46 protein-coding genes (2 of these 46 only partly in view) are annotated in these 57,671 nt (G+C 37.7%); 22 read left to right on the forward strand and 24 right to left on the reverse strand.

What is annotated here, in order from left to right:
- From BUB91_RS01065 to BUB91_RS01080, 4 genes are all read right to left on the reverse strand, one after another.
- Positions 1-1,853 carry the 5' portion of a PD-(D/E)XK nuclease family protein gene (locus BUB91_RS01065; RefSeq protein WP_073095922.1) on the reverse strand. The gene continues 847 nt to the left of window position 1, outside the view, so 1,853 of the gene's 2,700 nt are visible here — the first part of the coding sequence; the start codon lies at positions 1,851-1,853; the stop codon falls past the left edge of the window.
- Between the two features lie 79 nt (positions 1,854-1,932).
- Positions 1,933-3,318 (reverse strand): OmpA family protein, encoded by a 1,386-nt coding sequence (locus BUB91_RS01070; RefSeq protein WP_073096379.1) that lies wholly within the window; start codon positions 3,316-3,318, stop codon positions 1,933-1,935.
- A 148-nt stretch (positions 3,319-3,466) separates the two neighbouring features.
- Entirely contained in the window at positions 3,467-4,840 is a 1,374-nt protein-coding gene (locus BUB91_RS01075; RefSeq protein ID WP_073096381.1) for an OmpA family protein, read from the reverse strand.
- A 251-nt stretch (positions 4,841-5,091) separates the two neighbouring features.
- Positions 5,092-8,235 carry a UvrD-helicase domain-containing protein gene (locus BUB91_RS01080; protein ID WP_073095923.1) on the reverse strand — a complete coding sequence of 1,048 codons (3,144 nt, stop codon included), beginning with the start codon at positions 8,233-8,235 and terminating at the stop codon, positions 5,092-5,094.
- A 209-nt stretch (positions 8,236-8,444) separates the two neighbouring features.
- On the opposite strand from BUB91_RS01080, the gene BUB91_RS01085 reads away from it, so the two are divergent.
- Complete coding sequence (locus BUB91_RS01085) at positions 8,445-9,053, forward strand: superoxide dismutase (protein WP_073095924.1); 609 nt, start codon at positions 8,445-8,447, stop codon at positions 9,051-9,053.
- Between the two features lie 804 nt (positions 9,054-9,857).
- On the opposite strand, the gene BUB91_RS01090 is transcribed toward BUB91_RS01085, so the two are convergent.
- From BUB91_RS01090 to purN, 4 genes are all read right to left on the reverse strand, one after another.
- On the reverse strand, positions 9,858-11,756 hold the full coding sequence (locus BUB91_RS01090) for an amidophosphoribosyltransferase (RefSeq protein WP_073095925.1): 1,899 nt from the start codon (positions 11,754-11,756) through the stop codon (positions 9,858-9,860).
- Between the two features lie 53 nt (positions 11,757-11,809).
- Positions 11,810-12,733, reverse strand: coding sequence for a PfkB family carbohydrate kinase (locus BUB91_RS01095; protein WP_073095926.1), 924 nt, complete (start codon positions 12,731-12,733; stop codon positions 11,810-11,812).
- A 170-nt stretch (positions 12,734-12,903) separates the two neighbouring features.
- Positions 12,904-13,539, reverse strand: coding sequence for a ribonuclease H1 domain-containing protein (locus BUB91_RS01100; protein WP_073095927.1), 636 nt, complete (start codon positions 13,537-13,539; stop codon positions 12,904-12,906).
- A 47-nt stretch (positions 13,540-13,586) separates the two neighbouring features.
- Entirely contained in the window at positions 13,587-14,156 is a 570-nt protein-coding gene (gene purN / locus BUB91_RS01105; RefSeq protein ID WP_073095928.1) for a phosphoribosylglycinamide formyltransferase, read from the reverse strand.
- A 177-nt stretch (positions 14,157-14,333) separates the two neighbouring features.
- On the opposite strand from purN, the gene BUB91_RS01110 reads away from it, so the two are divergent.
- From BUB91_RS01110 to pyk, 5 genes are all read left to right on the forward strand, one after another.
- Positions 14,334-14,567 (forward strand): acyl carrier protein, encoded by a 234-nt coding sequence (locus tag BUB91_RS01110; protein WP_009778413.1) that lies wholly within the window; start codon positions 14,334-14,336, stop codon positions 14,565-14,567.
- Between the two features lie 19 nt (positions 14,568-14,586).
- Positions 14,587-15,840 carry a beta-ketoacyl-ACP synthase II gene (gene fabF / locus BUB91_RS01115; protein ID WP_073095929.1) on the forward strand — a complete coding sequence of 418 codons (1,254 nt, stop codon included), beginning with the start codon at positions 14,587-14,589 and terminating at the stop codon, positions 15,838-15,840.
- Between the two features lie 6 nt (positions 15,841-15,846).
- A complete protein-coding gene (rnc, locus tag BUB91_RS01120) occupies positions 15,847-16,593 on the forward strand; it encodes a ribonuclease III (RefSeq protein WP_073095930.1) in 747 nt (248 codons plus the stop codon).
- Positions 16,594-16,687: 94 nt separating this feature from the next.
- Positions 16,688-17,176 (forward strand): IPExxxVDY family protein, encoded by a 489-nt coding sequence (locus tag BUB91_RS01125; RefSeq protein ID WP_073095931.1) that lies wholly within the window; start codon positions 16,688-16,690, stop codon positions 17,174-17,176.
- Positions 17,176-18,612, forward strand: coding sequence for a pyruvate kinase (gene pyk / locus BUB91_RS01130; RefSeq protein ID WP_073095932.1), 1,437 nt, complete (start codon positions 17,176-17,178; stop codon positions 18,610-18,612). Before BUB91_RS01125 ends, pyk begins: the two co-directional genes overlap by 1 nt.
- A 61-nt stretch (positions 18,613-18,673) precedes the next feature.
- Here pyk and dinB read toward each other — a convergent pair whose 3' ends face one another.
- The gene (gene dinB, locus BUB91_RS01135; protein ID WP_073095933.1) at positions 18,674-19,777 is read right to left on the reverse strand and encodes a DNA polymerase IV; all 1,104 of its coding nucleotides are present in this window, start codon (positions 19,775-19,777) and stop codon (positions 18,674-18,676) included.
- 135 nt (positions 19,778-19,912) lie between these two features.
- Here dinB and BUB91_RS01140 point away from each other — a divergent pair, with 135 nt between their 5' ends.
- Genes BUB91_RS01140 through BUB91_RS01150 form a run of 3 tightly spaced genes read left to right on the forward strand, consistent with a single transcriptional unit; the run spans position 19,913 to position 21,535 of the window.
- Positions 19,913-20,578: an NAD(P)H-binding protein gene (locus BUB91_RS01140; RefSeq protein ID WP_073096383.1), complete on the forward strand. Its 666-nt coding sequence runs from the start codon at positions 19,913-19,915 to the stop codon at positions 20,576-20,578.
- Positions 20,571-21,047 carry a CYTH domain-containing protein gene (locus BUB91_RS01145; RefSeq protein ID WP_073095935.1) on the forward strand — a complete coding sequence of 159 codons (477 nt, stop codon included), beginning with the start codon at positions 20,571-20,573 and terminating at the stop codon, positions 21,045-21,047. The genes BUB91_RS01140 and BUB91_RS01145 overlap by 8 nt, the downstream gene beginning before the upstream one ends.
- The gene (locus tag BUB91_RS01150) at positions 21,032-21,535 is read left to right on the forward strand and encodes a YciI family protein (protein ID WP_073095937.1); all 504 of its coding nucleotides are present in this window, start codon (positions 21,032-21,034) and stop codon (positions 21,533-21,535) included. Before BUB91_RS01145 ends, BUB91_RS01150 begins: the two co-directional genes overlap by 16 nt.
- Positions 21,536-21,611: 76 nt before the next feature.
- On the opposite strand, the gene BUB91_RS01155 is transcribed toward BUB91_RS01150, so the two are convergent.
- The 6 genes from BUB91_RS01155 to BUB91_RS01180 form a co-directional block, all read right to left on the reverse strand.
- The gene (locus BUB91_RS01155) at positions 21,612-23,012 is read right to left on the reverse strand and encodes an efflux transporter outer membrane subunit (RefSeq protein WP_073095939.1); all 1,401 of its coding nucleotides are present in this window, start codon (positions 23,010-23,012) and stop codon (positions 21,612-21,614) included.
- Position 23,013: 1 nt separating this feature from the next.
- The gene (locus tag BUB91_RS01160) at positions 23,014-26,148 is read right to left on the reverse strand and encodes an efflux RND transporter permease subunit (protein ID WP_073095944.1); all 3,135 of its coding nucleotides are present in this window, start codon (positions 26,146-26,148) and stop codon (positions 23,014-23,016) included.
- A gap of 18 nt (positions 26,149-26,166) precedes the next feature.
- Entirely contained in the window at positions 26,167-27,261 is a 1,095-nt protein-coding gene (locus BUB91_RS01165; RefSeq protein WP_254796098.1) for an efflux RND transporter periplasmic adaptor subunit, read from the reverse strand.
- A 49-nt stretch (positions 27,262-27,310) separates the two neighbouring features.
- Positions 27,311-27,817 (reverse strand): GbsR/MarR family transcriptional regulator, encoded by a 507-nt coding sequence (locus BUB91_RS01170; RefSeq protein WP_073095945.1) that lies wholly within the window; start codon positions 27,815-27,817, stop codon positions 27,311-27,313.
- A gap of 129 nt (positions 27,818-27,946) precedes the next feature.
- Positions 27,947-30,313, reverse strand: coding sequence for a penicillin-binding protein 1C (pbpC, locus tag BUB91_RS01175; protein WP_241652548.1), 2,367 nt, complete (start codon positions 30,311-30,313; stop codon positions 27,947-27,949).
- A 98-nt stretch (positions 30,314-30,411) separates the two neighbouring features.
- Positions 30,412-35,988: an alpha-2-macroglobulin family protein gene (locus BUB91_RS01180; RefSeq protein ID WP_073095946.1), complete on the reverse strand. Its 5,577-nt coding sequence runs from the start codon at positions 35,986-35,988 to the stop codon at positions 30,412-30,414.
- Positions 35,989-36,534: 546 nt separating this feature from the next.
- Between BUB91_RS01180 and BUB91_RS01185 the strand changes: the two genes are divergently transcribed.
- Entirely contained in the window at positions 36,535-37,032 is a 498-nt protein-coding gene (locus BUB91_RS01185; RefSeq protein ID WP_073095947.1) for a CAP domain-containing protein, read from the forward strand.
- 269 nt (positions 37,033-37,301) lie between these two features.
- Here BUB91_RS01185 and BUB91_RS01190 read toward each other — a convergent pair whose 3' ends face one another.
- A complete protein-coding gene (locus tag BUB91_RS01190; RefSeq protein WP_073095955.1) occupies positions 37,302-37,619 on the reverse strand; it encodes an antibiotic biosynthesis monooxygenase family protein in 318 nt (105 codons plus the stop codon).
- 6 nt (positions 37,620-37,625) lie between these two features.
- Positions 37,626-38,687, reverse strand: coding sequence for an isoaspartyl peptidase/L-asparaginase family protein (locus BUB91_RS01195; RefSeq protein WP_073095958.1), 1,062 nt, complete (start codon positions 38,685-38,687; stop codon positions 37,626-37,628).
- Positions 38,688-38,827: 140 nt separating this feature from the next.
- Between BUB91_RS01195 and BUB91_RS01200 the strand changes: the two genes are divergently transcribed.
- Together BUB91_RS01200 and amaB are read left to right on the forward strand one after the other, a co-directional pair.
- Entirely contained in the window at positions 38,828-39,361 is a 534-nt protein-coding gene (locus BUB91_RS01200; RefSeq protein WP_073095960.1) for a 3-hydroxyanthranilate 3,4-dioxygenase, read from the forward strand.
- Between the two features lie 141 nt (positions 39,362-39,502).
- Entirely contained in the window at positions 39,503-41,056 is a 1,554-nt protein-coding gene (gene amaB, locus BUB91_RS01205; protein ID WP_073095970.1) for an L-piperidine-6-carboxylate dehydrogenase, read from the forward strand.
- Between the two features lie 53 nt (positions 41,057-41,109).
- On the opposite strand, the gene BUB91_RS01210 is transcribed toward amaB, so the two are convergent.
- The 7 genes from BUB91_RS01210 to BUB91_RS01240 form a co-directional block, all read right to left on the reverse strand.
- The gene (locus BUB91_RS01210) at positions 41,110-42,201 is read right to left on the reverse strand and encodes a TFIIB-type zinc ribbon-containing protein (RefSeq protein WP_073095972.1); all 1,092 of its coding nucleotides are present in this window, start codon (positions 42,199-42,201) and stop codon (positions 41,110-41,112) included.
- Between the two features lie 18 nt (positions 42,202-42,219).
- Positions 42,220-43,341, reverse strand: coding sequence for an SPFH domain-containing protein (locus tag BUB91_RS01215; RefSeq protein WP_073095973.1), 1,122 nt, complete (start codon positions 43,339-43,341; stop codon positions 42,220-42,222).
- Positions 43,342-43,378: 37 nt separating this feature from the next.
- The gene (locus BUB91_RS01220; RefSeq protein ID WP_073095974.1) at positions 43,379-43,813 is read right to left on the reverse strand and encodes a DUF2059 domain-containing protein; all 435 of its coding nucleotides are present in this window, start codon (positions 43,811-43,813) and stop codon (positions 43,379-43,381) included.
- 60 nt (positions 43,814-43,873) lie between these two features.
- Complete coding sequence (locus tag BUB91_RS01225; RefSeq protein ID WP_073095975.1) at positions 43,874-44,602, reverse strand: metallophosphoesterase; 729 nt, start codon at positions 44,600-44,602, stop codon at positions 43,874-43,876.
- Positions 44,599-45,738 (reverse strand): ATP-binding protein, encoded by a 1,140-nt coding sequence (locus BUB91_RS01230; RefSeq protein WP_073095976.1) that lies wholly within the window; start codon positions 45,736-45,738, stop codon positions 44,599-44,601. Before BUB91_RS01230 ends, BUB91_RS01225 begins: the two co-directional genes overlap by 4 nt.
- 68 nt (positions 45,739-45,806) lie before the next feature.
- A complete protein-coding gene (locus BUB91_RS01235; protein WP_073095977.1) occupies positions 45,807-46,199 on the reverse strand; it encodes a four helix bundle protein in 393 nt (130 codons plus the stop codon).
- Positions 46,200-46,248: 49 nt separating this feature from the next.
- Positions 46,249-47,004 (reverse strand): SDR family NAD(P)-dependent oxidoreductase, encoded by a 756-nt coding sequence (locus BUB91_RS01240; RefSeq protein WP_073095978.1) that lies wholly within the window; start codon positions 47,002-47,004, stop codon positions 46,249-46,251.
- A gap of 152 nt (positions 47,005-47,156) precedes the next feature.
- Between BUB91_RS01240 and BUB91_RS01245 the strand changes: the two genes are divergently transcribed.
- The 10 genes from BUB91_RS01245 to BUB91_RS01290 form a co-directional block, all read left to right on the forward strand.
- Entirely contained in the window at positions 47,157-47,984 is an 828-nt protein-coding gene (locus tag BUB91_RS01245; RefSeq protein ID WP_073095980.1) for a DUF4382 domain-containing protein, read from the forward strand.
- A 211-nt stretch (positions 47,985-48,195) separates the two neighbouring features.
- Positions 48,196-49,200, forward strand: coding sequence for an AAA family ATPase (locus tag BUB91_RS01250; RefSeq protein ID WP_073095984.1), 1,005 nt, complete (start codon positions 48,196-48,198; stop codon positions 49,198-49,200).
- A gap of 83 nt (positions 49,201-49,283) precedes the next feature.
- Positions 49,284-50,150: a DUF58 domain-containing protein gene (locus BUB91_RS01255; RefSeq protein ID WP_073095987.1), complete on the forward strand. Its 867-nt coding sequence runs from the start codon at positions 49,284-49,286 to the stop codon at positions 50,148-50,150.
- 7 nt (positions 50,151-50,157) lie between these two features.
- On the forward strand, positions 50,158-51,843 hold the full coding sequence (locus BUB91_RS01260) for a cytochrome c-type biogenesis protein (protein ID WP_073095990.1): 1,686 nt from the start codon (positions 50,158-50,160) through the stop codon (positions 51,841-51,843).
- A complete protein-coding gene (locus BUB91_RS01265) occupies positions 51,833-52,837 on the forward strand; it encodes a vWA domain-containing protein (protein ID WP_073095992.1) in 1,005 nt (334 codons plus the stop codon). The genes BUB91_RS01260 and BUB91_RS01265 overlap by 11 nt, the downstream gene beginning before the upstream one ends.
- A 31-nt stretch (positions 52,838-52,868) precedes the next feature.
- A complete protein-coding gene (locus BUB91_RS01270; RefSeq protein ID WP_073095994.1) occupies positions 52,869-53,918 on the forward strand; it encodes a vWA domain-containing protein in 1,050 nt (349 codons plus the stop codon).
- Positions 53,919-53,929: 11 nt separating this feature from the next.
- Entirely contained in the window at positions 53,930-54,793 is an 864-nt protein-coding gene (locus BUB91_RS01275) for a tetratricopeptide repeat protein (protein ID WP_073095996.1), read from the forward strand.
- Positions 54,794-54,824: 31 nt separating this feature from the next.
- On the forward strand, positions 54,825-56,570 hold the full coding sequence (locus BUB91_RS01280; protein WP_073096389.1) for a BatD family protein: 1,746 nt from the start codon (positions 54,825-54,827) through the stop codon (positions 56,568-56,570).
- Positions 56,567-57,349, forward strand: coding sequence for an SH3 domain-containing protein (locus tag BUB91_RS01285; RefSeq protein ID WP_073095998.1), 783 nt, complete (start codon positions 56,567-56,569; stop codon positions 57,347-57,349). Before BUB91_RS01280 ends, BUB91_RS01285 begins: the two co-directional genes overlap by 4 nt.
- Positions 57,350-57,485: 136 nt before the next feature.
- Positions 57,486-57,671: the 5' portion of a hypothetical protein gene (locus tag BUB91_RS01290; RefSeq protein ID WP_128759273.1), read on the forward strand. The gene runs 42 nt beyond the window's last position; the window shows 186 of its 228 coding nt (coding positions 1-186); the start codon lies at positions 57,486-57,488; the stop codon falls past the right edge of the window.

The following is a 57,671-nucleotide window of genomic DNA, read 5'->3' on the forward strand; positions in this document are numbered from 1 at the left end:
TCTTTAATCGTTTGAGGCTCAAGACTAACAGATGCCGAAGCACTTTGCTCTACGTATTTGTAATTTGCCTCAGGATCTGTTGCCAGCTGTAATAAGAACCTGCTTTTCTCACCACTATTTAAACCACCGGCCTCATTATTGTAGATGAGGTTTATATGTTCTGCGCGCTGTAAAAGTCTAAAAAAGTGATAAGCGTAAATAGCATCTTTTTCGCGATAGGTGGGAAGTTTATATTCAATTTTTAAATCAAAAGGAATAAAGCTATTTTGACTTTTTCCTGACGGAAATGTGCCCTCATTTAATGACGTGATAATGATGTTTTTAAAATCAAGAACTCGAGATTCTAAAACACCCATAATTTGAAGTCCCTGATAAGGATCTCCTCTAAAATCTAAAGTCTCCTGACTCAATAAATCTTTATAGAACTGTTTAAGGGTTTTAATGTTGTTGAGATATGGGTAAGAGTCGTTTAAGTTTTTTAAGCGTGTAAACAACTCTAAAAATGCGTGAAGAAATTCAAGCTGAAGCCAATTTTGCTGGGGTAACAAAACCTCTTTTAATTGCTGAATACTATTTAAAATCTGTTCTAAAGCTATTGAGCTTTTATCATTCCAGAAATCAAAAAGCAGTTTATAGTTTTTTGAAGCATTTTCAGTAAGATGATCCGGTTTTACAAATACCAGATTTTTGTGTGTGATTTCTTTTTTAAGATCTTTTCGTTCATCCCCTAAAAGAAAAATGGTGTACTGCTGATCTAAAAGGGAAAGCACATCTTTATAATAGTAACCCTGTTCTTTGTGATTGATTTGTAATTGAAACCAACTTTCAAAAAAGGCGGCTTGTGCGACTTGGCCTAATGGAAGTCCCATCGTCACATTAAGATTCTTAACCGAAGTTGGTAAAGAGTTCAGCAACGGTAGAAGTAGAGCTTCATCACCCAGAATAACTGCGGTATTTTCTAATTCTTCTTTTGAAAAATCGGAAAGGAGTTGTCCGGTATATTTGATCTGACCAATATTTTGAGAAATACCTGTAGCGGTGATGATTTTTGAAGTATTGAAGCTTGATTTTGCTTTAGGAAGCAGTAGGCTTTTTTCTTTTAAGCCTGTCCATTCTTTTAAATAGGACTTTATAAAAGTTGCTGTAACGTGGTTGTTATCATTTAAAAAGTAGGGGTCAATATCCCAGTAAATTTTTGTTGTTGAACGTTCTAAGAAACTTTTAATGAGTTCCTGTTCTGCAGTGTTTAAGGCATTGAAACCACAAAATATATACTGCTGATCGTCCTCATTTAGGAAAGAAGCAATATTATCAACTGCTTTGCGGTAAAGCATACCTTGATAGCCTAGGCCTAATTCTTCTAAATGTTTTTTATAGTTAGTATAATAGGTACTTATAGACTTCCAGAATAGGAGATAATTTGAAACAAATTGCGAACTAGAATCTGTAGACCAATGGTTGAGTTCTTTTACAGCAGACAAATAATCAAAGAATTTGTCAGTAGGAATCAGATGGCGATCAATCTCATTAAAATCGCCTAGTAGTGTTTGTCCCCAGCCTAAAAAATTTAAAAAAGCTTCAGGTGTTTCTCCGTCAAATTGATTTTGATACACGTGATACAATTCAACCTGAAGTTGTGTTTGAGAAGCAGCCGTTAGTCCGGAAATTTCCTCTATGAGCTCTTCAATACTTATTGCTTGTGGAAGAAAGCATACTTGATCTTTAAGCTGCTCTTTTAATTTCTTTAAAAAGAAGCTTCCTGCTCTTTTAGAAGGTAAAATCACCACAGTTTCAGCTAGTGGTAGCTCAGATTTTAAGAGGTCTTCAATTACTTCATCAATGAATGTAGTCATAGGTTAAAAATAAAAAACGCCCTGATTTCTCAGGGCGTTTTCCAAATATATTATTTCAGATTTAAATCTGAATCAAATCTTACTTTAAAGTAAGTTTCACACGTCTGTTAAGTTGCATACCTGCAGCTGTAGTGTTAGGAGCGATAGGCTGCTCTTCACCGTAAGCTTTGATAGACAATTGGCTTGCGTTTACACCTTCTTTACTAGTTAAGTAATCAACAACAGATTGAGCTCTTCTTTCAGAAAGATCCATGTTGTATGCGTTACTTGCGCGGCTATCAGCGTGACCTTCAACTTCAAAAGAAGCAGTAGGATATTCTTTTACGATATTAGCGATTGTAGTAAGAGTTGCGTAAGAACTTTTTCTAATTGTAGCTTTATCAGTATCAAATAAAATACGACCAGCTTCACCATTTAAAGTTTCTAAAACACTAGCGTCAACTTCAGGACAACCATTGTTAGAAGCAGGACCAGCTACGTTAGGACAGTCATCATCTTTGTCAGCAACACCGTCGCCATCAGCATCAGCAAATGGGCAACCGTTGTTAGAAGCAGGACCAGCCTCGTTAGGACACTCATCTTCTGAGTCAATTACACCGTCACCGTCAGCATCAGGACAACCGTTAGTTGCAGCAGGACCAGCAACATCAGGACACGCATCTTCGTTATCTGGGATACCATCACCATCAGTATCAGGACATCCGTTGAATTCTGGTAAACCAGCTACTTCAGGACAAGCATCTTCAGAATCTTTGATACCATCACCATCAGTATCAGGACATCCGTTAAATTCTTTTAAACCTGGAGTTTCAGGACATTCATCATCTTTGTCATAAATACCATCACCGTCAGTATCAGTTCCGCCAAATGTAAATCCTACACCTACTACATGTTGCATGTGTCTTGTGTAATAAGTACCAGGCATCATTGCGTGCTTGTAAGTTGAAGATAGATCTAAATTGATGTGATCACTCAACCAAATTTTTAAACCTACAGTACCGTTAAGGGTTCCGTGGCTTGGCATGTCACCAATAAACACGTAACCACCACCACCACCTAGGTAAGGGTCAAACCAACCGCCTTCTCCAAAAAGATGGTCACGAAAGCTATAAGAGAACATACCATCAACAGCATAATAAGCTAAATCGTCAACAGGAAGATCTCCCATTTTGTCAATTTTGTTGATAGATCCTCTTACACCTAGAGCAAAACCAGCACCAATGTAACGCCCAACATATAATGTAGAAACTGAAGGAAGAATATTCCAGTGATCAGAAACATTATAAAATTCATCAGGAAAACCTCCGGTTAAAGGTCTGTTGTCTGGTGGGTATACTGGATATGTATCAACCGCGTTTACACCAATACTAACAGCCCACGGGTTGTTTTTGTCTTGTGCGTTTGCAGTGCTTAAACCAGCAAAGGTCAAAACTGCAAACAGAAATAATTTAGTAAGATTTTTCATGTTAAGTAAGTAAAATTTAAGTGTTAATTGAAGCAAATGTAATTTGTTAAAATCTAGCAACAAAGTCAAATTTAATAAAAATCGCATTTTGTAATTAAAATGGAATGATTCTCAACTTGATTCTGTTGCCAGATCTTTTAAGATTACATTATTCTATAAGTGATATTTCTACACGTCTGTTTTGTTGTCTTCCTGCGGCAGTTGCATTTGTAGCGACTGGTTTAGACTCTCCAAATCCTTCGGAAGAAAGTCTTGTTGCTGGTAAACCTTGTTTGATTAAATAATCTTTAACCGAAGCAGCTCTTTCATCTGATAATTTCAGATTATAAGCATCAGAACCTTGGCTGTCAGTATGTCCTTCTATTAAGAATCTTGTGTTAGGATATTCGTTCATAGTTTCAGCAACAGCATTCAATGCTTCATAAGATTCAGCGCGTATTGTAGCTTTATTTAAATCAAATAATACAGTTCTAACCTGAACGTTGATTTCTTCCAGAATTTCCACTGTAACTTCTGGACAACCATTGTTAGCAACAGTACCCGGTACTGTTGGACATTCATCATCTTTATCTAAGACACCATCATTGTCTTGATCTTCATATGGGCAACCATCGTTTTCTGCAGGACCAGCCTCATTAGGACACTCATCTTCAGAATCTATAACTCCATCACCATCAGCATCAGGACAACCATTTGTTTCTGCAGGACCAGCTACATCAGGACAAGCATCTTTATTGTCTGGGATACCATCACCATCAGTATCAGGGCATCCGTTGTATTCTGGTAAACCAGCTACATCAGGACACTCATCTTCAGAATCCTTTATACCATCACCGTCGGTATCAGGGCATCCATTAAATTCTTTTAAACCAGGAGTGTCAGGACATTCATCCTTATCATCGTAAATGCCATCACCATCAGTATCAGTTCCTCCAAAACTAAAACCTATACCAGCGGTATGTTGCATATGTTTTGTGTATCTATCTTCAAATGCATGTTTGTAAGTGGTAGATAAATTAAGATTTATAGCATCACTTAACCATATTTTTAAACCAATAGTTCCATTGGCAGTACCAAAACTTGGTTGATCACCTACAAAAGTATAACCACCACCTAGTCCTAAGTATGGATCAAACCAGCTTCCTTGTTCAAATAAAACATCACGGAAACTGTACGAAAACATACCATCTAAACTATAATAAGCTAGATCATTCGCAGGAGCATCACCTAATTTTTCAATTTTGTTTAAGGAACCTCTAACGCCAAAACTAAAACCACTACCTATGTAGCGACCTACATATAATGTAGAAATTGATGGTAGAATGTTCCAGTGGTCATCAACATTATACATTTCATTCAGAAAACCACCTGTTAATGGTCTGTTATCGTCACCCACAGGGTATGTATCAACTGCATTAACGCCAATACTTATATACCAAGGGTTGTTCTCATCTTGTGCACTTACATTTAGTGATCCTGCAAATAATGCAATGAAAACTAATAATAAACTTGTATTTCTAATCATAATCGATTGCTTTGTTAAAATAGTGAGGTAAAAGTAGTTTGTTAAAATATACTTGCAAAACCACAAGTGATAAAGTTTTATTAAACCTTTACTCGTAATTATAGTTTCTGTAAATGTCTGTAAGACAGTGTTAAAGTGTGTTTTAATTATAAAAAAAATACTTTAACGCCTTATAATTAGCATTTTAAATACAAATATTGACACGTCTGATTATAAATATTTTAAGATTTTTAATTATTTATAAAATGTTAAAGAATGTATACGGGTTTAGAAGAATTTAGATAGATTATAGCCTTTTTTACTACTTGATAATTCATTTTAAGTAATACATTCTCGTAATTTTTGAGCTGATTATTGTGATCTTTTTGAGGGTCTCCTGTCTTATAATCTAATAACCAAAGTTGATTCATTGTATTAATTTCTACTCGATCTGGTCTGAGTGTATTGCCGGAAACATGAATAGCCCGCTCATTAAGAATTTGATGTTGAGGATTGAAAAATCCGTGTTTTTGTAAGTCCAAAATTAGTTCTCTGAGTTTTGTTTCTAAGGGAGTAAGTTGATCATTTGTAATCATTCCTTTAGTGACGGCCTTTTTTAGAGCAGAATTTATATCGCTTTCAGTTTTAATACCTGCCATCAATTCGTGAATGATATTACCAAAACTTATGGCTTCTAGGCGTTCGGTATCCCATAAAGCTTCAGCTTGTGTGACAAATACAAGATCATGAGCTTCCTTAGCTGTGCTTATAAGTGTCAAATCATTTGAATTGTTTACTAACGCTTCGGCATGAGAAATACGCTGTTGCTTACCAAACGAATACTTATTTTGATCTGTATTAAATAGATTTTGACTTTCAAGATAAAGCCTAAGCAAGTCAGAAAAGTTTTTGGGTTCTCCTCTAAATTTACTGGTTTTACTAATAATGTATAATTGCTCAACACTTCTGGTGAGAGCTACATATAATACATTAATATGATCAAGTTGTTGTTGAATTCTTTTTTGATGATATAAAACGGAAGTCTGCTCATTATAATCTAGCAATTCACTTTTTTGACCCAATAGCAATGCTTCAAAACCCAAAAATTCATTTTCTTCTGGTAAATACCAATTGTAAGAATCAGCTTTTAAAGGATAAAGATCTGTATGTGCAAAAGGATAAATCACTACCGGAAATTCCAGTCCTTTGGCCTTGTGTATAGTCATGATCTGTACAGCTTCAGAAGCGGGTGGTGTACTAATACTCAATTTATCTTTTTTGCGTTCCCACCAGATTATAAATTCGGGAATGCCTCCGTAATTTTTTTGTGAGAAATCATAAATAGCATCTAAGAAAAATTGTAGGTATGATCCGCCTTTTTGATTCAAATTAAAGCTGCGTATTATATATTCTACAGCTTCATAAATAGGTAAGGAAGAGCATAAGTTAAAATTAAAACCATCAGAATCTTCCAATAAGTTGTTGAATAAAGCAGCTCCGGAGTATTTTAAATTATATTTATAAAATTCATGTTTGTCTTCGATTTTTAAATGAAATTTTGCCAGATATTCAAGCAGCTTGATGCTGATTGCATTAGAATCTGGTTCCAGAGTAAAATGCAATAAATTGATTATAAATTGAACCTGAGGAGACTGTTTAAGAAGTAAACTTTCGCTAGATATAACGGGTATTTTTTCTTCCTGTAACCGTTGTGCGATCGAGACACCTTCGGCATTTCTTCTAACGAGAATACAAAGTTCGTGGAGTTGAAATCCATTTTCCTGACAAGATTTTATTGAGTCTATGACTTCATCCAGGTATAATGGTTCAGCATCTGTATTCGTGTCGGCGTCTACAAATGAAATGGAAACATAACCCCCTGTTTTGGAATTTACCTGTTGAGCATTGCCGGAAGTATAAATATTTTTATACTCGTCGTAAGCAAAAACAGATGCGATTTCAGTAAAAAAAGAATTATTAAAATGAATGATCTGATCATAGCTTCTGTAATTAAAAGGAAGGTCTATGGTTTTTTTATCTCTGTTTTGAAAAGGGTTCACTTCGTCTTTTGATAAACTTATAAACTGCCCGGCATCACCACCGCGCCACCTGTATATCGCCTGTTTAGGATCACCAACAAGCATTAAGCTGTTCGCAAGACTTTCGGGCTGATTGGTGCTTACTGCATTGTCAATTAATGGAACAAGATTATTCCATTGCAAGACAGAAGTATCTTGAAATTCATCAATAAAGTAATTCTCGTAGCGTTCGCCCAATCGTTCGTATATAAAAGGTGTAGGTTGATTAGCAATATTTTTATGAATAAGTTCATTAAAATCTGAAATCAAGACTAGATTGTTTTCAGATTTTAGGATGTTCACTTCTTTTTGAATGGCTTGTAAAACAGAAAGCGGAGTTAGTTTTTTATAAAGTTCCTCCTGAAATTTCAATTGAAAAATATCAGATTTTATAGTGTTGAATCTAGTGGTGATTTCAGGAGCGATCTGATCTAAAGTTTGTTTTATGATGTCTTTCTGAGTTTTGGTGTACATAGGCTCTTCGCCCAAATTCATTACCCAACCGGACGAAGTATTCAGGGCAAAAATTCCTTCCGAAAATTTGGTTACTGCCTTAGGAAGGTATTTTCCTTTAAAATGAGCTTCTTCAAGACCATTTATACTGAAAAAATCTAATAAGGATTTAGCAGATTCTTTAATCTGAACATCAAGTTTTTTATTAGAAGCTTTTAAATGCTTTTTAAGTTCTGCAAAGTCCTCTAAAGATTTGCCGTTTATTCTCTTTAAAAACTCGCGGTCATTTTCACTGAGGAGTAATCTGCTTATTTCATAAAAATCGAGTGAAATATCCCAACTTTTATCGTCATCAATTTTTTCAAATGCATAATCCAGTAAGACTTGTGTAACAAGCGGATCTCTTCCTGCTTTATCAATCAAATTATCTACGGCTTGTTCTAAAACATCCTGAGTGTTGAGTTCGACTTCAAAGTTTTGAGGGATTTTAAGGTCGTGAGCAAACGTGCGTATGATGCGATGGGTAAAATTATCTATGGTAACCACATCAAAAGAGGCAAAATCCTGAATAATGTTTTTAAGTAAGCGTTTTGATTTTAGATGGATTTCCTCCCTGCTGAGTTCTGTTTCTTCTTCTATTGTGAGAAGCATAGGGCTTGGTTCTTCAAAAATGTTTTCTTCTGAAAACTCTTGAAGGTTTTTTACGATACGCATTTTCATCTCTGCAACAGCCTTGTTTGTAAAAGTGATGGCGAGAATACGACGGTATTTAAATTCGTTATTACTTTTAAATAAGATGCAGAGATAATTCTTTACAAGAGCAAAGGTTTTACCCGCCCCGGCAGAGGCATTGTATATAGAAATTGAAGGATGATTTTGCATGGGTTCAAGATAATAAATTACCGTGTGGAAGCTTGCAGGCTAATTGTAGAGATGTGCTTTTATTTTGAGATTAATTTCTGCGAATTTTAAAGATTATTTGCTAATAGGTTAAACCTTAAGAGTATTATAACACAGCATCTTTTAAATAAGGCTTATGAAACACTATCTTTGACTATCAACTATTCTATTAACAAAAAAATTAAATAAAAATGTCATTTCAACTTCCGAAATTAAAATACGCGAAAGATGCATTAGAACCAAATATTGATGCTCAAACTATGGAAATTCACCATGATAAGCATCACGCAGGTTATACCAGTAAATTGAACGCTGCTATTGAAGGAACAGATTTAGAAGGAAAGACTATCGAGAATATATTAATCAATCTTGATATGTCTAACAAAGCTGTTCGTAATAATGGTGGTGGTTTTTATAATCACAGTTTATTCTGGGAAATAATGTCTCCTGACGGTGGTGGTGAGCCAACTGGCGAATTAGCAGAAGCTATCAACGTTGCTTTTGGGTCATTTGAAGCGTTTAAAGATAAATTTAGCAGTGCTGCAGGAACTCAGTTTGGTTCAGGTTGGGCTTGGTTATGTGTTCATGAAGGTGGTAAAGTAGAAGTTTGTTCTACTCCTAATCAAGATAACCCACTTATGCCAGAAGTAGGTTGCGGTGGAACTCCAATTTTAGGTATTGATGTATGGGAACATGCTTATTACTTAAAGTATCAAAACAAACGTCCAGAATATATTGATGCATTTTTTAATGTGATCAACTGGCAAGAAGTTTCTAGCAGATATGCTCAGAACAAATAAGAAAACTTTTTTAAAGTAGTTAAAGCTCGGTTTTGCCGGGCTTTTTTATGTTTTGTTATTTCGGGAACTGTGTTTATTAGCCCTCCTCCTCTAGGTTAGAACAAATAAAAAAAAGGTGGAATAATACAAGTAAGGTTAAGACGGCTCACTTGGAGTATTATGTTCTGTTAAGGATTTCTTTATAAGATTCTAAATGAGCGTATTCAGTATTAGATAGCTCGCCACCCCTGAGATTTGGAGAAATAAAAAAGGTGGAATAGTACAAGTAAGGTTAAGACAGCTCACTTGGAGTATTATGTTCTGTTAAGGATTTCTTCTTTATAAGATTCTAAATGAGCATATCCAGTATTAGATAGCTCGCCACCCCTGAGATTTGGACAAATAAAAAAGGTGGAATAGTACAAGTAAGGTTAAGACGGCTCACTTGGAGTATTATGTTTTGTTAAGGATTTCTTTATAAGATTCTAAATGAGCGTATTCAGTATTAGATAGCTCACCACCCCTGAGATTTGGACAAATAAAAAAGGTGGAATAGTACAAGTAAGGTTAAGACGGCTCACTTGGAGTATTATGTTTTGTTAAGGATTTCTTTATAAGATTCTAAATGAGCGTATTCAGTATTAGATAGCTCACCACCCCTGAGATTTGGACAAATAAAAAAGGTGGAATAAATCCACCTTTTTTGCCCCAAATCTACCATGAACTTAACCTACTTGTGTTATGGCAGTTACTAAGGTAGTATATGTTCTAATCTAGAACCAAATCTTTTAGATTAAGTGCTTAATTATTGGTTAAAGAGTTGTTTTAATACGCTCTTTTCAAATTTCCCTCTACATAATTGATAAAAGCACGGTTTACAACACGATTTCCACCTGCGGTAGGATAGTCTCCTGTAAAGTACCAGTCTCCTAGGTTTTTAGGACACGCTTTGTGTAGATCATCTACTTTCTGATAGATCACACTTACCTCTGGTTTAGTGGTTTCATCTTTAAGAAGATCTGCAATTTTATTTGAAACTTCTTCGTCAGTAAAAGGCTCGTAAATCTCTTTTACATAGTTTATTACTTGTGTATCTTCAAACTCTACCTGACTTAAGCATTTTTGATAAACCTTATCTATTATGTCTTCTTTGTTTTGCTCTTTTAAAAGGTCTATAGCAGCTCTAAATGCAATAAAATCCTGAAGCTTAGCCATGTCTATACCGTAACAATCTGGATAGCGTATTTGCGGTGCAGAAGAAACTACAACAATCTTTTTAGGGTTCAATCGAGACAGCATTTTAATGATGCTCTTTTTGAGTGTTGTGCCGCGTACGATACTATCATCAATAATTACCAGATTGTCAGATTCTTTAACAACACCATAAGTCACATCATAAACGTGAGCTACGAGGTCATCTCTACTGCTGTCTTCGGTAATGAAGGTGCGTAATTTTACATCTTTAATAGCGATCTTTTCGGTGCGTAATTTTTTTGAAAGAATATCTTCAAGTCCTTCTTTATCAAGCTCGTTTCTGCGTTTTAAAATTTCGTCTGCTTTTTGCTTGTCTAGTTCTGCCTGTGCAGCTTCAACCATACCGTAAAAGGATGTTTCGGCAGTATTAGGAATATAGCTGAAAACAGTATTTTGAGTATCGTGCTGAATATGCTTTAAAACTTCAGGCATTAATAAGCGTCCAAGTTCTTTACGCTCTTGATATATTTCGGCATCGCTTCCTCTTGAGAAATAAATACGCTCAAAAGAACATGCTTTACGCTCTAGAGGTTCTTGAATTTTCTCGATTGAAGTTGCACCACTTTTTTTGATGATCATTGCATGACCTGGGTCTAACTCATGAACATCTTCAAAATTTGCATTAAAAACGGTTTGAATAACAGGGCGCTCACTGGCAATAACTACAACTTCATCATCTTTATAATAATAAGCTGGTCTTATTCCTGAAGGATCGCGTAGAACAAAAGAATCTCCGTGACCTAATAAGCCAGCCATAGCATAGCCGCCATCCCAGTCTTTAGAAGCCTTCTTTAGAATTTTTGCAATGTTAAGACGTTCTGCAATTTGAGGTGAAGCCTCAAATTTAGAAAAGCCTTCTTTTTTTAATTTTTTATAAACCTTAGCCACTGCATCATCCAGGAAGTGACCTATTTTTTCCATCACAGTAATGGTGTCAGCTTTTTCTTTAGGATGCTGACCTAACTCTACAAGCTTATCAAAAAGCTTAAATACGTTGGTCATGTTGAAGTTACCAGCGACAATAAGATTACGGTGCATCCAGTTGTTTTGTCTTAAAAACGGGTGAACACTCTCAACACTGTTTTTTCCAAAAGTACCATAGCGCACGTGACCAAGAAGTAACTCACCTATATAAGGCACGTATTTTTTTTGTAGTGCCACATCATCTGCATATTCCGGATGCTCTAATAATGTTTGATTAATGCGAGAATTTATTTGCGCAAAAATATCTTGAATAGGTTGCTGGGCAATAGATCGCTGTCTACTGATATAGCGCTCTCCTGGGGCCATATCTAATTTAATACTGGCAAAACCTGCGCCATCTTGACCACGGTTGTGCTGTTTTTCCATCATTAAATACATCTTGTTTACACCATAAAATGCACTGCCGTATTTTTCTTTATAATACTCCAGAGGTTTCAAAAGTCGTATTACCGAAATTCCACATTCATGCTTAATTGCATCACTCATAGCTTGTTCTAATGTTTGCGCCCCCTTCTGTTAAGAAGAGGGCGCGCGTTGTTTTATAGGTCTAAATTAAATTGCGTTAAAGCTTTAAATCTCAGTAAGCGCTTTTCTATTTCGTCAGGTTTTAAATTTTGCATACGCTCCGTTCCAAATTTTTCTACGCAGAAGGAAGCTAAATTAGAACCCTGTATGATTGCCCTTTTCATATTTTCAAAGGAAACATCTCCGCTGCTTGCTAGATAACCAGCAAAGCCACCGGCAAATGTATCACCGGCTCCGGTAGGATCAAAAACTTCTTCAAGCGGAAGCGCGGGAGCAAAGAAGATATTATCATCTTCAAATAATAAAGCACCGTGCTCTCCTTTTTTGATAACGACAAAGCGTGGTCCCATCTCAGAAATTTTCTTTGCGGCGATAACAAGAGAGTATTCACCACTTAGTTGGCGAGCTTCTTCGTCATTAATAGTAATAACATCTACGCGAGCAATAACTTTTTTAAGATCTTCAAGAGCACTGTCTATCCAGAAATTCATCGTGTCTAGAATAGCAAGTTTTGGCTTTTTATTCATCTGATCTAATACAGAAAGTTGTACCAGTGGATGCAAATTCCCTAACATAACAATCTCTGCGTCCTTATAATCTTCAGGAACTACAGGGTTAAAGTCTGCTAGTGTATTTAATTCTGTGATTAAAGTGTCTCGTGAATTAAGGTCGTTGTGGTAGCGTCCTTTCCAGAAAAAAGTTTTACCATCTTCAACCACCTCAAGGCCTTCCATATTGATGCCTTTGTTTTTGAGTAAGTCTATATATTCTTGCGGAAAATCTGATCCTACAACAGATACAATTGCCTGATCAACGTCAAAATTTGAAGCGGCAAGACCTATAAAGGTACCGGCGCCACCTAAAATTTTTCCTGTTTTACCAAAAGGAGATTCAATTTCATCAAAGGCACATGTGCCTACAATTACCAGTTTTTGCATTCAAAAATTTTAAGCAAATATACAGTTTTGATAACGCAATTTTAAACAATGGTCGTAAGACTGTTTCTAAACTTACTTATGAAGCGCAATTTGAAATTAAGCCGAAAAGAAGTTGGTTGCGATTATGCTAACAGGTAAACTAAAAACATAAAGCCTTTTTTATAAATGAATTATTTTCTGCCAAAATCTGCAGGAATTTCACCCCAAGCTTTCGTTTCCCATTTTACGATTACCGTCTTATAAGTATTGGTTTTCAACCAATTTTCTGCACGTCTTACCAATTCATAAACATCTTTATTCTTAGAATTCTCTTTGAGTTTGGTATTGCACTTCTTCTTTTTGACCCAACCAATGGCAATACGCGAGTCAGAATAAATGATGCGATCGCTATTATTCTTTTTAAGAAAAGCTAAACCGTGCACAAGTGCTAAGAACTCCCCTATATTATTGGTGCCTTGTTTAAAAGGACCTTGATGAAAGAGCTGTTTGGAGGTCTGGGTATCTACTCCGCGATATTCCATAATCCCGGGATTGCCAGAGCTTGCAGCATCAACCGCTATGGAATATAAATTAGGATCACCATAGTTGCGTTTTTCTTCAGCAGAAAGGACTTTCTTTTTCTTAGAACTTCCTTTTACATCTTTGAAGTCTTTATTATAAGCTGTTTTAGCTTCAGCAAATGAAAGAAAAGATTTGTATTGTGCTCCCGCAAAACCATCAATCATTGCTTTGCATTCTTTCCAGGAAGTGTAAATACCGGGCTTTTTACCTTGCCAAACCACGTAAAATTTTTCCTTTTTAGCCATAGAAAATGGGTTTTCATTTCCGCGTAGGCGGAAATCTTAATAGTGATTTACTGTTTCTCTAGAATTTCAGCAATCACTTGCGGAAAATGCTTGTATTCTAATTCATGAATTTTTGCTGCAAGACTTTCTGCGGTCTCTCCTTCTTCAAGTTGCGTTTTGGCCTGAAAGAGTATAGCGCCTTTATCATACTCGGCAGTAACCTCGTGAATGGTGATGCCTGACTCTTTTTCACCTGCTTCAACAACCGCTTTGTGTACGCGCTCGCCGTACATACCTTTACCACCATAAGCCGGGAGTAAAGCCGGATGAATATTAATTATTTTGCCGGAAAATGCTTCTATTATATTTTTAGGAAACAACCATAAAAAGCCTGCTAATACAATAAGGTCTGGCTGTGTTTGTTTTATTAAATCTAAAACTTGAGTAGTGTCGTAAAATGCTGTACGGTTAAAACTAAAAGCGCTTACTTTAAGTTTATTTGCACGGTCTAGTACTTTTGCGGTGTTTTTATTGCTTAAAATTTGAATAACTTGCGCATCATCTCTATTTTTAAAAAATTCTGTGATACGCTGCGCATTAGTACCGCTCCCTGAAGCAAAAATTACTATTCTTTTCATATATTATATGTGTTGCGAAGGTGTAAAACAACGGATTATTATTCGTTTAAATAAGCACTTTACGTTGAATCTTAAAAAGGAAATGTTTAAATTAACGATACATTTTAGACAGGTAATGTGGTAAAACGGTAAAGTTTGCTATTTTTGCCTCCTAATTAAAATTTAAAATTAAATATTATGTCAGACATTGCATCAAGAGTAAAAGCCATCATCGTAGATAAACTTGGCGTTGATGAGAACGAGGTTGTTGCAGAAGCTAGCTTCACAAACGACCTAGGAGCAGACTCGTTAGATACAGTTGAGCTTATTATGGAGTTTGAAAAAGAATTTGATATTCAGATTCCAGACGACCAGGCAGAAAATATAGCTACTGTAGGTCAAGCTATTTCCTATATAGAAGAAGCAAAGTAAGAAGAAAGCAAATTACCTTATGGAGTTAAAGCGAGTCGTTGTAACAGGTCTTGGTGCGCTAACGCCAATCGGGAACAATATTGAAGAGTATTGGGAAGGATTGAGCACAGGTAAGAGTGGCTGTGCCCCTATTACGTATTTTGACGCAGAAAAGTTTAAAACCAAATTCGCTTGTGAGCTCAAAAACTTCAATGCATTAGATTATTTTGACCGCAAAGAAGCTCGTAAATTAGACCGTTTTGCGCAGTATGCGCTTGTGTCTTCTGATCAAGCTATCAAAGATGCGGGAATAGATCTCGATGTTGTTGATAAATTTAGAGTAGGTGTTATTTGGGGAGCTGGTATAGGCGGTTTAGAAACCTTTCAGGACGAGGTTATTAATTTCGCCGAAGGAGACGGAACTCCAAGGTTCAACCCATTTTTTATTCCAAAGATGATTGCAGATATCGCCCCAGGTAATATCTCAATCAAACATGGTTTTATGGGGCCTAATTATACAACGGTTTCTGCTTGTGCATCATCTGCTAATGCAATGATAGATGCCTTAAATTATATACGTTTAGGACATTGTGATATTATTGTAACTGGTGGTAGTGAAGCTGCGGTGACAAAAGCGGGTATGGGAGGTTTTAATGCAATGCATGCCTTATCTACACGTAATGAAAGTCCAGAAACAGCTTCAAGACCGTTTGATTCTACAAGAGATGGTTTTGTTTTAGGTGAAGGTGCGGGAGCTCTTATTCTTGAAGAATATGAGCACGCTAAAACACGTGGAGCTAAAATATATGCCGAAGTTGTAGGAGGTGGAATGTCTAGTGATGCTTATCATATGACAGCACCACACCCTGAAGGTATAGGTGTAGAGCGCGTTATGCTTAACTGCTTACGTGATGCTAACATCAAACCAGAAGAAGTAGATGCGATAAATACCCACGGGACTTCAACTCCATTAGGAGATGTGGCCGAACTTAAAGCAATTACCAAAGTTTTTGGTGAGCATGCTAAGAATATCAATATCAATTCAACAAAGTCTATGACAGGACACTTACTAGGTGCTGCAGGAGCTATTGAAGCAATTGCTTCAATTTTAGCTATGGAGAATAGTTTAGTGCCTCCTACTATAAATCATACCACTGTTGATGAAAATATAGATGGTTCTTTAAACCTCACTTTAAATAAAGCACAAAAACGTGAGGTTAAGGTGGCGATGAGCAATACCTTTGGTTTTGGAGGTCACAATGCTTGCGTCTTATTTAAAAAGTATAGCGAATAATCACATATGAGTGTGATTCGCAACATATTTACTTCCCGTTCTGTCAAGGACGGGAATTTTTTTGTCACCATTCAGAGAATAATAGGATTTAAGCCTAGGAATATTCAGCATTATGAAGAGGCCTTTACACATAGATCTATGGCACTTCAGAATAAAAAGGGACACGCTTTTAATTACGAGCGTCTGGAGTTTTTAGGAGATGCTATGCTGGGTGCGGTTATCGCGGCACATTTATTTGATGAAGTAGGCAAAGGCGATGAAGGTTATCTTACAAAAATGCGCTCTAAAGTAGTTAGTCGTGAACATCTTAATGAGTTGGGAAGAGATCTGGGTTTACTCAGTTTGGTGAAGTCGGCTATTCCTAAAGAAAATTTTGGAGTTAACATTCACGGTAATCTTTTTGAGGCTCTTGTGGGAGCTATTTATCAAGACAGAGGCTATGGATACGCCCGAAAGTTTATTAATAAACGGGTTATAGATCCTTATGTAGATATCGAAAAGCTTGAAGGACGTGTGATAAGCTATAAAAGTCTTTTGATAGAATGGTGCCAAAAAGAAAAAAGGACATTTGATTTCAATACTTATGAAGATTCTGGTCAGGATGTAGTGCGTCATTTTTCGGTAAGACTATCCATAGATGACAAGCAAATAGCAAAGGCGCGATCAACTTCAAAGAAAAAGGCAGAAGAAAAAGCAGCTAAGCGGGCGTACTATGTGTTTCAAGATAAAATAGATGTACACCGCTTTAACTAAAATGATTTAGGTATAGTCATATTTACATTTAGATAAAGCTAAATGCTGAGAATATCTCTCAGAGTTTGATTATATTTAACGCCTATTTAAGAATATGGCTGCTCTAAAGCTTTTACTGGATGATGTTTTTGATTTTGACTTTTCGGTCATTGCAATACACTGTTCTTTAGAAGAGTATCGTATGGCTTTTTTGATTAACAAATATGCCGGTCTGAGGTTGAAAAGTTCTGAGGATGTAGATTTTTTTGTAAAAAATGACAAGTATAGCTTTGCTGCTATGCGTTTTGACGATCAGAAAAATTATCAGAGCTATACATTGATATCAAATAAGTATAAGTTGAAGTATGCTAAGCAGGTAGTAAACAGCGACCTGTTTACAGAATCTGATTCAGAACATTACAAAATACTTAACTTAGTCCCTGAAGTTAAAAATGCAGATTATTTACTTAAAATAGAAAGTGATACTAGTAAAATACCACGGTTAGCACTTTTAGCACAACTAAACCAAATACCACAAATAATTACAGCTTACAACGTAGAGGTAAGCTCCTTAAAGTCTAAACAAAATTTAATTTTTGAATAATGTCAAACACTAAGAAAACTAAGATTGTTGCTACACTAGGACCTGCAACCAGCAAGAAGGAAGTACTTCATGATATGATTAAGGCCGGTGTAGATGTATTTAGAATCAACTTTTCGCATGCAGATTATGATGCAGTAAAAGAACGTATCCAAATGATACGAAGCCTTAGCGAAGAATTTGGATACAATACAGCAATACTAGCAGATTTACAAGGTCCTAAATTGCGAGTAGGGATCATGAAAGATGAAGTAGTCGTTAATCCTGGAGATAAAATTATATTCTCAACTAAAGAGGAATTTGAAGGCACAAAAGAACGTGTTTATATGAATTACCAGCATTTTCCTCGAGATGTAAATAAAGGGGAACGTATTCTTTTGGATGATGGTAAATTGATGTTTGAGGTTCTAAAGACCGATAATGAAAGCGAAGTTGAAACTGTAGTGATTCAAGGTGGACCTTTAAAGTCTAGAAAAGGAGTTAACCTTCCTAACACAAACATTTCACTTCCGGCACTTACAGAAAAAGATATCGAAGATGCGATTTTTGCAATAAGCCAAAAAGTAGATTGGTTAGCACTTTCTTTTGTGCGTCACGAAGGAGATTTAATTCAACTTCAAGACTTAATAAAAGAGCATTCTGAGTATAAGATTCCTATTATTTCTAAAATAGAGAAGCCAGAAGCAGTAAAAAATATCGATAAGATTGTTGCGTATAGTGACGGTTTAATGGTAGCTCGTGGAGATCTAGGTGTTGAGATTCCTGCAGAAGAAGTACCGCTTATTCAAAAGCAATTAGTACTTGCTGCTAAAAAAGCACGTATCCCTGTAATTATTGCAACGCAGATGATGGAGACTATGATAGATAGTTTAACTCCAACTCGTGCTGAGGTGAATGACGTTGCAAATTCTGTTATGGATGGTGCAGATGCAGTAATGTTGAGTGGTGAAACTTCAGTAGGTAAATATCCGGTACAGGTAATTGAGCGTATGGCTTCAATTCTTTCAAAAGTTGAAGATTCAGAATTGATCAAAGTACCACACACGCCTCCGCATATTCGTACAAAGCGTTACATAACAAAAGCAATTTGTTATCACGCGGCGCTTATGGCGAACGAGATTGATGCAAAAGCGATTACAACACTTACTAATAGCGGGTATACTGCTTTTCAAATTTCAGCTTGGAGACCTAATTCACATATTTTAGTGTTTACTTCAAACCGAATTATTTTAAGTCAGCTTAACTTACTTTGGGGTGTAAAAGCGTTCTATTACGATAAGTTTGTTTCTACAGATGAAACTGTACGAGATATAAACCGAATCGCTCGCGATAGTGGGTACCTAAATATTGGTGATATGGTAATTAGCCTTGCAGCGATGCCTATTACCGAAAAAGGAATGGTTAACACGCTTCGCGTTCGTGAAATACAAGGGAATTAATTTTAAGATTTCTTCCTTATAAATAGCAAAGCCCTTTCAATTGAAAAGGGCTTTTTTGTGTTTAAAATTCAAATTTTAACTGAACAACGATTTCTTTCTTATCGGTTACTCTTTCTTTTTTATCCTCTGTGTTGAGATTGGCTAATGTGATACCAAGAAGGCGTACGCTATTTTCCATTTTTTCTTGATAGAGCAGCTCTTTTGCAGTTTCAAGAATAACTTCTTTAGACCTGATGTAGTAGGAGAGTGTTTTGCTTCGGGTTTTTAGTGTGAAGTCGCTATACTTGATTTTTAAAGTTACTGTTTTACCCGCAACATTAGACTTTTTTAAGCGGCGTTCAATCTCTTCGGCAATATTCTCCAGACGCTCCAACATAAAAACTTCAGAAGAAATATTTTCGTTAAATGTTCGCTCTGCTCCTAGAGATTTTCTAATTCGATCTGGTTTTACAGGGCTGTTATGAATACCGCGTACCACGTTATAATAATGCTTTCCGCTCTTACCGAATTTTTCCTCTAAAAATTCCAGCGATTTAGTTTTAAGATCATTGCCTGTGAAAATTCCGATTTGATACATTTTTTCGGCAGTGACTTTACCTACGCCATAAAATTTTCTGATATCTAATGCTTCGAGAAAAGGAATGACATCTTCTGGACCAATGGTTTTTTGACCATTAGGTTTATTTATATCACTGGCAATTTTTGCAATAAACTTATTGACTGAAATCCCTGCAGAAGCATTTAGACCCGTTTTTTCTTTGATCTTAGCGCGTATTTCTTTTGCAATGAGCGAGGCACTAGGATTTCCTTTTTTATTGTCACTAACGTCCAGATAGGCTTCATCAAGAGAAAGGGGTTCTACCAGATCTGTATATTCATAAAATATCTGCCTAATCTGAGCACTTATCTCTCGATATCGATCAAAATGGGTTTTTACAAAAATGAGTTCTGGGCACAGTCTGCGCGCCAGACCCCCTGCCATTGCACTACGCACGCCATATTTACGAGCTTCATAACTCGCTGCGCTTACCACCCCACGTTCAGAACCACCACCTACAGCTACAGGTTTTCCTCTCAGCTCTGGATTGTCTAGCTGTTCTACAGACGCATAAAATGCATCCATATCAACGTGAATAATCTTTCTGGATTTAGGTTCTTCTTCCATAGCACTTACAAAAATACATCATAGCGCTTTGCGCTCAGCTCTATTTTTAAACGGACAAAATTGTAAATTGGCTTGGTAAATGATTTAGAAGAACTTTCAGAATACTTCAATATTCATTACCGAAAAATAATTAAAATGAGCAAAACAGCAATTATATTGGGTATTACAGGACTAACCGGTAACCTTCTTGCACAAACAATTTTAGCAGATTCTAGATATGACAAACTCATCAGCTTTCACCGTAGGAAATCGGGTATAGCGCATCCTAAATTAGAAGAGCATGTTGTAGATGTTCTTGATTTAGAAAAACAAGGGTCTCTATTTCAAGGCGATATTGTTTTCTGTTGTATTGGGACGACTCAGTCTAAAACGAGTGATAAAGAAACGTATAAACAAATAGATTACGGGATTCCTGTAAGTGCTGCCCGGTTGTGTAAGCAAAGTAATATTCCGCAATTTATTGCTATTTCTGCACTGGGCGCAAATCCTAAAAGCAGTGTTTTTTACAATAAAGTAAAAGGGGAAATGGAACGTGATGTACTTAAACAAAATCTACAGGAAACGTATTTATTGCAGCCGGCATTATTAGCAGGAGATCGTGAAGAAAAAAGAACGACAGAAAAACTGGCCATACAAGCTTTTAAGATTTTTAACTTGTTTCTGATAGGACCTTTAAAGAAATTTCAAAGTATAAAACCGGAAGCTTTAGTAGCGACAATGCAGTATCTTTCCTTTAACAGGTATACAGAAAACAGAATAGAATCTGATGTAATCAAAAAACTTGCAGCAAAACATGCTTGAAATAGAACGTAAATTTTTAGTAAAAACAGAAGCTTTTAAACCTGAAGCTTTTTCGCAAAGCGAAATAAAACAAGGATATCTTAATAGTAATCCCGAGCGCTCGGTGCGCATACGAATTAGAGAAAATACTGGATATCTTACCATAAAAGGAAAGTCTGATGAGTCTGGTACAACGCGTTTTGAGTGGGAGAAAAAGATCGATAAAAAGGAGGCTGAAGCCTTACTCAAACTGTGTGAGCCCGGTGTGATTTCAAAAATAAGATATGAGGTTAAAGTTGATGAGCATGTCTATGAAGTGGATGAATTTTTTGATGAAAATGCAGGACTTGTTTTGGCTGAAATAGAACTGAATACAGCAGATGAAAATTTTATAAAACCAGATTGGCTGGGGGTAGAAGTAACCGGTAACGTGCGGTACTACAACTCACAGCTGAGTAAAAACCCGTTTACGTTATGGAAAGAAAATTAATTTTTAGGCTGTTTTCCCTATTGGTTATTGTGGTGTCGTGTAAAGAGCAGCCTGTAAAAGAAGTGCCTGTTCTTAGGAATGAATCACAAAATAAAAAGAGTATTATTTCAGATATTGAAGCTGAACTCAAAGAGGCGGGTTATCTCACGATGAATTACGTAGATGAAAAAACAAAAGATACGGTTATTATGCAGCAGTATTTTATGGCTTTTCTTAAAAGTGGTCCTAATCGCGACCAATCTAAAGCTGAGGCAGACAGTCTTCAGAAATTGCATTTAGAACATTTAGGTAGGATGTATGAGTTGGGTTATGCAGATATTTCGGGGCCTTTTGGCGATGATGGGGATATACGTGGTATTACGATTTATAATACTCCAACCTTGAAGATGGCAGATAGTCTAGCTAATCTAGATCCTATGGTACAAGCAGGCAGATTAGAGATTGAGTTGCACCCGTGGTGGGCAGCAAAAGGATTTCCATTAAGATAAAAAACCACCGATATTTCTATCGATGGTTTTCGTCATTGTTAACTTAAGGGTAAAAGACAACATTAAGTTTAATGAGTTATTGCCAACCTCCTCCAAGCGCTTCGTATAAGTCTACTACTGATTGAAGTTGAGCAAGTCTTGTGTTAATCACATCTAAGCTTGAGTTTAATGCATTTTCACGCGCAGTTAAAACTTCTAAGTAATTTACCAGACCGTTATCTAGAAGCTCTTCAGAATATTCTGTAGCAATGCTATAAGCGTCAAATTCTTTACGTTTAATCTCCAATTTCTCTGTAGAAGCATCATAAGTGTATAAAGCATCAGAGACTTCTTGAGAAGCTTTTAAAAGCGAAAGCTTGAATTGAAGTTTAGCTTGTTCTTGTTGTGCTTGAGATACTTCGTATTGTGTACGAATTTTTCTTCCGTTAAAAATAGGTTGTGTTAGACCTCCTATTATGGTAGCAAATAGTGAGTTTGCATTAAAAAGCTGGTCAAATTCTAGTCCTTGAAAACCTCCTGTAGCAGATAGTGTAAGCGAAGGGTAGAAATTACTACGCGCAACATTAGTAAGCTCAAAAGCATTTATCAAAGCAAATTCAGATGCTTTTACATCAGGTCTGTTGCTTAATAATTGTGCCGGAACACCTGTTTTTAAAGATGTAGTTATTTTTTGTTGCTCTAAATCATTACGCTCAATAGTACCAGGCTGCTTGCCAAGTAATATAGAAAAGCTATTTTCTAACAAGCGAATTTGATTAATCAAATCTATACGTAAGGCTTGAGCTGTATAAAGCTGAGCCTCTGTTTGTTTTACGCCAGCTCCAGTTACATTACCAGCTTCTTTTAAAGCTTTAGTTGTTTCTAAACTACTTTCACGAGTTTTGATAGTTTCTTCGGTAACTCGTAGTTGCTCATCTAATGCAAGAAGTTGAAAGTAATTAGAAGCAACCATAGCTACCAATTGAGTTTTTACTCCTTTATGGGCTTCAACAGTTTGTAAGTATTGTGCTTGATAAGCACGCTCATTACTTCTTATTTTTCCCCAGATATCAGCTTCCCAAGATAGACTACCACTCAATTCATATTGATCAAGTGATGAAAACAATCCTCCAAACTGACTGTTTGAAGACAATTCTTGATGCGTGTATTGGGCTGTACCGTTAAGGGTAGGAAAGTAACCTGCTTTTCCTTGTTTAAAATAAGCTTGAGCAGCAAGTATTTGTTGGAGCGCAACCCGAATGTCAATATTGTTTACCAATGCGGTGTCAATATGTTGTTGCAATACAGGGTCAGAAAACATATCTCTCCAGGATACTACAGCCATATTTGTGCTATCCTGTTCAATAGCATCAGTTCTGTAATACGTCTCGTCAATTATTTCCTCAGGCCTTTCATATTCCTTTGCTGCAAAGCAAGAAGCTAGCAGTAAAGGAACGGCACCAAGTATGAATAATCTATATAATGTGTGCTTTTTCATATTAATTAGTTTCTTGAGGTTCAACAGTGGGAGCTCCTGTGATTTTTTCTTGTAGCCATTGGAAGAGGATGTATAGAATAGGAATTACAAAAACACCCAAGAGAGTTCCTATAAGTAACCCACCTACAGCACCAGTACCAATAGAGCGGTTACCTATGGCACCTACTCCATTTGCTAACACAAGAGGCATAAGACCTAGAATAAAGGCAAAAGAAGTCATCAAAATAGGTCTTAGACGCGCTTTTGCACCATCTATTGCCGCATCTACGATAGACTCACCTCTTTTTCTTCGCTGTATCGCAAATTCTACAATAAGAATAGCATTCTTGGCTAAGAGACCAATCAGCATTATCAGGGCAATTTGAAAGTAAATATTATTTTCTAGCCCCATTATCTTGATAGAGAAGTAAGCTCCAAAAACTCCTAGAGGTAGTGATAACAATACCGATAGGGGGAGTAAGTAACTTTCATATTGAGCAGATAGTAAGAAATACACAAAAACAATACAAAGAATAAAAATCATTGTTGTTTGGTTTCCGGCATTGACCTCTTCTCTTGTTAGACCAGAATATGCTGTATTAAAATTATTAGGTAGATTCTTAGCTTCACTTTCAATAATACCTATCGCATCACCAGTACTGTAGCCGGGGTTCATTGCCACTGTAAGTTTTGTAGAGTTAAAAAGGTTGAAACGAGTTACCGCCTGCGGACCATAAACTCGTTTTAGTGAGATAAACTCAGTTACCGGAGCCATTTGCCCGTCATTAGTACGAACAAACAACTTGTTAAGATCACTTTCTTTAGCTCTGTCTTCAGGAAGCGACTGTATGTAAACACGGTATTGTTTACCAAATCGTGCAAAATCTGCAGCATACAGACCACCTACATAACCTTGTAGGGTTGAGAAAATATCATTTACCGAAACTCCTTTGTCTTTAGCAACCGGCACATTAATCGTCATTTCATATTGAGGATATCTCGTGTTGAATGAAGATTGTGCATACTGAACCTCTGGATGCTTCATTAAAGATTGAATAAAATCTTGATTATTTTGATCCAATTCTTTAAAAGAACCTCCTGACTGATCCAATAAATTCACCTCCGCACCTGCAGAAGCACTAAATCCAGGTACACTTGGAGGTGCAAAGAAAATTATATTAGCGTCAGGTATTGTTGCTGCTAAACCAAATAATCTACCGGTTATAGCATCAGTAGAAAGAGAGTCTTCTTCCCGTTCAGACCAATCTTTAAGTTTAATAAATCCTAATGCATAGTTGTTACCAGCACCGTTAAGTAAGCTTATTCCGTCTATCATAGAAACCCCATCCACACCAGGCATATCTTTAATGCGGTTATATAAGTCTTCGTTTACAGCATGGGTACGGTCTAAGGTTGCACCCGCCGGAAGCTCAATATTTGCGAAGATAATTCCACGGTCTTCATTAGGTATAAACCCTGTAGGTGTAGTAGTCGCAGACCACCAGATTCCAACAATTGAAAGGATAAGAATAACCCCTGTAATCCATTTATTTTTATAAAGGAAGTGCAGTGATTTTCCATACTTATGAATGGTAGCATTAAAACCGCGGTTGAATCCGTCATAAAAACGTTGCAGGTAGGTTTTTTTATGCTCTTCTTCGTTATGTGGTTTCAAAAACAATGCACAAAGCGCCGGACTTAAAGTCAAGGCATTAAGAGCTGAAATTACAATTGAAACGATAAGTGTAATACCAAACTGCTTGTAGAACACACCAGTAGGACCCTGTACAAACGTTACGGGAACAAATACTGCTGCCATTACCAGAGTAATTGAGATAATTGCGCCAGAAATATCATGCATCGCATCTAGAGTAGCTTTCTTGGCGCTTTTAGCTCCTTCATCTATTTTAGCATGAACGGCCTCCACAACAACTATGGCATCATCTACCACAATACCAATGGCGAGGACTAAGGCAAATAGCGTGAGCAGGTTAATAGAAAACCCAAATATATTTAAGAAAAAGAAAGTACCTATAATTGAAACAGGAACTGCTATTGCCGGAATTAAAGTAGATCTGAAATCTTGTAAGAAAATAAAAACTACTACAAAAACCAGAATAAAAGCCTCTATAAGTGTATGAACCACTTTTTCTATAGAAGCATTTAAGAAGGCATTCGTGTCATAAGGAATAAAAATTTCAATTCCATCAGGAAAATCATCTTTTAGAACATCAAGGCGTGAATTAATCTCTTCGATTATTTCTTGAGCGTTAGATCCTTTGGTTTGGTATATCGCCATGTTGACACTAGGAAATCCTTTGGTAATAGATTTTTTACCATAAGATTGCGCACCTAATTCAATATCTGCGACATCCTTTAACCTAAGGTACTGCCCGTTGCCTAATGCTTTAATAATGATATCAGAATATTGCTCTTCATTCTTAAAGCGACCTTGATACTTAATTACATAGGAGAAAGACTCACCATTATTTTCACCTAGGGAACCTGCTGCAGCTTCTAAACTTTGCTCACTAAGAGCAGCGGTTACATCAGAAGGCATTAAGTTATAAGCAGAAAGTTTTTCTGGTTTTAGCCAGATTCGCATGGAGTAATCCTCTTGCGAAAACACATTTACATCACCTACACCGCTTACCCTTTGTAATTCTGGAGTTACATTAATTTTCAGATAATTCTGTAAAAAGGTTGAAGAGTAGTTCTCGTTAGTTGTGTAAAAAGACAAGAACATCAACGAACTTGTTTGCTGTTTCTGTGTTAAAACTCCTGTCTGTTTTACCTCTGCTGGTAAAAGAGGATTTGCACGAGCAACACGGTTTTGCACATTTACAGCTGCAATATCTGGATCTACATTTTGATCAAAATAAACAGTAATTTCTGCAGAACCATTATTAGCTGCTGTAGAGGTAAGGTAGGTCATACCTTCTACACCATTTATCTGTTCTTCTAAGGGAATGACAACACTCTCTAGAATTGTTTCTGCGTTTGCCCCGGGATAGGTTGTAGTAACCTTGATCGTAGGAGGAGCAATATCAGGATATTGTTCAATGGGAAGGGTGGTAAGACCCAAAACCCCTAAAATGACAATTATTATCGAAATCACGGTAGAAAGTACCGGACGTTCTATGAAGGTTTTTAGCATGATTTATGCGCTATTTTATTATTTGAATACTTTTTGAACAGGCTTTAAACTGTCAAAAGATGTTTCTTTAGGATTAACAGGGGTGCCGTTTCTCAGCTTTCCTATGCCGTTAGCAATAATTTTATCACCCTTTTTTAAACCGTCTTTTACGACATAATAATTCTCAACTTCGTCTTTAATGGTTATAACAGTTGAAGAAGCTTTATTCTCAGAATCTAATTGATATACTAAAATTTGCCCTTGTTGCTCTAATGTTGCATTTTGAGGAACAATCACAGCATCTTCATAGGTTACAGGTATTCTTACAACACCACTATTTCCATTTGTTAAAAGCTGATTAGGATTTTCAAAAACAGCTCTAAAACTTACCGTACCTGTTTGTGTGTCTATTTGACCGGTAACTGTTTCTATTTTTCCTTCTTGATCGTAAGTTTCTCCATTGGCTAATTGTAAAAGTACTGGAGGAAAATTATCTACTTTCTCCTGAAGAGAATTACCTGCTGTATTTTGTAAAAAGCTCAAGTAATCAGATTCATTCATTGAGAAAAATGCATACACTTTCTCTATATCAGAAACTGTAGTTAACGGTGTTGTATCTGTAGGACCCACAAGAGCTCCTTCTCTAAAAGGAATAGCACCAACAAATCCATCTACCGGACTTTTTACAGAACCATAATCTATATTTGCAGCAATACTTTCATAATTGCTATTTGCCTGTTCAAGTTGTGCTTTTGCAGTTTCTAGCTGAACGTTACTTATAATGCCTTTTTCAACTAAAGGTTTTAACTTGTCAACCTCAACTTGTGCAGCATTAACAGAAGCTTTAGCTGCATTAGCATCCTGTGTTAGCGATTGTGTTTCTAATTTGAATAGACGCTGCCCTTTACGAACTTTTTCACCTTCGTCTACAAGTACATTTGAGATGTAGCCTTGAATCTTGGCTCTTACGCCACTATTAACGATACCTTCAATTTTTGCGGGGAAACTACTATAACCAGTTACTGTTTTCTGAGGAATAGTTATAACAGGTAGCTGCTGCGCCTGTTGTGCTTGGCCTGCTCCCTGAGCAGCTTTGTCATCACCACATGATGTTGTGGTAATAAAAACTCCCATGAACACGGGAACTATGTAAATAAAAATTCTTTTTTTCATCATTGAGGGTTTATTCATTATTTGTTTTTGCTGTAAGTTTTTCTCGAATCTTTCTGAGAGAATCGCTGGCTTGCTCCAGATACTGGAGGTAATCTAAATGAAACTCCAGATCAAAATGTAGATCTTCGTTCTCAGGATTTATTTGATTTATTTGCTGTTTATATTCCATAATAGAAACATGCAGTTGCTTCTCATTATCCCAAGTATCCAGTGTTTCCCCCATATGTATAATCATACTTTTTGGGTTCATGACAAAGTATTTTTTGCGATCACCACAAATCGTATAATAGGTTATGGTTTTAAGATGTTGTAGGTTGTTTAAATGTGTAGAGATAGTACTTTTACTCGCTTGTAAACTGGTTACCAATTCATCAAAAGTGGAACCTCTTTTCCCTGTTAATATCAATGTAGAAACAATACGCGCTGCTAAAGGAGGAATGTTATCCTTCTTTTCTATATGTACTCCTAAACGTTCAATTAGTAATTCTTTTTCCGCATTAAGCTCTTCCCACTCCATTGTAAATCATTTGAACCGACAAAATTACAATTGGTTCGGTTTTTACCGAACTGACAAAACTTAAAAGAATGTTAAATGTAAGTTATCGTTATCGTAGAGCTCGTAAGGATTTGTGTAGGTGGGATATTTTTAAGAAGCTGTATCAATACTTAATTGTTGTTCAATACTATTGCCAGCACTGTCAGTTACGAGGAGTTTATAAATTCCAGGAGAGAGCTTTAAAGAGAGTTCGTTAAACTTAGTTGTGGTACTTATGTAAATACCATCTAGATACCAGTAAAGTTTAGTGTCAGGATTTCGGTGTGCAACTCTTAAAACTACCTCTTGTTCGCCGTGAAAGTCTTTAGGTAGCAGAATAGTTTCACCTCTTTTAGGATAAATAAATTCCATTAGTTTCTCACTTTCGCGGAAACAACCCAGGGCAAATTCTGGTAGCGGTTTGTATTCAGGATGCAAGGGAGCATAATAATATTCCCAAACCGGCGGAAGACTAAACCATGCTTTTGAAAGCATTTTGCCTAGCGGATAGCAAGAAGCTGTTACGCGATGATTTCCTTCTTGATTGAGAAAAACCTGCTGATGAAATTGACAGGCTTCCATACGTGTTCCTTTTTTTGGGATCCATTCTTTTTTTGAAACAGGGCAATACAATCCTGCCAGATTTCCGCTCTGCGGACAAATTTCAGCTTCTACAAGTTCGTCATAAGGCATCTCAAACCAGTCTGAATCAGGAAGCACATCAAGCACTTCAAATAGTATGGGCGCAGCAGCTTGAATTCCGGTTATACCGGGCCTGCCTTCACCGTCTGCATTACCTACCCAAACGCCTATTGCATAGTCGCCGGTAACACCTATTGCCCAGGCATCTTTAAACCCGTAACTGGTTCCGGTTTTCCATGCAAGCGGTTGGGCATCGCTAAAGAATTCCCAGTTTTCTGAACCTTCCGGACGGTTTACCTCACGTAAGGTTTGCAAGGTTTGGTAAATGGCTCCTGCATCAAAAAGCTCTGGATTTTGATTCTTTGTGGACGAACGTTCTACGTCACTTTTTAAGTAAACCGGTTCGCTAAAAGTTTGCTTGGGATATTCACTAGACGTACTATTAAAAAAATTAAGCGTAGCTGCCATCCCTGCGTAAGCGTTTGTCAACTGCCACAAGTTACTTTCTGCACCACCTAAAATGAGAGACAAACCATAATAATCTGCAGACCTATCGATGCTTTTAAAGTTGAGCTGTTTCAACTTGTTGTAAAAACGTTTCAGTCCATATTCCCGCAACAGGCTCACAGCCGGTACATTTAACGAGCGAGCCAAAGCTTCCGAAGCCGGAACGGCACCGTGATAACTTCGATTAAAATTCTGCGGGCTATAGCCATTTATACTGGTGGGAACATCGGCTACCAGACTGTTAGGTAATAATTCACCGGCACTTAATAATGATGCAAAGAGAAAAGGCTTTAAGGTGCTTCCTGTGCTGCGTTCACGGGTGATGATATCTACATAATTGGCGTGTTCTGCAGTAGTGGGAGCATTGCCCACATAGCTTAAAACTTCACGAGAATTGACATCTAGAACTAAAACAGCAAGATTGTGTATCTGATTCTGATCTAGCCGGTAATAGGCTTCAGCAGTGATCTGGTTGATGCGTTTTTGTAAATTGAATTGAATTGTGCTGTTTACATAGTTGCCAGATTGTTCCCGTGCCATACGTTCGGAAAAATGCGGAGCTTCATCAGGCAATTCTCTGGGTTTTCCCGGAAGGTCTTCAGCAATAGCTAGCTCATAAGTAGTTTTGTCTATACAATTTTCGTCTTTTAATTTTTTAAGTAAGCGGTCGCGTTTCGCTTTAAAAAGAACTTCATTTTTCCCCGGAAAAACAAGTGCCGGTGCATTGGGCAAAACCGCTAAAGCTGCTGCTTGGCCCCAACTCAATTCACTAGAAGGAATCCCGAAATACCGCCAGCAGGCACTCTCTAAGCCAACTACGTTACCGCCAAAGGGAGCATTAGAAGCATAGAAGTTGAGAATTTCTTCTTTAGAATAACTTGCTTCAACCCGAGTCGCCATAAAAGTCTCGATGATTTTCTCAAAGTAGGTGCGTTTCTGGTTTTTCCGAGAAAGCCGAACCACTTGTTGAGTCAGCGTGCTTCCGCCACGACGCTTACCGGTTGTGAAGTTGCTCCATAAAGCTTTACTCATCGCCACAGGATTCAACCCGGGATGCTTATAAAAGTAGGCATCTTCAAACTCCAGAATACAGCTTTTAAAACGATACGGGACACTATCAACCACAGGAAACCGCCATTGACCATCAGCTGCAATGCGAGCACCTAGAAGTTTACCTTCTTCACTTACAACCACTGTAGCTGTAGGATCTTTAAAAAGTGGTTTAGGCAAACAAAACAGCCAGAGAAGAACCAGTATGAGGAGTCCGCCTACTACAAATTTATAGCGCTTTATAAAGTGGAATATTCGATTTCTCAGTGTTGTTTTCAAAGTTTACTCGATAATCGAGATTTAAATGTTTAAGATTATCCTTGAAGTCAAAACTGTTTCATTTTAATGCCTTCCAGGCTTGCCCCAAGGTCAATTACTTATTGCTGTACTTCGATCCATTTTCCTTTTGTACGCGCAAAATAGTCGTGATCATACATCGCTTCTACCTGGGTTCCCGGTAAATAATAGGAGCCTAAATAAGATGCGTTGAGGTCAACCTCAAAGGTTCGGGTGGTTTTAGGTTTTAGATCAAAGTAAAAATACACCCGGTCATCTCTAATATCTTTGTATCGCGCTTTCCCGGAAGCACCACCTCCTAGGCTGGTGAAACTGGTATTTACAATTTCCCATCCACTCGGGAAAATTTGAGATAAGGCTATATTACCTATTGCATTTGAGGTTGGATTTGTAACGGTAATACGCGCTTTAATTGCTGTTGCTTGACGGAGTTGTTCAATCGCTATCTTTTTATTATTTCCGTCTAAAAATTCAGTAGAAACAGTCAGATTATTTTGCTCGGTAAGTTCTTCTCCAAGAGGCAATTTACCTTGCTGAATAATGCTTATATAAACCGTGTTATCATTTGTGTTTTTAAGCTCAACCGTATTTTTAGATTCAGAAACCTTTAATGGCATTTTGATGAAGCCTTTTTCGGTTTTTAAAGAAGTGTTGTTTGCAGCAACAGCAATTGCTTTTCCGCCATTTGCGATAAGCATTTTTGCTAAACTTAACAACGCATAAGATGTAGTCTGCGTACTATACCAGCTGGATACTGTAAGGTCTTTAGCAATAGATTTTGCTAAGTCTTGTTGGCGCTTGTCTTCTAATAAAACAAGTGTTTCTAAAGCCATTGCCTTATTGCGCAATACAGAACCGTAAGTATATTGTAGATCGCGATCTGTATCAAAATTAAAATTAGCCTTTGCAGCAAGATCTGTTGCTACCTGTTTTTTACCGGCGAGCGCATAAGCCGCTGCCAGACGCCATCTCGAATCATTATTAAGATAACCAGATTCCCGCAGGCGGTTCATCGCTGCAAGTTCCGGTTGACCGGCTAGAGCCAGTGTGTACAAGCGATAAGCCTGTGTAAGACTGCTGTTATATGAGGTTGCTCCATTACGCCATTGTTTTGCCGCGTTTTTTTGATACATATACCAATTTGATAAAAAGGTTAACGGCGGCGTGTAGCCTTGTTTCTGAGCTTCGAGCATAAAGTGACCGGCGTAAGAAGTCGCCCAAGCATCAGAATCACGTTCTCCCGGCCAGTAGCTGATACCGCCAGATGGATTTTGCAACATTCCCAGACGTGCTATTGTCGCTTCGATATTTTGTCGGGCTTCTTTTTGCTGATTGTTATCCAGATCAAAAAGAGAACCTAAAAACAGTTGAGGGAAACCGCTTGACGTTGTTTGTTCTGCGCATCCGTATGGGTAACTGATGAGATATTGTAAGCGTTTTGTAAAATCAATTTGCGGTAAGGTTGAGAGTTCTAGGGTTGCAGAATTGCTTCCGGCTACTCCGAAATTCTCATAGTCAATGTTAAGCGACTCATTAGCTTGAAGCGTGTAATAGGTCGCTTTCTGCGAAATTGGATTCGGATTTTCTACGTCAATTTCTATGGAATAAGAAGCGGTCTCACCACCACCTGAAGCTGTGATTTCAAACTTTTGCGGTTCTTTGGCAGCTGTTACGGCAAATTCAAAGTTTACAATTTGTTCACCGGGCTCGTTGAAGTTTATAGTTTTAGAGCTTCCGTTTATGGCTTTCAATGCATTGCTGGTTTTAACACGAACAGAAACCTGCTTCACTTTGTTGTCCATCGCAAAAACTGTCACCGGAAGGGTTAGTTTTTCCTGAGGAGCTAACTTCCGCGGAAGCGAAGTCAATACCATCAATGGTTTTTTTACAGCTGTGGTTTTGTCTGCACTGCCGTAAGCACCGGTTTCATTATTACCAGCTACAATCATCGTCCTAACCGAACCAATATAATTAGGCATATGTAATTTGTGATTTGCAGTTTTACCGGCTTCTAAATGAAAAGGACCTAAAAATTGAACCACCGGTTTAAAGCGGTCTGCTTTTCGGTTTTTTGCACCTGCGGCGATGTCACCACCACCTATCGCATAAATATTATCTACACTGCCAGAATAAGCACCTATGACATAATCGTAGATGTCAAAAGTCTTAACGCCGAGTGCCTGACGTGCGTAAAATGACTTATGAATTTCTGGAGTTTTGAAACGGGTTAGATCTAATAAACCTTCATCTACAACAGCCACGGTATAGGTCATGGCTTTTTGGGAAGCTTCACTAACTTTTATAGTAAAATCCTGCTCAGGTTTGAGAACTTCTGCCATCTTGAGTTGCGGTTGAAGTATGGTCGAACGGTCTTCAACAAGCAACGGAATGACTCCGTATAGCCTGATAGGTCTGTCGTTTAGCGTTTGTGCGTGAGGTTGTAATAAAGTGATGTGTGCATACACATTAGGTGCCATTTCTTTAGTTATCGGAATGTGCACGCTTGTCTCTTTGGCTTTGGTCTTAACCCATTGTTTAGAAAGTACTTCGGTGCCATTTTCAATACTCAACAGAGCATTGCCTGAAGCATCAGAAGGGAAAGTTATTACCGCTTCATCACCAACTTTATAATTTTCTCTATCTGCTTTAAAAACCAGCATTTTTGCACTTTCTGAACTTCCTGCCGGTGCATTGCTCCAGTTTCTGTAAAAATAAGTGGTGAGTCCTGTTGCGTGACCCGAGGCTTTGTCGATGATGCGAATGAGATAGCGCCCACCTTGTTTTTCAGGAATGTTCACACTTGCTTGAGCTTTTCCTTTAGCATTGGTTTTTACTTCAAAATCTTGCACGGGCTTATAAACCGAACTATTCTCGTAATGGGATAAATTATCACCACCACGACTATACCACCAGCGCCATTCGATTTTAAATACTTGAACGTTAAGTGTTCTTTCTGAAGCGGGTTTGCCATCTACATCTACACTAACCAGATCAAAAGTTACATCCTCATCTGTATAATAAGAATTATACTCGTGAGTTTCCGGAGCTTTAACACCAGTGAAATGGGTAAAAGGAGCCAAGTTTTTAGAAAACACATCTACCGAAAAGTCACCACCACCCTCAAATATTTTGGTGAGAAAAGTGGCTTTGAGCATTCCTGGAGCTTTATTGCTGAGGTCTATTTTCTGAGAGAAGTTTATAATTCCAGAATTATCTAATGTTTTTTGATTGAGAATGGGAATTTCAACTTCATTAAATCGTCTCACGGGATCAGTGAAATCATAATTTTTAAAGTCTTTAAATGATGCCACTGTACTGCTCAACGTAGCTGTCATATCAATCTTGAGATTACGTGCAGGAGCGCCGTGAAGCCAAGTTGCTTTTGCCGTACCGCTAACAGGAATTGTCGCACTTAATAAATCTTGATTAAAATCAAGGTTTATCTTAAGTCGGTTGGGTTTAACCGTTGCAACCCGCAAGGTTTTACTGAATTTAACACCACCTACGGAGATGGTGGCATTCCAGTTTCCGGTGGGGTCTGTTGTATTTGTTGGTATCGGGAAATAGTAAAACCCATGATTGCTTCCACCAGCAATGTTTTGATTAGTAAGTGTAGAACTTAATAGGCTGCGCTGTACGAGTTTTCCACGAGCATCTGTAACTTCAAGTTTTACAGGGTGTTCTGCAGGTAAAGGATTGGCCAGATCATTGAGAACAAAACTAAGGTGTATGCTATCGCCGGGGCGATGTACACCTCGATCGGTATACATAAATCCTTTTAAACCTTTTTGAAGCTTGGCTCCACTGATATCAAAGTTACTTAGGGATAATGCGTTGCCATCATCAAGTTTTGCATATGCAAAATCGTTTCGTTGCTGGGCAATTGCAAAAGCCGCATTTTTAGAGCTCTTATAAGAAGCAAGTCCGTTAAGATCTGTTTTTATGCTTTTAATAAGTTGCTGCTGATAATTGTAGAGTTTAATGTCTACGCCCATTTCGGGCTTTGCGGTCAATAAATTTGTAGTGACAAAATCGTATGCTCCGTTTTCACTTTTTTTAACGATAAGTCCCAGGTCTGAGCCTATAATATTAGCCTGCGCAAAACGATCTTCGTTGTAATAAGCCGGGTGGCATGGATTATCTTCTTCCTCCCAGTTATATACCCTGTTTCTCCAAGAATAAAGTTCGTCATCCCAATAGCGTTCTTCGCGCTGTTCCTGGTCGCTCTCTGTACCGGTATGGTAATACTCTTCATAAGATTCTTCAAGATAAGCCTCTTCTTTAGATAGGGAAGTCTCTTCATTTTCATTGGTGCAAGGATAAAGACTGTAGCTCTGATTAAAGCTGAACTCAACACGATATAAAGCTCCAGGGTCAGTCTTAAACAATTCTGAAAGATCAACGGCATATGCTTTCCATAAGCCAGATTGACCAATGCTGTTGCTGATAAGTGGTATGGTTTTTTTAGCAACTCTTCTTCCTACCCGCTTCAAATCATAGGTGTCTGTATTATTGAGATTAGCGCTTTGCAGGTATTGCAGCATATTGTTTTGATACACTTTAATAACACGCACATCTACAGCAGAAAGGTTTACCGCTTCAAAATAAATAGGTGTTTTCATAGAAGCAGGCAGAATATTTCCTTTGGAAATAAGGCGCACTTGTGGTTTCAGTTGTTGAAAAGATACGCTTTGTGTATACGCTTGCTGTAAGCTGAAACCCGAAGCATTTTTGATTCCTTTATTTAGAGTTAGATTGAGTTCACCAGAAAGAGGTTGTCTGGGATAAACGTTTAAAACATTGCCCTGAACTTCATAGCGTAGACCCGTCAAACTATCCAATTGTACCAGTCCGTCAAAATTTTGAGACATTTCTAGAGGGTCTGAAAAATTGATGCTTATAGCAGTTTCAGGACTTAAGGCACTTACGACATCAACGACAGTAAAATTAGATTGGCCGGGGATGTTGAGTGTGCTTTGTCCTTGTGTTTTACTTTGAATAGGTGCTCCATCCCACGAAATTCGTATTTGAGAATTTTCTTCTTTGCGGTGAATGCTGTCTATTGTAAAATTGAAGTAGGTTCCTTTTAATTCTTCTGTAGGCCAATCTATATGCAGTTTATCTCCTTCTTGTTCTGCCTGCACCAGTTTTTTTACTTCTTCTGCGGAGACCCAATCTGCTGTTTCTACAGAACCGGTGAGGTATTGCCACTCTTTATTATAAGACTGCAGATTGCCTAAGTTGATTTTAAAATTTGGTGTTATAGTCTTAAAAGTGAAGGTGTAATTTTTATAATCTGGATCAATATCTTCAAAAAATCTACTCAGCTTTAAGGTGACACTGTATTCCGTATCCGGACGTAAATTTTCTTCGGGTTGAAAGGTTAGCGTGGTACCGTTTTCGATAAGAAGCGTTCCTTCGGTTTTTGGGTTTATAATTAAATACTCTGAAGGAATTTCTTGCGACAGTTCAAACTGTGTGGTTTGCTGCGCAAGTTCTACACGTATTTGTTCTGTAATAGAAGTATTGCCAAAGGTGTTGAAAGAAATGTATTCTTTAAACTTAAAAATATTGTCGGCATCAGGATGCTTTCTGGTGTTACAAGATTGAATAATCAGTAAAATACACAAACTAAAAAGTACTTCAATTCTTCTCATAAAAACCTTTTTTTTGAATCATTATTAAAACCGGAGGATGCCGTAAAATACTTTTTTTATAGTTCCTGAACTAGCAGGGGAGATAAGATTTAAGGAACATTATTATTCTAACGGTTTTAATGAGTAATCTGTATTAAATCTACCCAGATAATTTTGCTTTAAAATAGTTTGAGGCGTGCAGGGTTTAAGAAGTAAAAATACGAACGATCTATGTAATTCTAATGGCTATGAATATACTAGTAAAATCATACAATTCAATTTAATGCATTTTTAGTCTTACAAATCGACTTGAAATATCGCTACAAGGGGTATAAAACGACAATATAACCGATTAAATACACTTTTTTATGAAATTTGAATATTGTGTCAAATCAATTTTTAACGATAAAATGCAATTTATAATCGCTGAAATATGTTAAAGTTTATTGTTTTAGTGTTAAAAAATTCCTTATAATCGATGAACCGCACAAAATAACAGTTTAAGTGTTGTAGGAGTGGAATATCCTACTTATGTTTGTATCAACATAACTCATAAAACCCCAAATCATGAGAACCTTTACTACCAACTTGTTGGCGTTAACATTCGCCGTATTCTTAACTGGCTGTTCACAAGATGAAGAGCTTATGCAAATCGAAGAAGCAACATTAGAAGTATCTGCAAATCTTACAGTAGAAGAGACTTTTGCAAAAGAAATTCTTGCAGAAGTAAATGTACACCGTTCCAGCATTGGTCTTGCTGAGCTTAAACCGAATACAGATTCTAAAGTAAAAGCTACAGAGCACACTAAATATATGGCTACTAAAGGTCAAATTAGCCACGATTATTTTTTAGAAAGATCAGATTATCTTAAGGCTAAGGGCGCAGGTCGTGTTAGTGAAAATGTAGCTTACGGCTATCGCAACGCTTCAGAAGTGGTCTCTGCTTGGTTAAAGAGTGAAAGTCACAAGGAAGCTCTTGAAGGAAATTTCACACATAGTGGTATTTCGGTAGTAAAAGATGAGCGTGGAATTGCATTCTTTACGCAGATCTTTATTACAAAATAAAAACCCTAATCTATTTTGATTTACCCAAAATCATAATTGATTATAAGTTCATTTACAATTTTTTAAAATCCCCCATAACCCAGCGGGTTACAAATCAATAACAATATTCAACATATCACAAAATAGACAGCTTTAAGTTGGTTTTGTTATGTTAGATGCAGCAGGCGGGGGCCTGCTGTTTCGCTTTTACCTACATTTTGTGGGGATCAATTTTATGAAAGTCCCTTTAAGGTCTCATGCCTTTAAGGGATTTTTCTTTTTTAGATTGATCAGTATTTATTAAAATGATACTCACGTTCTACTTTACAGACCCTAACGCTATATGCAGAATACCAGTGACGTTTGCCCTTGTTTTGAGCTATTAGATGGTCTGTCTGATTTTTCCAATTGAGTATGGCTGGTTCATTTTTCCAATAAGAAATGGTAATACCCAGTTCACTACGTGCGTGATCCATTCCCAGATATCCGGGCTGAAGTTTAGCGAGTTCTTCCATCTGGTTAGCCATTTCGGCGTAGCCGGAATGATGTTCCGTTTGTTTTGAAGTAAAGATTACGGCATAATAACTTTCTTCTTCAGATAACTGCATAGTTGCTTAATTCTCGTTTTCTTCGTAAATACCTAAAGTCAACTCACCTTGATCATTCATGTAAGCGCGATACATTCCTTTGGTGTTAAACTCCATTGAAGGGTTTCCGTAGTGGTCTAAAGCGACAATACCGCCGGTTCCGCCCAGTTTCGTTAGTTTTTCCTGAATGACATTTCGAGTCGCATCAGTAAGTGTTTTTTTAGCATATTCCATTTGCGCGCTGATGTCATAGGCAACCTGGCCGCGTATAAAATATTCGCCCCATCCGGTTGAAGAAACACCACAAGTGGTGTTGTTTGCATACGTCCCCGAGCCGATAATTGGCGAATCTCCTATACGGTTGTAGCGCTTGTTGGTCATTCCGCCAGTAGAAGTCCCGGCGGCTAAGTTTCCATTTTTATCAAGCGCAACACAGCCTACGGTTCCAAATTTTTCATCTTTAATAAAAGGATCATAAAAAGCGGCTGCTTTACTGATACTGTCTTGCTTTTCACGTTCTAATATGCGTTGTAGCGAATTGTATCTTTTTTCAGTAAAAAAATAGGATGGATCTACCTGCTCTATTCCTTTTTCTTTAGCAAAAGCCTCAGCACCTTTACCGCTAAGAAGCACATGTTCTGAGTTGGTCATCACCTCATAAGCAAGATTTATAGGGTTTTTCACATTAGTTACCCCGGCAATGGCCCCGGCGTTTAACGTCTTACCATCCATAATAGAAGCGTCTAGTTCGTTTTTGCCATCATGGGTAAATACAGCGCCTTTAGCCGAATTAAACAGCGGCGAATTTTCCATCACATTTATGGTGCGTTGCACAGCTTCAAGGCTGGTGCCACCATTTTCAAGAATTTTATGGCCTGTTTGTATTGCTTCAGTAAGCTTTGCTTTATAGGCTTTTTCTAAAGAATCGGTCATATTTTCTTTCAGAATCGTGCCGGCTCCGCCGTGAATGATTATGGCAAACTTCTGTTGTTTTGGAGTGTCTTGAGGAGTTTTAGTAGTGTGTGTAGCATTCTGTTTACACGAGATGATTAAAAAACCAAAAAGCAATAGGGAATAAAAAGTCTTCATAAAGTGAATTTTGAACTTCTAAAATACAGAAAAAGCAGCGGTGTAACCTATAAAGAGCGGACATTTAAAGATCAATTTTCGGGCTAAAGAATATTTTTTGCCGTAGCATAAAATTGTAATTTTAGCCTAAACATGTTATTATGGCAATTTCAAAACCGTTTAACCTCACGCAATGGGTTGAAGATAACCGAGATTTATTAAAACCGCCGGTAGGAAATAAAAATTTGTACAAAGATGCAGGCGATTATATTGTGATGGTGGTTGCCGGGCCAAATGCCCGAAAAGATTATCATTATAACGAAACCGAAGAGTTATTTTTCCAGTTAGAAGGCGAGATTGAAGTGCATGTACAGGATGAAGGAGAAAAGCGTACAATGAAACTGGGGCCTGGCGATATGTATTTACACCCGGCAAAAGTACCACATTCACCGGTGCGAAATCCAGGGTCGATAGGCCTTGTGATTGAACGAAAACGCGCAGACTTGGACGGTAAAGACGGCTTGATGTGGTTTTGTGATAACTGCAATCATAAATTGTATGAAGTTTATTTTCCGCTAAATGATATTGAAAAAGACTTTTTGAAACATTTTAAAGACTTCTACAGAAGTGAAGATTTGCGTACGTGCGAGAATTGCGGTACGGTAATGGAAACTGATCCTCGTTTTACGGATTAAGTTTTATGAAATAATCAACTAAAAGTGTGCTACATGGCGCACTTTTTTTATTGCGAATATGCTAAATAATACTTTAGAAGCCTTTTGAGATTTATTAACTTCGAAAGGTTTAAAATATAATTCTAAGAAAACTACAATATAATGGCAAATACCCGCAACAATACAGCAATCGCTGAAACTTTAAAAGCACTAGAGATCACTTCTGAAAATGCCGGGACTTCTACTGGTGCAAAAACGATGAATGCTGGTGCAGTGATCCATTCGGTTTCACCGGTTGATGGCGAGGTCATTGCCAGTGTTACGCAAACCACATCAGAAGAATACGAGCAAGTGATGCAAACTGCGGCAGAAGCGTTTAAAGTTTGGCGAACGATGCCGGCACCACAGCGTGGAGAGATTGTGCGTCAGTTTAATGAAGAATTGCGCAGCTTAAAAGAGCCTTTAGGAAAATTGGTTTCTTATGAGATGGGTAAAAGCTATCAAGAAGGTTTAGGCGAAGTACAGGAGATGATAGATATCTGCGATTTTGCTGTTGGGCTTTCACGTCAATTGCACGGCTTGACGATGCATTCTGAGCGTCCCGGGCATCGTATGTATGAGCAATACCATCCGCTGGGAATTGTAGGAATTATTTCAGCGTTTAATTTTCCCGTTGCCGTATGGAGTTGGAACACAGCATTGGCTTGGGTTTGTGGAGATGTGTGCATCTGGAAACCTTCAGAAAAAACACCTTTAACAGGAATTGCCTGTCAAAAGATTGCAGCTCGCATTTTTTCAAAAAATAATTTGCCAGAGGGAATTTCGTGTTTAATAAATGGCGATTATAAAGTTGGTGAATTGATGACTCAAGATGAGCGCGTTCCGCTAATATCTGCTACGGGTTCAACGCGAATGGGAAAACAAGTTGCGCAAACTGTAGGAGGTCGTTTGGGTAAGTCACTTTTAGAATTAGGTGGAAACAATGCAATAATTGTTACGCCAGATTCAGACTTAAAAATGACAGTAATCGGGGCAGTTTTTGGTGCTGTAGGAACCGCCGGACAGCGCTGTACATCAACCCGAAGATTAATCATTCACGAAAGCATTTATGATAAAGTTACAAATGCGGTTGTAGATGCTTACAAGCAATTGCGCATAGGGAATCCGCTGGATGAAAACAACCATGTAGGTCCTGTTATTGATAAAGAAGCGGTTAAAAATTACCAAAATGCCTTAGAAAAAGTAGTTGCTGAAGGTGGTAAAATTTTAGTTGAAGGTGGGGTTCTCGAAGGGGAAGGTTATGAAAGCGGTTGCTATGTAAAGCCTGCCATTGCAGAAGCTGAAAATCATTTTGAGATTGTACAACATGAGACCTTTGCACCGGTACTTTATATTATGAAATACAGCGGTGATGTAGCAAATGCTATTGAATTGCAAAACGGAGTGCGACAAGGACTTTCTTCTGCAATTATGACTAATAACCTACGTGAAGCAGAACGTTTCTTAAGTGTTGCGGGTAGTGATTGTGGGATTGCAAACGTAAATATAGGTACCAGCGGTGCGGAAATAGGAGGAGCTTTTGGTGGAGAAAAAGAAACCGGTGGTGGTCGTGAGAGTGGCTCTGATGCCTGGAAGGTTTATATGCGTCGCCAGACTAATACGATTAATTACACAACCCAGCTTCCGCTGGCGCAGGGGATCAAGTTTGATTTGTAGCAGTTGGTCAAAATAGTAAAGAATAAAAAGGGTTACTTTTAAGTGACTCTTTTTTATTGAGCAAATAAATAAACCAAAACAAAAAGTAAAAGACCAGCTAATACTGCTAAGAAAATCTTCCAGAAAGAATACGGTCTTTTGCCTGAGATGCTTCCGTTTTCACCATTTACAAAAAAGCTGTAGCTTTTGTTTTTATAGCGATAGGCGCTAATATAAACCGGAAGCAAAATGTGTTTAAAAGTTTCTTCTTTAAGATTTATATTGAGGTTGTTTATGCGTTGTTCATCACCGCCAATGTCTCTTCTCGCCCAAGTGTTTGCAATACGACGCATTTCTTCCTGAGATTCAAGATGACCATCATTTAAGGGAATCGTATATTTTTCGGTCACAAAACCAGCGAGAAAACTACTTTCAAAAGGTTGTAGTTTTTTCAGGTTCCATAGTGCGACCTCACGCGGAACTTTACCGGTATGTTGTTTAGATGCATTGATCAGCGTGTCATCTACAAACCCCTGAATGTTTCCGTTTACAGGTATCCATCTGGTTTTGCGCACACGTCGGGTCTGTCTTCTTCCATTACTGTCTTTATAAGACTGTGTCTCGTAATAATAATCGCCTCGTGCACCGCTGTATTTTCCGTAAAGTTGGGCGTCAAACGTCCAATAGGGTAAATACAAACCTTTTGTAAATTGTGGATCTAGTGTTGCTTTTTGTAAGTCATCAGGAGCCCACCATAAACCTTTTACCCATTTTTTGAAGCGCAGTATCGCTTCATCTTGTGTAAGCTGAAATGGCAAAACTGCTCCGGGAAGAATCCATTGTTCTGTTTTGATGTCTTCTCGTATAAGAGGTGTGCCGCAATACACACAATGTAACGATTTATAATTTTCTTCTACATGCTGATTTGCACCGCAATTTTTACAGTTTAAAATGCTGATTTCTTCACTGTTTACCTGCGCCCCCTGATCTTTTAAATACTGTCTTAATGGAAGTTCTTTTATAGGATCTGTATCAAGATCTATTTTCTCCTGATGGCCACAATATTCACAAGTAACCGTTGTGGTACCGGGTTTGTATTTAAGTTCGGCACCACAATTTTTACAGGCTTTTTTTAGTTCAGATTTTTTGATTACAGGTTCAGACAATGTAATAGAAGCTTAAGATTATTGTCCAGGTAAAGGTGGAGGTGTGTTTCCGCCTAAGAAGGATTTTAATTCTTCAACCTCCTGAAGCGCTTTCCATTCGCTCATTCCTTGTTTCCAGATCAATGAATTTCTATTGATGGTGCGTGAAGCAAACAATGCTTGAAGTTGGTCAAAGCCTACAGGTCCTTGCTGTTGATTGTTACTGGCGTAATAATATTGTGTTGCAACGGGCATAGGCGGTGGTGTTGCTGCGGCCTGTGGTTGCTGTGCTTGTGGCTTGCTCATCGCATTACCCATTTGTTGTGCAAGGGCAAAGCCCATTCCCATTCCCATACCTGCACCAGCAGTTCCGCCTTCATTATTAGCAGCAGCTTCAATAGCTTTTGCCGTTTTAAACTTGGTCAACTTATCAAGATCTAACTTGTCAATACGGCTGTATTCAAAGATCTCTTTTTTGAGTTCTTCGGGCATAGAGACATTTTCGATATAGAATTTCTCTAAGGAAATCCCTACCGAAGTAAACTCTGGCTGCATCACTTCTTTACACGTCTCAGAAAGCTCTGTAGTATTTGCTGCGTATAATTCTATAGGAAGATTGGCTTCACCAACTGTATTTGTAAATCGAGTAGCGATCAAGCTTTTTAAATGCTCGTTGATCTCAAAGTTGGTAAAGTTTGCATCAGTACCTACAATGTCTTTGATGAATTTACCGGCATCGCTGATGCGAAATGCATAGGTCCCAAAAGCTCTGATTTCTACTAAACCAAAACGATCGTCACTTAGCGTGATCGGATTTTTTGTTCCCCATTTTTCATCGGTAAATAAGTGGGTGTTAATAAAATAAACTTCGGCTTTAAATGGACTATCAAAACCGTATTTCCAACCTTTTAGTGTTGTAAGAATGGGTAGGTTTTGAGTATTTAGCGTATATGTTCCGGGATTAAAAACATCTGCCAGCTGACCTTCGTTTATAAAAACAGCGGTTTGTCCCTCACGTACGATGAGTTTTGCATTGTTTTTAATTTCGTTTTGATAACGTTCAAAACGGTGTGCGATGGTATTATCTGTATAATCCAGCCATTCGATGATGTCAATAAACTCGTGGCTTAGCTTTTCTTTTATTGTGTCAAATATTCCCATAATCTATATTTTTTAAGGCTGAACTTATTTTTGCTTATTAATACCCTTTCTCCTGTAGTTTGCTCATTACTTCCTGGCCAAGTTTCATTCCCCATTGTTGTCCTACCTGCATAGATTCTTGAGTAATTGCTGGTGTTTTTTCGGCAAATTTTTGACCTATTGGAGTTTGGTAAAAACCGATTATAGCTTGCAAATCAGATTGAGTTAGACTTTTTTTGTACACCGGCGTTAGCATTTCGGCTAAGTCGTCTATAGAAGTTTTACTGAATGAACTTTCAAGCTCTCCCCAAACTTCATCAGGAACACCAGGTTTTTGCTGCTTATACATATTAAAAACCTGTTTAATTGCTACTTGAAAAGTACCCATACTCCCAGATGCAACCAGCGTGTCTTTATACGGGTCTGCTTCTTGAGCTTGAATAGTGAATGTGAAACTTGTAATGAGTAGGGCAGTAAAAATCAGTTTTTTCATGATATGTTTTTAGGTTTCAAATTGTTAGTAGCCAAAATGCTGTAATTGTTTCAAATTATTTTAATTACGTCCATTTTCATCAGGATATAAGGTATAAACCGGATCGCTTTGCCAAAACTCTTTAGTATCTACGTCAATTATTGAGAGCGCTCCTTTAAATGCCGCACCGGTATCTATATTCCAAACGTTTGCCATCTGCGTGGGTTTGTCTTTTGCGATGCGTGTGACAGGCGTATGCCCTATGTAAATCTCTTTGTGATGTGTTAAGCGTTTCGGGTAAAAAGGATCGTCTTTTTTAATTTTTTTATCTAGGCTAACAGCCATTTCCCAAAACGTTCGATCCCAATAAAAAGCAGTGCTGTGATGTTCATGTTCCGGTCCGTTATGATTTTGAAATCCTGCGTGAACAAACATTCTGTTTTGATCATCAATATGATAATTCAATAAAGCTTCATAAAAGGTTATGTGTGCTTTGCGATCTTCTTCGGTCAGCTTGTTATAAGATTCTATAGTGCTTCTACCACCGTGATTGAGCCAGACTTCATTGAGGTCGTTCTTTTTTAACCAATTGTATGTAAGCTCATCGTGATTACCTTTTATAAAGATGCAGTTCTGTTTTCGGACCAGATCGATTAAAAAAGAGACTGTTTCTGCGCTTTCGCTCCATCCGTCAACATAATCTCCTAAAAAAATTAGCGTGTCTTCTGTTGTAACATTTGCCCGACCTAGAACTTGTTTTAGGCCCTTTAGTCCGCCGTGAATATCACCTATAGCTAATGTGCGTGTCATGAATTGTATTTTACTTTTCGCAGTATGCGAATGTTTTCTTTGTATGCATTATAAAGTTTGGTGCCGTATTTACGTAAATAAGGTCTTATGCTCTCAAGCTTATCTAGCGCTGGCTCAAATCTATTTAAGTAACAAATGAGGTAGGTCGCCGGTAGATTGTATAGGTCTTCGAGTTCGCCTTTATTGAGCGTTTTATTTGCCAGTACTTTTTTTAAAATCGAATTGTTATTGTTGTAAACGTGGTAGAGTAATTTTTTATCAAATTGAGGAGGTTCAAAAACAAGGTTGCTGTCTATTATATAAGAACCGTTTTCCTTAAAATTAATGGTAAGTTCTTCTAGTGGGTAATATTTGTAATCATTTTGTATACCGAGTAAGACATATTCAAGAATCTTAAAATGATCATCAGTTATCGTGATAGAGACTTCGTCTAAAGCAGAATAAAAAAGCCGCACTTGTTCGTTTATAAGTTCTATATCTACCCGACTGAAATAGGTGTTGCCTTTTACCTCTTTTTTATTTCCTGCCCAGCAAACCACAAATTGCTCTTTAAAAACTTTATATTGTGTAAATAGATCTGCGTGGCGGACATTGATAAAATCAATGACCCCGTCAAGAGTCAGTTCTATACTGTTGTGTGCGTGTTTCTCAATAGTCGCTACAATCTCGCTGTTAACATCCGTGATTTCGCTCTCAAAGATCTTAGGCATAGAAATGCTACCATCTCTAAAAAAGGCAGTGCCGCCCCAATATTTCCAGATATTTTTTCTCAGAGCAGTGAGTTTGTTAATGGGTCTAATGGTAACCAGACCCACAACCTGATCTGATGGTAAATGCGGAAAAGGAATGTTTTCATAAGAAATCAAAGGCGGGTTTGTCAAGTAAGCATTAACCAGATTTTGAATCTTACTATCGTCAAAAAACGGAACACCTTTTATCTCGTTGGTTTCATCCTCAACACCAATTACGATATAACTGTTGTTCTTGGGGTTTGAATTAGAAAGCGCGCAGACGTGTTTTAAAAATTTAGCTTTACCTTCTTTGTTGCTGATATCAACCTTGCGCTTCTTGTCATAAAAACTGTTCTCGTCATTATGAGCGAGTAAGTTTTTAATGAGAAGGCGTTTGTTGATCATTTTTTAAAGGTACAGGTTATGTGTAAATGGATAAATAATCAGAGTTGGGATTCTTGCTATTATCTTGATTAATCAAATTTACTTCTTCGTTTTTCGGAATTTTTAAGGTAGTTTGAAAATTCACCTAATTGATCGGTTAATTCCTGAGCTTGATTATTAATCTTTTGAAACGAATCTTCGCTCGTGTAGTTACGATCTAAACATTTTAATACCTGTGATTTAGTCTCACGGTATGAACTTCTGGCATAGCCTAAGAAATTTACAAACTCCTTGTTACCACCTCCTCTGCCAAATCCTTTAGCAATATTGTCCATTATAGATCCTGAAGAAGCATTGATTTGATTTCTCAGCTCAAAATCTTTTTTTAGCGCAGTAGTTTGAATTAATTCCCAGACATTCAGAGAGGGTATACGAGCTTTTTTAAAAACTTCTAGATTTTCGAACGAATTGTAATGTGCCATTATTCAGAATTTTATCAAATAAGAATTACAATAAAAATAATAAATACTTCTACTTCTTATTCACAATGGTAGAAGAAGCCTGGTCAACACTCATTACTACGAGGTCTGCAATGTTAACGTGGTATGAGCGGGTAACTACAAAGTGAATGATATCTGCGATGTCTTCTGCTTGCAAAGGTTTGAAACCTTTGTATACTTTGTCTGCTTTATCAGAATCACCTTTAAAGCGTACTTGGCTGAATTCGGTTTCTACCATTCCCGGGTTTACAGCACCTACGCGTATGTTGTAGCCATTGAGATCTATGCGCATCCCTTGGGTGATGGCATCTACGGCATGTTTGCTGGCACAATACACATTACCTTTTGGGTAGACTTCTTTGCCGGCGGTTGAGCCAATATTGATAATATGACCGCTATTTTGAGCAATCATTTTTGGGATGATACTATCACTTACATAAAGCAGTCCCTTTACATTAATATCGAGCATTGCATCCCAGTCATCTGTATTACCGTCTTGAATAGTGTCGAGACCGTGAGCGTTTCCGGCATTGTTGATGAGAATATCTATTTTCTGAAAGTCTTCCGGCAGGTTTTCAATAGCTTCTTTAACTGCTGATTTATTTCTTACATCGAAGCTTAGCGTATGAACATTTACGTGATTTTCTAATTTTTCTTTTAAAGTAGTTAGCCGTTCCTGACGTCTTCCGCAGAGAATTAAATGGATTCCATTTTTTGCAAAATATTTTGCGGTGGCAGCGCCAATACCACTTGTAGCACCTGTAATTAAAGCTGTTTTAGCAGACATGATTTTATTTTTGTGTGAGTATAAAATTGGTGATTCGGTTTCTAGAGTTTATTAAAAGAATATTAAACTTCGTTAATTGCCGTTAAACATTTTTGGGTCTGTAAGAAATTACTTCAGATTTGAAAATATATAAAAAACTCAAATAGAATATTATGAAAAATACTTTTAAATATGGGCTGTTATTAGCCGGAATACTTGGATTAAGTTCGTGTAGTGATGATGATGCTAACTCAAGCTCAGAACGCGGAACTTCTAAGGTGGCTGTTCGTCTCGTAGATGCGCCTGGAGATTATGATAATGTTTTTATAGATGTAAAAGCTGTTGTTGTAAAATATAATGATGATTTCATCGATGATGAGTTTGACGATGATTATATGATTGTTAATGGTGAATTAGAGCTGGATACTGATGATGAGATTTACGATCTTCTCGAGCTTACAGGTGGAACTTATGCGATACTTGCAGATGAAGATATCCCTGCGGGTTCTATCAGCCAAGTGAGACTTATTCTTGGTGATGATAATACTGTGGTTGTAGATGGTGAAACATTCCCGTTACAAACTCCAAGTGCACAACAATCTGGACTTAAAGTTCAGTTTAATCAAACTTTAGAAGCAGGTGTTGTTTATACTGTAGTGCTTGACTTTAATGTAGAAGAGTCTATTGTAGAGCAAGGTAATGGTGGTTATTTATTAAAACCTGTTCTTCGCGCAAGTGCAATAGAAGCAACAGGTATGATTTCTGGTTCTTTGTTACCGCTTAATGTGCATGCAACGATAACTGCAGCAGGAGAAGGTATTGTAGTGAGTACTAATGTAAGCAGCAATGGAGACTTTGTATTGAATGGTTTGCCAGAAGGTGTTTATGATTTAACCATAGATGCAGAGCTTGTAGCAGATGTTATTACAAGTATTACTATTGAAGAAGTAGCCGTTGTTAATGGAGAAACTACAGTACTGGAGCGCATTACCGTTGAATAAAATCTAAATATCACGTATATTTGAAAAGCAATCCCAAAAAGATTGCTTTTTTTTTGCAACAATTATTTTTGAAGACCGTCTTTAAAACCACCCCTATTCAGCTTCCTGAAGCCTTTAAAATATGGGGTTTTTAACGATTGATTAACAATATCATTAGTAATAAAATTTAACCTTGTAGACCTCAGAGTCATATTTTAAACAGCATATACATATGGAAGATACAGGCGCATCTGTAGACATAGGAGCGATTAACGAAAAAATTGAAAGAGAAAGTGCATTTGTAAAGGTTCTTACGATGGAGATGAATAAGGTCATCGTAGGTCAGAAGCACATGATAGAACGTTTGCTAATAGGTCTTTTAGGCCGGGGTCATATCTTATTAGAGGGAGTTCCTGGGCTGGCAAAAACCTTAGCAATTAACACGCTTTCTCAAGCGGTACAAGGTAGTTTTAGTCGTATTCAGTTTACACCAGATTTACTTCCTGCTGATGTTGTAGGAACACTAATTTACAACATGAAGCTGAATGACTTCAGCATTAAAAAAGGTCCCATTTTCGCAAACTTCGTATTAGCAGATGAGATTAACCGTGCTCCTGCTAAAGTGCAAAGTGCATTATTGGAGGCAATGCAGGAAAAGCAAGTTACTATTGGTGATGAGACTTTTATATTAGACAAGCCTTTTTTAGTAATGGCAACTCAAAACCCGGTGGAGCAAGAAGGGACGTATCCGCTTCCTGAAGCTCAGGTAGACCGTTTTATGCTGAAGACTGTAATTGACTATCCTAAGCTAGCAGACGAGCAACTTATTGTAAGACAAAATTTAAAAGGGTCTTATGAAAAAGTAAATCCGGTGGTTTCTGTTGAGCAAATTCTACGTGCTCAGGAAGTAGTTAAAGAAGTTTATATGGATGAGAAAATTGAGAAATATATTCTCGATATTATTTTTGCAACACGTTACCCTGAGAATTACAAACTTGCAGATTTAAAGCCGTTAATCAGCTTTGGTTCTTCGCCTCGTGGTAGTATTAACCTTGCTACAGCTTCTAAATGTTTTGCTTTTATAAGAGGTCGTGGTTATGTGATTCCAGAAGATGTACGTGCAGTAGTACACGATGTATTGCGTCACCGTATCGGAATTACCTATGAAGCAGAAGCCGAAAATGTAACTACAGAAGAAATAATAAACAAGATCGTAAACGAGATCGAAGTACCATAAACCAGATATAGAATCAGCTTGCAGCTATTGCCTGAAAAATGGTGAGTGCTGCTCGCTGATCTCTTTACTGATTCTCTATAATCATGGACACTAAAGAACTTCTAAAAAAAGTACGCAAGATTGAGATCAAAACCAGAAGGTTGTCTGATCACATTTTTGGTGGGGAATATCATTCTACCTTTAAAGGTCGGGGTATGACTTTTAGTGAGGTACGTCAGTATCAGTTTGGCGATGATGTGCGTAATATAGATTGGAATGTTACTGCGCGTTATAATGAACCTTATATAAAGGTTTTTGAAGAAGAGCGCGAACTCACAATGATGCTTGTAGCTGATGTAAGTGGATCTGAATTCTTTGGTACAGATCAGCAGTTTAAGTCTGAAATTGTTACCGAAGTCGCTGCAACCCTTGCTTTTTCAGCATTGCAGAATAATGATAAAATAGGTCTCATCTTGTTTTCTGATGCGATAGAACTTTATATTCCACCTAAAAAGGGAAAATCTCACGTTTTGAGAATCATACGTGAATTACTCGAGTTTAAACCAAAAAGTAAAAAGACAGATGTCTCTCAGGCTTTGAAGTTTTTATCTGGTGTAATGAAGAAAAAAGCCATTGTTTTTGTGCTTTCAGATTTTATTGCAGACGGCTATCGCGATACTATGAAAATCGCAGCAAAGCGTCACGATATTACGGGAATTCGCATTTATGATAAACGGGAAGAAGAAATCCCCAGCCTTGGAGTTGTGCAGATGGAGGATGAAGAGACCGGAGAGTTACTTTTGGTCAATACTACTTCAAAAAAGGTACGCAGTAATTATTCAAAATATTATCAGGAGCGTGTTAATTATTACAAAGAGAGCTTTACCCGTAGTGGTGCCGGTGTGATCGATGTGCGTACTGATGAAAGTTATGTGAAAAAACTATTAGGTTATTTTAAACGAAGAGGATAAAAACACAATGAATAGTAACCCTAATACACTTCAAAATACAACCAGTTTCTTAAAATGCAAATCTATTTTTTTAGGTTTTGTACTGTCAATTTTTGCATTGACTCAGGTACAGGCGCAGCAGGTCACAGGAGCTGTTGATACGACTGCAATTCGTATAGGAGAGCAGATTACCTATCAAGTTTCAGTAGAAGCAGATTCTACAGACCTTGTGTTATTTCCCGAAGGGCAAACCTTTCAGCCCTTAGAAATGATTGAGGCTTATAAAATAGACACTTCGTTTACCGGGGCGAAAATCAATTTAATCAAACGTTACGGTTTGACCCAGTTTGATAGTGGTTCGTATACCATTCCGCGCCAGTTGGTTTCTATAAATCAGCAACCTTTTTATACGGATTCTGTTGCGATTGAAGTGAATAATGTAGTAATTGACACGACTAAGCAAGGATTGTATGATATTAAAGATATTGTTTCAGTAGAACGTGCCACCAGTAAATTCTGGACGTATTTGCTGTACTTTTTAATTCTAGCAGCTTTAATAGGCGGATTTTTATATTTCATTATCCGTAGAAGTCGCAAAAAGGCTGAAGCCGAAAAGAAATTACCTCCTTTTGAACAAGCCTTATTTTCACTTAAACAACTAGACGAGGAATATAAAGAGCCTGCTCGTGGTGTTGAGGAGCGTGATGTCACTAAAGCGTACTATTCAAAACTTACAGACATTGTAAGACGCTATCTGGATGAAGAAGTTTATAACCGCTCTATGGAAAGTACATCTTCTGAGTTGATTGATCGCTTGATGCAGGAAAAACAAGAAGGCAAGATAGATTTGAGTAAAGAAACGATTCTCAAATTGGATAAAATCTTAAAGCGTGCCGATCTAACGAAGTTTGCCCGTATATCTCCGGGAACCGGTCAGGCTGAAGCAGACCGACTTGTTGCTGAAGAGATTGTAAAAGAAACTAAAGAAGCAATCCCAGAACCTACTGAAGAAGAGCTGATGCGTGATGCGGCATATCGTGAAGCATTAGCAAAGCGTCGTAAGCGCAAACTCATTTTAACTTCGTTTATTGGTGTGTTTGGAATTTTAGTGATCGCCACTGGAATTTTGATTGCTACTAAAGGTTTTGATTATGTAAAAGATAATTTCATTGGGCATCCTTCTAAAGATTTATTAGAAGGTGATTGGGTGCGTAGTGAATACGGTTATCCGCCTGTGATTGTGAGTACACCACGCGTTTTAGAACGTGACGAGATTGCGCTGCCAGATTCATTGAAGACGCAGATGGATATGAGCACCTTTACTTATGGAAGCCTCATTGATGAGTTTTATGTTGTGGTAAATAATACCCGTTTTGCCGGAAAAAACGAAGCTGATTTAGAAGCTTCTTCACAAGGATTTATCAGTACAATGGAAGCAAGTGGAGCTAAAAATCTGATAGTAAAATCTGAAAAATATACCACACCAGAAGGCACCGAAGGTTTAAGGGTTTATGGTACAGGAGAATTCCCAGACAGTGTAAATGCCAAGAAATTCAGTCCGGGGGCATATGAGATGTTGCTTTTTACAGCTCCGGGAGTTCTGCAGCAGATCGTGGTAGCGCATCGGGAAGATGATGAGTATGCTAAAGAAATGGCCGCTCGCATTATAAATTCAGTAGAACTTCAAAAAACAGTACCTACAGATGTTAAGTAATTTTGAATTTCAAAGTCCTGAATTTTTCTGGTTGTTTTTAATGCTTCCGATAGTAGCGGTTTGGTATTTTTTTAAACGCAATAAGCTTACCGCTCAGGTTAAAATTTCCAGCTTAAAAGGTTTTAAAGCCGGTAGTGGTTTATTGGCAAAATTCAGACCTATACTTTTTGTGTTGCGCTTGCTGGCTTTAGCTTTTTTAATTACTGCTTTAGCAAGACCGCGTACGGTAGATGTTTCAACCCGGACAAATACAACCCGAGGGATTGATATCGTGATTGCGATAGATGTTTCGGCGAGTATGCTGGCAAAAGATTTAAAACCTAACCGTTTGGAGGCGCTTAAGGATGTTGCGTCACAATTTATTGCAGATCGTCCCAGTGATCGTATTGGTCTTGTAGAATATGCTGGCGAAAGCTACACGCGTACACCCATAACCAGCGATAAAAGTATTGTGCTGAGTTCGTTAAATGATATTCAGTATAACAATATTATTGAAGGCGGAACAGCTATAGGAATGGGGCTTGCAACTTCGGTAAATCGATTAAAAGACAGTAAGGCAAAAAGCAAGGTGATTATTTTGATGACTGATGGGGTAAATAATGCAGGATTTATTGAACCTACCACAGCGAGCGAGTTGGCACAAGAATTTGGAATTAAAGTGTATACCATAGGTCTAGGTACTAATGGGACTGCGCTTACTCCGATAGCATTGCGCGGTGATGGAGGTTTTCAATATGGGAATGTTCCGGTTGAGATTAATGAAGAACTTTTAAAGGAAATCGCAGATAAAACCGGCGGCTTGTATTTTAGAGCAACCAATAATCAGTCTCTTGAAGATATTTACGATGAGATCAATAAACTAGAGAAAACAGACGTTGAAGAGTTTAAGTATACCAATTATGAGGAGAAATACAGAGCGCTAGTGCTATTGGCCGGTTTGTTGCTCATGTTTGAGCTGTTGCTGAGGTATACCGTTTTTAAGAGTTTTGTTTAAAAGATTAGTAATAACAGTAATATTTTAATTTGTGTATTTACTAGAAGAAAAAATATGGTTTTGGGCATTGTTAGCTATTCCGGTAGTGGTGCTGCTTTATTTTGCAGTTACCCTGTGGAAACGCACTGCGCAAAAACGATTTGTGGTAAACCGTGAATTGCTGGAGAAATTAACGCCGCAACGTTCGGTTTTTAAACCCGTATTGAAGCTTGTTGTGTTTTGCCTCGCGCTGGCTTGTATGGCTGTAGCCATGGTGAATCCTAAGATTGGGATGAAATTAGAAACCGTTAAACGCGAAGGAGTAGATGTAGTTTTTGCGGTTGATGTTTCAAAAAGTATGGATGCAGAAGATATTGCACCCAGCCGTATAGATAAAGCAAAACAACTGGTAACGCAGATCATCAATAACTTGGGGAGTGACCGTGTTGGTATTATTGCTTACGCCGGTAGCGCCTATCCACAGTTGCCTATAACTACAGATTACAGCAGTGCTAAAATGTTTCTCAACTCGATGAATACAGATATGCTGTCGAGTCAGGGTACTGCTATAAAAGATGCGATAGAGCTTGCAAAAACCTATTATAATGATGAAGAGCAGACCAATCGTGTATTGGTGATTATTTCTGATGGGGAAGATCACGAGGGAGATGCCGCTTCAATTGCTGAATCTGCAACCGAGCAAGGTATTCGTATTTTTACAGTTGGTGTAGGTTCTGAAGCGGGTGACCGCATTCCTATTAAGCGAAATGGAGTTGTACAGTCTTATAAAAAAGATCAGAATGGAGAAACCGTGATTACAAAATTAGATGCGGAAACCCTTCAGCAAATAGCAGCAGAAGCTAACGGAGAATACATAAACGGAAATAGCACGCAAGAGGTTGTAGATAAAATGAAAACTGCCCTCAACCAGATGGACAAAAAAGAGTTTGAGGCCAAGCAGTTTGCAGATTTTAAAGATCAGTTTCAGTGGTTTGTAGCTGCGGCATTATTCTTGTTATTTATAGATGTATTCTTGCTTGAGCGTAAAACTGCCTGGGTTAGAAAACTGAATCTGTTTAATGAAAATAAGACTAAATCTTAATCTGATTGAAGATGGAGCATTTTAAAAATTTACATAAACTACTCGGCATATTCTTTATGTTTTTTGTGGGTGTTGTTTTCGCGCAAAGCGCAAAGCCAGATCCTGCAATTATAGAGGCACAGGATTATGTTGCAGAGGCAAATGATGCCTTTGTTTCTAATGAATTTGCTGCTGCAGAATCTAATTACAGAAAGGCGGTAGCTAAAGACCCTGCAAATACGACTGCAAAATATAATATGGGTAATAACTATTACCGAAATAAAAAATATGGTGAAGGTATGAACAGATATCTTCAAGCTGCAGAAGTAGCGCAAACAAAGACTGAAAAGCATAAGGCATTTCACAATCTAGGGAATGCATTTTATCAGCAACAGGATTTTAAGAAAGCAGTAGAAGCATACAAGAATGCGTTGCGTAATGATCCTACAGATGAAGAAACGCGTTATAATCTGGCTTTAGCTAAAAAAGAAGAAGAGAAGAACGGCGGTGGCGGTGGTGACGATGATAAAGAAGACGAAAACCAAGATCAGAATGAAGACAAAAAAGATCAGGAAGGTGATGGTGACGATAAAGAAAGCGATGACGGTAAGCCAAAGGATTCTGATGATCAGGGTGATGAGAAGAAGGATCAGGGCGACGATAAAAAAGATGATGAAGGCAAGCCTAAAGACAAAGATGGTGATCAGAAAGACAAGGGTAAAGATGGTGATAAAGAACAAGAACAGCCTCAGCCACAACCCGGTCAGGGGCAGTTATCTCCTCAGCAAGTCAAGAGTTTGCTAGAGGCTATGAAAAACGAAGAAAATAAAGTTCAAGATAAAATGAATGCTCAGAAAGTTAAAGGTACTAAGGTCAAAACAGATAAAGACTGGTAAGCCACGCCTGAGCGATAAAGCAGCAATTACGATGAAGATGAAGTTAAAATTTTTGCTGATTGTTTTTTTTGCAGGATTCTCTGCATACTCGCAGGTAGCGTTTGATGCCGTGGTGAGTAAAGAAACGTTGGGCGTTAATGAGCGCCTGCGTGTAGACTTTGAGATGAATAAAGATGGGGATAATTTCAGACCTCCCAGTTTTCAAGGGTTTACCGTAGTAGGTGGTCCTAATCAGTCAATCAGCAAGCAATGGATTAATGGAAAAGCAAGTTTTTCAAAAACTTTTTCTTATTTCTTACAACCCAAAGCTACCGGAAAACTAAAAATAGGTCAAGCCGAGATAGAAATAGATGGCACCGTTTATAAAACCATCCCCATAGAAATCAATGTCACGGGAGCTGTAGATTTGCAGAAAGACCCTAATGATCCTCAAGTTGCAGCTACCGAAAATGTACATCTTGTTGCTGAGGTTTCTAAATCTGACCCATATCTAAATGAAGCTTTTACGGTGGTCTATAAGCTCTATGTTTCTCGTGAAACGGCTGTAAATGGTTGGAATGAGCTTGATGCACCTAAGTTTGCAGACTTCTGGAGCCAGAGTATAGACGAGAAACAATTTAAAGTCTATGACGGTTCGTACAAGGGGAAGCCTTATCGCTATGTGATATTGAGAAGAACCTTACTCTATCCGCAGAAAACAGGAGAGTTAACTATAGAGCCGCTTGCATTAAATATTAATGTAGAAGCGCCAACCAATCGTAGAGATATTTTTGGGATGCGCATTACCAGACCGGCAAAAATTACGGTCACCGCTCCAACCCGAAAAGTTAATGTAAAAAGATTGCCTGAAGATGGTAAACCTGAAAGCTTTACCGGTGCTGTAGGCAGTTTTGATTTTGATGTTATTGCCAGTAAAACCAAATTGGATGCACAAGAAGCTCTTGATTTGACGTTAACGGCTAAAGGAAACGGGAATCTTAAACTGTTTAATCTTCCAAAGCCAAAATTACCAAGTTCATTAGAGGTTTATGAGCCTGAGAATAATCAAGATGTTCGGGTTTCATTAAACGGAATGGCTGGCTCTACCGCTGCACGATATACTATTGTGCCACAGCAAAAAGGGAACTATCCTATTCCACCGATACGCTTTTCTTATTTTGATCCTGCAACAGAACAATACAAGACGTTGAGTAGTGATGAGATCATAATCGATGTAGAAAATGGGCCTGCAGCATTGGCTTCTAAGGATGATAATAAAGTTCCTGTTAAGGCTGTAAATCAATTCAATTATATAAAGTCTGATGCCAATCTGGTCGCTCAAAATAAAGATTCATTCTTTGCAACTATAACCTTCTGGGGTATGCTGGCGACACCGGTTATTTTAATTCCGTTAGCGATTTTATTTGGTCGTAAGCGCAAAGCATATCAGAATGATGTAAAAGGAAACAGACTGCGTAAGGCAGATAAGCTGGCTCGTAAATACTTGGGAGATGCTAAGAAAAGCCTGGGAGATCAGACTGCCTTTTATTTGGCTCTAGAAAAGTGTCTGCATAATTTCTTAAAAGCCCGTCTTAATATTCAAACTAGTGATATGAGTAAAGACCGTATCAGCAAGTTGCTTCAAGAACGTGGCGCTACAGTTGAAACTACTGCAGATTTCTTGAAGCTATTAGAAAGCTGCGAGTTTGCACGATATACACCGTCAAGTAGCGATGCGATGCAGCATGATTATGAGCAGGCTTCCCGTGTAATTTCAGAAATAGATAAACAGTTATGAAAACACAGGATTTACAATTAAAATACAGAAGCCTTATTGTTATTCTGGCTTTGATTTGTAGTGCTTTTTTAGCAAGCGCTCAAACTCCGCAACAGTTGTTTGAGACTGGTAATTCACAGTATGCGCAGAATAATTTTGAAGAGGCGATTAAGAATTATGAGCAGGTTTTAGATGCCGGCTATGAGTCTGCTGAATTGTATTATAATCTGGCAAATGCCAATTACAGACTCAACAGAATTGCACCTAGTGTTTATAATTATGAAAAAGCATTGGTGCTAAAACCTAATGATAAAGCGATTAAGAACAACCTTCAGTTTGCTCAGAACATGACGGTTGATGCAATTACACCCTTACCTGAAAACACGTTTAAAAAATGGTGGAATCAACTCTTAAATCTTTTTTCCCTAGACGGTTGGGCAATTATTACTGTAGTGTTGATTATGTTGTTTACGCTAAGTTTTCTTGTATATTATTTTGGGAATAAGACCGTTTTAAAGCGCTCCTTTTTCACTATTGCTTTCGTTTCTTTAGGTTTAGGATTACTCAGTTTAACTTTAGCGTTTCAGGCGCAATCTAATGAAAAAAACAAGCGATTTGCTGTGGTTTTTTCGCCGGAGGCTGAAATAAAAAATGCTCCAAATATAGGTAGCGATGAGGTTTTTGTTCTGCATGAAGGTACCAAAGTGCGTGTGATTGAAGAACAAGGTGACTGGCAAATGATACGCCTTGCAGACGGTCAAGAAGGTTGGATACCTAAAGCCGATGTGAAGTTGTTATAGATTGCTTTGTGTTTTCGATTTATTATTGGTATTTCTTTGTTATATTTAAGAATATAATAAAAAATGAATCATTTTGCTGCTTAAATATTGTGTCATACATCTAATTTTTGCTGTTTTTTCAGTAATGCCTCTTGTTGTGTCATTAGTACAATATGATAAAGATACTGCTGAATTGGTATTGATAGCTTCTAATGAGATTCTAGAAGTAGATTTTGATTTTGAAGAAAATTTTGAAATTCACTTTAATAAATGCTTTTCCGTTCTTAAAGAACAATATGTAATTCACAAGACATTAACTTTTCAAATGTTATTACAAGAGCCT

Source organism: Leeuwenhoekiella marinoflava DSM 3653, from assembly GCF_900129005.1.
Lineage (GTDB): Bacteria > Bacteroidota > Bacteroidia > Flavobacteriales > Flavobacteriaceae > Leeuwenhoekiella > Leeuwenhoekiella marinoflava.

What these genes read in the sequence shown, in the direction of transcription:
- BUB91_RS01070 (WP_073096379.1), bottom strand. Translation starts at nt 3,318, where the DNA reads ATGAAAAATCTTACTAAATTATTTCTGTTTGCAGTTTTGACCTTTGCT.
- BUB91_RS01080 (WP_073095923.1), bottom strand. Translation starts at nt 8,235, where the DNA reads ATGCAAAATCATCCTTCAATTTCTATATACAATGCCTCTGCCGGGGCG.
- BUB91_RS01085 (WP_073095924.1), top strand. Translation starts at nt 8,445, where the DNA reads ATGTCATTTCAACTTCCGAAATTAAAATACGCGAAAGATGCATTAGAA.
- BUB91_RS01090 (WP_073095925.1), bottom strand. Translation starts at nt 11,756, where the DNA reads ATGAGTGATGCAATTAAGCATGAATGTGGAATTTCGGTAATACGACTT.
- BUB91_RS01095 (WP_073095926.1), bottom strand. Translation starts at nt 12,733, where the DNA reads ATGCAAAAACTGGTAATTGTAGGCACATGTGCCTTTGATGAAATTGAA.
- BUB91_RS01100 (WP_073095927.1), bottom strand. Translation starts at nt 13,539, where the DNA reads ATGGCTAAAAAGGAAAAATTTTACGTGGTTTGGCAAGGTAAAAAGCCC.
- purN (WP_073095928.1), bottom strand. Translation starts at nt 14,156, where the DNA reads ATGAAAAGAATAGTAATTTTTGCTTCAGGGAGCGGTACTAATGCGCAG.
- BUB91_RS01110 (WP_009778413.1), top strand. Translation starts at nt 14,334, where the DNA reads ATGTCAGACATTGCATCAAGAGTAAAAGCCATCATCGTAGATAAACTT.
- fabF (WP_073095929.1), top strand. Translation starts at nt 14,587, where the DNA reads ATGGAGTTAAAGCGAGTCGTTGTAACAGGTCTTGGTGCGCTAACGCCA.
- rnc (WP_073095930.1), top strand. Translation starts at nt 15,847, where the DNA reads ATGAGTGTGATTCGCAACATATTTACTTCCCGTTCTGTCAAGGACGGG.
- BUB91_RS01125 (WP_073095931.1), top strand. Translation starts at nt 16,688, where the DNA reads ATGGCTGCTCTAAAGCTTTTACTGGATGATGTTTTTGATTTTGACTTT.
- pyk (WP_073095932.1), top strand. Translation starts at nt 17,176, where the DNA reads ATGTCAAACACTAAGAAAACTAAGATTGTTGCTACACTAGGACCTGCA.
- dinB (WP_073095933.1), bottom strand. Translation starts at nt 19,777, where the DNA reads ATGGAAGAAGAACCTAAATCCAGAAAGATTATTCACGTTGATATGGAT.
- BUB91_RS01140 (WP_073096383.1), top strand. Translation starts at nt 19,913, where the DNA reads ATGAGCAAAACAGCAATTATATTGGGTATTACAGGACTAACCGGTAAC.
- BUB91_RS01145 (WP_073095935.1), top strand. Translation starts at nt 20,571, where the DNA reads ATGCTTGAAATAGAACGTAAATTTTTAGTAAAAACAGAAGCTTTTAAA.
- BUB91_RS01150 (WP_073095937.1), top strand. Translation starts at nt 21,032, where the DNA reads ATGGAAAGAAAATTAATTTTTAGGCTGTTTTCCCTATTGGTTATTGTG.
- BUB91_RS01155 (WP_073095939.1), bottom strand. Translation starts at nt 23,012, where the DNA reads ATGAAAAAGCACACATTATATAGATTATTCATACTTGGTGCCGTTCCT.
- BUB91_RS01160 (WP_073095944.1), bottom strand. Translation starts at nt 26,148, where the DNA reads ATGCTAAAAACCTTCATAGAACGTCCGGTACTTTCTACCGTGATTTCG.
- BUB91_RS01165 (WP_254796098.1), bottom strand. Translation starts at nt 27,261, where the DNA reads ATGGGAGTTTTTATTACCACAACATCATGTGGTGATGACAAAGCTGCT.
- BUB91_RS01170 (WP_073095945.1), bottom strand. Translation starts at nt 27,817, where the DNA reads ATGGAGTGGGAAGAGCTTAATGCGGAAAAAGAATTACTAATTGAACGT.
- BUB91_RS01180 (WP_073095946.1), bottom strand. Translation starts at nt 35,988, where the DNA reads ATGAGAAGAATTGAAGTACTTTTTAGTTTGTGTATTTTACTGATTATT.
- BUB91_RS01185 (WP_073095947.1), top strand. Translation starts at nt 36,535, where the DNA reads ATGAGAACCTTTACTACCAACTTGTTGGCGTTAACATTCGCCGTATTC.
- BUB91_RS01190 (WP_073095955.1), bottom strand. Translation starts at nt 37,619, where the DNA reads ATGCAGTTATCTGAAGAAGAAAGTTATTATGCCGTAATCTTTACTTCA.
- BUB91_RS01195 (WP_073095958.1), bottom strand. Translation starts at nt 38,687, where the DNA reads ATGAAGACTTTTTATTCCCTATTGCTTTTTGGTTTTTTAATCATCTCG.
- BUB91_RS01200 (WP_073095960.1), top strand. Translation starts at nt 38,828, where the DNA reads ATGGCAATTTCAAAACCGTTTAACCTCACGCAATGGGTTGAAGATAAC.
- amaB (WP_073095970.1), top strand. Translation starts at nt 39,503, where the DNA reads ATGGCAAATACCCGCAACAATACAGCAATCGCTGAAACTTTAAAAGCA.
- BUB91_RS01215 (WP_073095973.1), bottom strand. Translation starts at nt 43,341, where the DNA reads ATGGGAATATTTGACACAATAAAAGAAAAGCTAAGCCACGAGTTTATT.
- BUB91_RS01220 (WP_073095974.1), bottom strand. Translation starts at nt 43,813, where the DNA reads ATGAAAAAACTGATTTTTACTGCCCTACTCATTACAAGTTTCACATTC.
- BUB91_RS01225 (WP_073095975.1), bottom strand. Translation starts at nt 44,602, where the DNA reads ATGACACGCACATTAGCTATAGGTGATATTCACGGCGGACTAAAGGGC.
- BUB91_RS01230 (WP_073095976.1), bottom strand. Translation starts at nt 45,738, where the DNA reads ATGATCAACAAACGCCTTCTCATTAAAAACTTACTCGCTCATAATGAC.
- BUB91_RS01235 (WP_073095977.1), bottom strand. Translation starts at nt 46,199, where the DNA reads ATGGCACATTACAATTCGTTCGAAAATCTAGAAGTTTTTAAAAAAGCT.
- BUB91_RS01240 (WP_073095978.1), bottom strand. Translation starts at nt 47,004, where the DNA reads ATGTCTGCTAAAACAGCTTTAATTACAGGTGCTACAAGTGGTATTGGC.
- BUB91_RS01245 (WP_073095980.1), top strand. Translation starts at nt 47,157, where the DNA reads ATGAAAAATACTTTTAAATATGGGCTGTTATTAGCCGGAATACTTGGA.
- BUB91_RS01250 (WP_073095984.1), top strand. Translation starts at nt 48,196, where the DNA reads ATGGAAGATACAGGCGCATCTGTAGACATAGGAGCGATTAACGAAAAA.
- BUB91_RS01255 (WP_073095987.1), top strand. Translation starts at nt 49,284, where the DNA reads ATGGACACTAAAGAACTTCTAAAAAAAGTACGCAAGATTGAGATCAAA.
- BUB91_RS01260 (WP_073095990.1), top strand. Translation starts at nt 50,158, where the DNA reads ATGAATAGTAACCCTAATACACTTCAAAATACAACCAGTTTCTTAAAA.
- BUB91_RS01265 (WP_073095992.1), top strand. Translation starts at nt 51,833, where the DNA reads ATGTTAAGTAATTTTGAATTTCAAAGTCCTGAATTTTTCTGGTTGTTT.
- BUB91_RS01275 (WP_073095996.1), top strand. Translation starts at nt 53,930, where the DNA reads ATGGAGCATTTTAAAAATTTACATAAACTACTCGGCATATTCTTTATG.
- BUB91_RS01280 (WP_073096389.1), top strand. Translation starts at nt 54,825, where the DNA reads ATGAAGATGAAGTTAAAATTTTTGCTGATTGTTTTTTTTGCAGGATTC.
- BUB91_RS01285 (WP_073095998.1), top strand. Translation starts at nt 56,567, where the DNA reads ATGAAAACACAGGATTTACAATTAAAATACAGAAGCCTTATTGTTATT.